Annotated in this window: 50 protein-coding genes (2 of these 50 running past the window's edge); 30 read left to right on the forward strand and 20 right to left on the reverse strand. The window is 72.1% G+C overall.

Annotated elements, in window-relative coordinates:
* Window positions 1-596, reverse strand: partial view of a serine/threonine-protein kinase gene (locus AB3X52_RS03480; protein WP_367991389.1) — the 5' end (the start) only. It extends 802 nt beyond the left edge of the window; the window shows 596 of its 1398 coding nt (coding positions 1-596); it begins with the start codon at window positions 594-596; the stop codon falls past the left edge of the window.
* On the reverse strand, window positions 583-1836 hold the full coding sequence (locus tag AB3X52_RS03485; RefSeq protein ID WP_367991390.1) for an FHA domain-containing protein: 1254 nt from the start codon (window positions 1834-1836) through the stop codon (window positions 583-585). Before AB3X52_RS03485 ends, AB3X52_RS03480 begins: the two co-directional genes overlap by 14 nt.
* 140 nt (window positions 1837-1976) lie before the next feature.
* Between AB3X52_RS03485 and AB3X52_RS03490 the strand changes: the two genes are divergently transcribed.
* The 12 genes from AB3X52_RS03490 to rplQ all read left to right on the forward strand — a co-directional run bounded on the left by AB3X52_RS03490 (window position 1977) and on the right by rplQ (window position 18133).
* Window positions 1977-7823 (forward strand): Ig-like domain-containing protein, encoded by a 5847-nt coding sequence (locus AB3X52_RS03490; RefSeq protein WP_367991391.1) that lies wholly within the window; start codon window positions 1977-1979, stop codon window positions 7821-7823.
* A gap of 3 nt (window positions 7824-7826) precedes the next feature.
* Window positions 7827-8795 (forward strand): AAA family ATPase, encoded by a 969-nt coding sequence (locus AB3X52_RS03495; protein ID WP_367991392.1) that lies wholly within the window; start codon window positions 7827-7829, stop codon window positions 8793-8795.
* Entirely contained in the window at window positions 8795-10060 is a 1266-nt protein-coding gene (locus tag AB3X52_RS03500) for a DUF58 domain-containing protein (RefSeq protein ID WP_367991393.1), read from the forward strand. The genes AB3X52_RS03495 and AB3X52_RS03500 overlap by 1 nt, the downstream gene beginning before the upstream one ends.
* Entirely contained in the window at window positions 10057-12417 is a 2361-nt protein-coding gene (locus AB3X52_RS03505; protein ID WP_367991394.1) for a transglutaminase-like domain-containing protein, read from the forward strand. Before AB3X52_RS03500 ends, AB3X52_RS03505 begins: the two co-directional genes overlap by 4 nt.
* Entirely contained in the window at window positions 12414-13463 is a 1050-nt protein-coding gene (locus AB3X52_RS03510; protein WP_367991395.1) for an LLM class flavin-dependent oxidoreductase, read from the forward strand. Before AB3X52_RS03505 ends, AB3X52_RS03510 begins: the two co-directional genes overlap by 4 nt.
* 244 nt (window positions 13464-13707) lie before the next feature.
* A complete protein-coding gene (gene infA, locus AB3X52_RS03515) occupies window positions 13708-13929 on the forward strand; it encodes a translation initiation factor IF-1 (RefSeq protein ID WP_011757309.1) in 222 nt (73 codons plus the stop codon).
* Window positions 13930-14029: 100 nt separating this feature from the next.
* Window positions 14030-14143, forward strand: coding sequence for a 50S ribosomal protein L36 (gene rpmJ / locus AB3X52_RS03520; protein ID WP_004008316.1), 114 nt, complete (start codon window positions 14030-14032; stop codon window positions 14141-14143).
* Between the two features lie 321 nt (window positions 14144-14464).
* Entirely contained in the window at window positions 14465-14842 is a 378-nt protein-coding gene (rpsM, locus tag AB3X52_RS03525; RefSeq protein WP_367991396.1) for a 30S ribosomal protein S13, read from the forward strand.
* A gap of 128 nt (window positions 14843-14970) precedes the next feature.
* Window positions 14971-15378 carry a 30S ribosomal protein S11 gene (rpsK, locus tag AB3X52_RS03530; protein WP_325573739.1) on the forward strand — a complete coding sequence of 136 codons (408 nt, stop codon included), beginning with the start codon at window positions 14971-14973 and terminating at the stop codon, window positions 15376-15378.
* A gap of 34 nt (window positions 15379-15412) precedes the next feature.
* Window positions 15413-16021, forward strand: a complete 609-nt coding sequence (gene rpsD, locus AB3X52_RS03535) for a 30S ribosomal protein S4 (protein WP_367991397.1) — start codon at window positions 15413-15415, stop codon at window positions 16019-16021.
* A 196-nt stretch (window positions 16022-16217) separates the two neighbouring features.
* Entirely contained in the window at window positions 16218-17234 is a 1017-nt protein-coding gene (locus AB3X52_RS03540; RefSeq protein WP_348858762.1) for a DNA-directed RNA polymerase subunit alpha, read from the forward strand.
* 347 nt (window positions 17235-17581) lie between these two features.
* On the forward strand, window positions 17582-18133 hold the full coding sequence (gene rplQ, locus AB3X52_RS03545) for a 50S ribosomal protein L17 (protein ID WP_367991398.1): 552 nt from the start codon (window positions 17582-17584) through the stop codon (window positions 18131-18133).
* A 143-nt stretch (window positions 18134-18276) separates the two neighbouring features.
* Here the strand turns inward: rplQ and AB3X52_RS03550 are convergent, their stop codons facing one another.
* Window positions 18277-19239 (reverse strand): ketopantoate reductase family protein, encoded by a 963-nt coding sequence (locus AB3X52_RS03550; protein WP_367991399.1) that lies wholly within the window; start codon window positions 19237-19239, stop codon window positions 18277-18279.
* Window positions 19240-19310: 71 nt separating this feature from the next.
* Between AB3X52_RS03550 and AB3X52_RS03555 the strand changes: the two genes are divergently transcribed.
* Window positions 19311-20180, forward strand: coding sequence for a PfkB family carbohydrate kinase (locus AB3X52_RS03555; protein WP_367991400.1), 870 nt, complete (start codon window positions 19311-19313; stop codon window positions 20178-20180).
* Here the strand turns inward: AB3X52_RS03555 and AB3X52_RS03560 are convergent.
* Both AB3X52_RS03560 and AB3X52_RS03565 read right to left on the reverse strand, forming a co-directional pair.
* Entirely contained in the window at window positions 20163-20816 is a 654-nt protein-coding gene (locus AB3X52_RS03560) for a hypothetical protein (protein ID WP_367991401.1), read from the reverse strand. The genes AB3X52_RS03555 and AB3X52_RS03560 overlap by 18 nt on opposite strands.
* A gap of 39 nt (window positions 20817-20855) precedes the next feature.
* Window positions 20856-21596 carry a DUF72 domain-containing protein gene (locus AB3X52_RS03565; RefSeq protein WP_367991402.1) on the reverse strand — a complete coding sequence of 247 codons (741 nt, stop codon included), beginning with the start codon at window positions 21594-21596 and terminating at the stop codon, window positions 20856-20858.
* Window positions 21597-21637: 41 nt separating this feature from the next.
* Between AB3X52_RS03565 and truA the strand changes: the two genes are divergently transcribed.
* Together truA and AB3X52_RS03575 are read left to right on the forward strand one after the other, a co-directional pair.
* Complete coding sequence (gene truA, locus AB3X52_RS03570; RefSeq protein ID WP_367991403.1) at window positions 21638-22492, forward strand: tRNA pseudouridine(38-40) synthase TruA; 855 nt, start codon at window positions 21638-21640, stop codon at window positions 22490-22492.
* Window positions 22485-23096: a class I SAM-dependent methyltransferase gene (locus AB3X52_RS03575; RefSeq protein ID WP_367991404.1), complete on the forward strand. Its 612-nt coding sequence runs from the start codon at window positions 22485-22487 to the stop codon at window positions 23094-23096. The genes truA and AB3X52_RS03575 overlap by 8 nt, the downstream gene beginning before the upstream one ends.
* Before the next feature lie 57 nt (window positions 23097-23153).
* Here AB3X52_RS03575 and AB3X52_RS03580 read toward each other — a convergent pair whose 3' ends face one another.
* The 5 genes from AB3X52_RS03580 to AB3X52_RS03600 all read right to left on the reverse strand — a co-directional run bounded on the left by AB3X52_RS03580 (window position 23154) and on the right by AB3X52_RS03600 (window position 28344).
* Entirely contained in the window at window positions 23154-24458 is a 1305-nt protein-coding gene (locus AB3X52_RS03580; protein ID WP_367991405.1) for a cytochrome P450, read from the reverse strand.
* Window positions 24459-24570: 112 nt separating this feature from the next.
* Window positions 24571-25947 (reverse strand): dihydrolipoyl dehydrogenase family protein, encoded by a 1377-nt coding sequence (locus AB3X52_RS03585; protein ID WP_367991406.1) that lies wholly within the window; start codon window positions 25945-25947, stop codon window positions 24571-24573.
* Entirely contained in the window at window positions 25947-26906 is a 960-nt protein-coding gene (locus tag AB3X52_RS03590) for an ABC transporter substrate-binding protein (RefSeq protein WP_367991407.1), read from the reverse strand. Before AB3X52_RS03590 ends, AB3X52_RS03585 begins: the two co-directional genes overlap by 1 nt.
* Window positions 26907-26932: 26 nt before the next feature.
* Window positions 26933-27643, reverse strand: coding sequence for an ABC transporter permease (locus AB3X52_RS03595; RefSeq protein ID WP_367991408.1), 711 nt, complete (start codon window positions 27641-27643; stop codon window positions 26933-26935).
* Complete coding sequence (locus tag AB3X52_RS03600; protein ID WP_367991409.1) at window positions 27640-28344, reverse strand: ABC transporter permease; 705 nt, start codon at window positions 28342-28344, stop codon at window positions 27640-27642. The genes AB3X52_RS03595 and AB3X52_RS03600 overlap by 4 nt, the downstream gene beginning before the upstream one ends.
* A gap of 4 nt (window positions 28345-28348) precedes the next feature.
* On the opposite strand from AB3X52_RS03600, the gene AB3X52_RS03605 reads away from it, so the two are divergent.
* From AB3X52_RS03605 to AB3X52_RS03615, 3 genes are all read left to right on the forward strand, one after another.
* A complete protein-coding gene (locus tag AB3X52_RS03605; protein ID WP_367991410.1) occupies window positions 28349-29323 on the forward strand; it encodes an ABC transporter ATP-binding protein in 975 nt (324 codons plus the stop codon).
* A gap of 138 nt (window positions 29324-29461) precedes the next feature.
* Window positions 29462-30367: a DUF559 domain-containing protein gene (locus tag AB3X52_RS03610; protein WP_367991411.1), complete on the forward strand. Its 906-nt coding sequence runs from the start codon at window positions 29462-29464 to the stop codon at window positions 30365-30367.
* An 87-nt stretch (window positions 30368-30454) separates the two neighbouring features.
* Entirely contained in the window at window positions 30455-32140 is a 1686-nt protein-coding gene (locus AB3X52_RS03615) for an ABC-F family ATP-binding cassette domain-containing protein (protein ID WP_367991412.1), read from the forward strand.
* Window positions 32141-32280: 140 nt separating this feature from the next.
* Here AB3X52_RS03615 and AB3X52_RS03620 read toward each other — a convergent pair whose 3' ends face one another.
* Together AB3X52_RS03620 and AB3X52_RS03625 are read right to left on the reverse strand one after the other, a co-directional pair.
* Window positions 32281-33663 carry a S1C family serine protease gene (locus AB3X52_RS03620; RefSeq protein WP_367991413.1) on the reverse strand — a complete coding sequence of 461 codons (1383 nt, stop codon included), beginning with the start codon at window positions 33661-33663 and terminating at the stop codon, window positions 32281-32283.
* A 72-nt stretch (window positions 33664-33735) separates the two neighbouring features.
* The gene (locus AB3X52_RS03625; RefSeq protein ID WP_367991414.1) at window positions 33736-34254 is read right to left on the reverse strand and encodes a MarR family winged helix-turn-helix transcriptional regulator; all 519 of its coding nucleotides are present in this window, start codon (window positions 34252-34254) and stop codon (window positions 33736-33738) included.
* A gap of 140 nt (window positions 34255-34394) precedes the next feature.
* On the opposite strand from AB3X52_RS03625, the gene AB3X52_RS03630 reads away from it, so the two are divergent.
* Both AB3X52_RS03630 and AB3X52_RS03635 read left to right on the forward strand, forming a co-directional pair.
* Window positions 34395-38276 carry a Pls/PosA family non-ribosomal peptide synthetase gene (locus AB3X52_RS03630; protein WP_367991415.1) on the forward strand — a complete coding sequence of 1294 codons (3882 nt, stop codon included), beginning with the start codon at window positions 34395-34397 and terminating at the stop codon, window positions 38274-38276.
* A gap of 57 nt (window positions 38277-38333) precedes the next feature.
* Window positions 38334-39650 carry a M1 family metallopeptidase gene (locus AB3X52_RS03635; protein WP_367991416.1) on the forward strand — a complete coding sequence of 439 codons (1317 nt, stop codon included), beginning with the start codon at window positions 38334-38336 and terminating at the stop codon, window positions 39648-39650.
* A 242-nt stretch (window positions 39651-39892) separates the two neighbouring features.
* On the opposite strand, the gene AB3X52_RS03640 is transcribed toward AB3X52_RS03635, so the two are convergent.
* The 6 genes from AB3X52_RS03640 to AB3X52_RS03665 form a co-directional block, all read right to left on the reverse strand.
* The gene (locus AB3X52_RS03640; protein WP_367991417.1) at window positions 39893-40486 is read right to left on the reverse strand and encodes a methyltransferase domain-containing protein; all 594 of its coding nucleotides are present in this window, start codon (window positions 40484-40486) and stop codon (window positions 39893-39895) included.
* A gap of 22 nt (window positions 40487-40508) precedes the next feature.
* Complete coding sequence (locus AB3X52_RS03645) at window positions 40509-41117, reverse strand: HAD family hydrolase (protein WP_367991418.1); 609 nt, start codon at window positions 41115-41117, stop codon at window positions 40509-40511.
* A gap of 105 nt (window positions 41118-41222) precedes the next feature.
* Window positions 41223-42527, reverse strand: coding sequence for a citrate synthase (locus AB3X52_RS03650; protein WP_367991419.1), 1305 nt, complete (start codon window positions 42525-42527; stop codon window positions 41223-41225).
* Window positions 42528-42595: 68 nt separating this feature from the next.
* Window positions 42596-43144 (reverse strand): DUF402 domain-containing protein, encoded by a 549-nt coding sequence (locus AB3X52_RS03655; protein WP_367991420.1) that lies wholly within the window; start codon window positions 43142-43144, stop codon window positions 42596-42598.
* 21 nt (window positions 43145-43165) lie between these two features.
* Window positions 43166-44002: an SDR family NAD(P)-dependent oxidoreductase gene (locus tag AB3X52_RS03660; RefSeq protein WP_367991421.1), complete on the reverse strand. Its 837-nt coding sequence runs from the start codon at window positions 44000-44002 to the stop codon at window positions 43166-43168.
* A complete protein-coding gene (locus tag AB3X52_RS03665; RefSeq protein WP_367991422.1) occupies window positions 43999-45549 on the reverse strand; it encodes a flavin-containing monooxygenase in 1551 nt (516 codons plus the stop codon). Before AB3X52_RS03665 ends, AB3X52_RS03660 begins: the two co-directional genes overlap by 4 nt.
* Window positions 45550-45598: 49 nt before the next feature.
* On the opposite strand from AB3X52_RS03665, the gene AB3X52_RS03670 reads away from it, so the two are divergent.
* Window positions 45599-46195 carry a TetR/AcrR family transcriptional regulator gene (locus tag AB3X52_RS03670; protein ID WP_367991423.1) on the forward strand — a complete coding sequence of 199 codons (597 nt, stop codon included), beginning with the start codon at window positions 45599-45601 and terminating at the stop codon, window positions 46193-46195.
* Between the two features lie 9 nt (window positions 46196-46204).
* Window positions 46205-47317, forward strand: a complete 1113-nt coding sequence (galT, locus tag AB3X52_RS03675) for a galactose-1-phosphate uridylyltransferase (protein WP_367991424.1) — start codon at window positions 46205-46207, stop codon at window positions 47315-47317.
* A gap of 11 nt (window positions 47318-47328) precedes the next feature.
* Here the strand turns inward: galT and rocD are convergent, their stop codons facing one another.
* Window positions 47329-48591: an ornithine--oxo-acid transaminase gene (rocD, locus tag AB3X52_RS03680; protein WP_367991425.1), complete on the reverse strand. Its 1263-nt coding sequence runs from the start codon at window positions 48589-48591 to the stop codon at window positions 47329-47331.
* 224 nt (window positions 48592-48815) lie between these two features.
* On the opposite strand from rocD, the gene AB3X52_RS03685 reads away from it, so the two are divergent.
* The 5 genes from AB3X52_RS03685 (at window position 48816) to AB3X52_RS03705 (ending at window position 52475) form a co-directional block, all read left to right on the forward strand.
* On the forward strand, window positions 48816-49268 hold the full coding sequence (locus AB3X52_RS03685) for a hypothetical protein (RefSeq protein ID WP_367991426.1): 453 nt from the start codon (window positions 48816-48818) through the stop codon (window positions 49266-49268).
* A gap of 269 nt (window positions 49269-49537) precedes the next feature.
* Complete coding sequence (rplM, locus tag AB3X52_RS03690) at window positions 49538-49981, forward strand: 50S ribosomal protein L13 (protein WP_367991427.1); 444 nt, start codon at window positions 49538-49540, stop codon at window positions 49979-49981.
* Window positions 49982-49998: 17 nt separating this feature from the next.
* On the forward strand, window positions 49999-50508 hold the full coding sequence (gene rpsI, locus AB3X52_RS03695) for a 30S ribosomal protein S9 (protein WP_367991428.1): 510 nt from the start codon (window positions 49999-50001) through the stop codon (window positions 50506-50508).
* Window positions 50509-50523: 15 nt separating this feature from the next.
* Entirely contained in the window at window positions 50524-51873 is a 1350-nt protein-coding gene (gene glmM, locus AB3X52_RS03700) for a phosphoglucosamine mutase (RefSeq protein ID WP_367991429.1), read from the forward strand.
* Between the two features lie 20 nt (window positions 51874-51893).
* The gene (locus tag AB3X52_RS03705; RefSeq protein WP_367991430.1) at window positions 51894-52475 is read left to right on the forward strand and encodes a DUF8017 domain-containing protein; all 582 of its coding nucleotides are present in this window, start codon (window positions 51894-51896) and stop codon (window positions 52473-52475) included.
* Window positions 52476-52521: 46 nt separating this feature from the next.
* Here AB3X52_RS03705 and coaA read toward each other — a convergent pair whose 3' ends face one another.
* Complete coding sequence (coaA, locus tag AB3X52_RS03710) at window positions 52522-53490, reverse strand: type I pantothenate kinase (RefSeq protein ID WP_367991431.1); 969 nt, start codon at window positions 53488-53490, stop codon at window positions 52522-52524.
* 66 nt (window positions 53491-53556) lie between these two features.
* On the opposite strand from coaA, the gene glmS reads away from it, so the two are divergent.
* The 3 genes in view from glmS to AB3X52_RS03725 are tightly spaced (at most 40 nt apart) and all read left to right on the forward strand, a layout consistent with a single transcriptional unit that may run on beyond the window.
* Window positions 53557-55428: a glutamine--fructose-6-phosphate transaminase (isomerizing) gene (gene glmS, locus AB3X52_RS03715; RefSeq protein ID WP_367991432.1), complete on the forward strand. Its 1872-nt coding sequence runs from the start codon at window positions 53557-53559 to the stop codon at window positions 55426-55428.
* Window positions 55429-55438: 10 nt separating this feature from the next.
* Entirely contained in the window at window positions 55439-55792 is a 354-nt protein-coding gene (locus tag AB3X52_RS03720) for a holo-ACP synthase (RefSeq protein ID WP_367991433.1), read from the forward strand.
* Window positions 55793-55832: 40 nt separating this feature from the next.
* On the forward strand, window positions 55833-56954 hold the 5' portion of the coding sequence (locus AB3X52_RS03725; RefSeq protein WP_367991434.1) for an NAD(P)H-hydrate epimerase. Its footprint extends 282 nt past the window's final position; the window shows 1122 of its 1404 coding nt (coding positions 1-1122); the start codon lies at window positions 55833-55835; its stop codon lies beyond the right edge, outside the window.

Consider the following 56954-nt stretch of genomic DNA (forward strand, 5'->3'; position numbering starts at 1 on the left):
CAGATCGTGGCACCGAGCGAGTAGACGTCGGAGGCCACCGACCCGTGGGAGCGCCCGTCGATCAACTCGGGCGGCGCCCACGGATAGGACATCCGCACCTCACCCTCGGTATCGACCTCGTGCATGCGCCCGGCGATGCCGAAGTCGGTGAGCGCGGGCTCGGAGTAGGTCGTGACCAGGACGTTCGACGGCTTGATGTCGCGGTGCAGGATGCCGGAACGGTGGGCGGTCTCGACGGCGCTGGCCAGCTTGACCCCGGTCGACAGGGCGTCGACGACCGCCATCGGCGTGGTGCGCACGCGGGCGCCGAGGTCGGGCGGCGGGCAGTAGCGCATCACGAGGTAGGGCCGGCCGTCGCTGGTCTCGCCGGCGGTGAGCACCGACACGATGAACGGGTGGTCGGCCAGGCGCGCCATCGCGTTGGCCTCGCTGCGGAAGAGCTCCTTCTCCCGCGGCGTGAGGCCGATGTCGGGGCGGACCACCTTCACCGCCACCCGCTGCCGGGGCCACTCCTGCTCATAGAGGAGGACGTCGGCGAAGCCGCCCGTGCCGAGATGCTGGACGAACGTGAAGCCGGGAAGATCAGGCGGGGTCACCGGACAACTCCACCACACAGCGGACGGCGAACCCGCCGGCCAGGTCGATGACGCTCCCCGGATCGAGCACGTAGCTCTCGTGCGGCCGCATCCGCATCGGCGGCGCCTCCGGGGCGGTGATGACGCTGCCGCCGAGGGAACCGAGGTCGCGGGCGAGGATCCGCCAGCCCTGCAGCTCGACGAGCAGGTGGGAGCGGGACAGCGCGGTGTTGTCGGCGGGGAGCTCGACCAGGTGCGGCCACATCTCCCCGCCCGGCACCGCCTCCGGGCGACGTCCCAGCACGGCACCGCGGTCGAGCAGCACCTCCTGTCCGTCGGCCAGCAGCAGACGACCAAGCGGCGGACGCGGCACGCGGATCGGCTCCTGCCGGCCGACGGGCGCCCCGCACTGCCGGCACACCGGGCTCTCCAGGGGCGTGAGGTGCTGCTGCGGGCAGCGCACCGCCAGCACGGTCTCGCCGGTGTGCTGCTGCAGCGGATGCGCGCCGCCGGGGCGCTGCACGGTGTGCGCCTGCGGCGCCCCGGGCGGCGCTCCCGCAGGCGGCCCGGACCGGGGGCCGGGCCGTGCCGTCGCGGGCGTCGGCGGCGTCGCCGGGCGCACCCGCGTGGCGCCGTAGGCGATGTCGGGGTCGGCGGCGCCGGTGAGCGACGGGAGCGTCGGCTCGTCGGCGGGACCCAGCCGGGAGGCGGGATCACGCCGCGCAACGGGATCGGGCGCGGCCGTCGCGGCCGGAGTGGGCGCCGTCGTCGCGGCCGGAGCAGGGGCCGTCGTCGGGGCCGGCGCGGGCGCCGGTGGCTGGGGTGGCGGAGGCGGCGCCGAGCCGCCGACCCGGATGCCGGCCGGCACCCCGTCGATCAGCGGCCGGACCGGCGCGGCCGCCGGGCGTCGTACGACGGCGGGGGCCGTGACCCGCAGCGCCGAGGCCCCCACGGCGCCGCCCTCGAACGGCAGCGCAGCCGCCTGCGTCGATCCCCCCAGCGTCAGGGTGAGTGTGTCGCCGTCCTCGGCGACGGTGAGGCCGCGCGCGATCTGCTCGCCCGTCGCGGTGTCGACGAGCGCGCACGGCGCGCCATCGGACAGCCGCTGCGCGAGGTCCGCGAGCGCGGCCGGCGCCGTGCCGTCCTCGAAGCGCGGCCAGAGCCGGACGACGAGCCCCGGGTCGAGCGGACGGGCCAGCAGGAGCCAGCGGGTGCCGTGGCCGATCAGCGTGCCCCCGCCGGGCGAATAGGTCGCCGGCACGTTGCTCCTTCGGGTCTCGGTCGTTGGAAAGCCTGACGGTTCGGTTGTCCCCGACAGGGTGCTTCTTTACGCTGCTCCCGGCAAGTGCGACCGGCCGTCGTACGGTCGATCGAGCAGTAAGGGTGCTGGTGGGGGTCTCGGTGACGCGACAGCGAGCGGTGATGCTCGCTCCTTATCTTGCCCTGCTGCTCGTCGTCACGGGCCTGGCCTGGTACGCCGTCGATGCCCACGGCGCGGAGTCCCAGCAGCCCCATCTGCACGACAACGGCGTGTGGGTCGTCAACGACGCCTCGCGCTACTTCGGACGTCTCAACAAGTCGATCGACCAGCTCGACGCGGGCTACTTCGCCGCCAGCGGGCACGGCGACCTCGACATCGTGCAGGACGGCGCCGCGGTCGTCGGCGTGAGCCCGGGCACGGTCTCGGTGATCGATCCGGCGACCGTCGACGTGCCCGACGGCGACACCGCCACGGTGCCCGCCGGCGCCGACGTGGACCTGCGCGACCAGACGTTCGCGGTCGCCGATCCGGCGAAGGGCACGGTGTGGGCCACCCGGGTCGACCCCGCGGTCGGCTGGCCCGCGCTGCAGGAGATCACCAAGAGCCGGCCCGTCGCGACGCTCGACGCCGGGACCCGGATGGTCGTCACCGACTCCGGCACCGTCGTCGCGTTCTCCCCGACATCCGACACGCTCGTCACCGTCCCTGCGGCCGGCGACGGGTTCGGCGCCGCGAGGACCGACAAGGACCTGGGCCAGGTCGCCGACGACACCACCCTCACCACGGTCGGCGAGCATGCTGTCCTGCTGCAACCCGACGGCACCCTCCGGGTCGTCGGCGGCCCCACGGGTCACGTGCCCGCCGGCTCGGTCCTGCAGCAGCCCGGGCCGGACGCCGACTCCGTCCTCGTCGGCACTCAGGACGCGCTCCTCGAGGTCGACCTCGACAGCGGCAAGGCCACGACGGTCGGCACGGGCTCCGGCACGCCGGTCGCACCGGTCCGGCTCGGCGCGTGCGAGTACGCCGCCTGGGCGGCCTCGCCGTCCGCCGTCCTCACCCGGTGCGACGGTGCCAGCGCCCATCCGCAGCAGGTCGACACCTCGCCGGGCGCCACCCTCGTCTTCCGGGTCAACCGCGGCCAGATCGTCCTCAACGACACGGCCTCCGGCGAGGTCTGGGGCGTCGACGCCCAGCGCCTCACGACGCTCGACGACTGGCAGACGTTCCGGACGAAGAAGACCCACCAGGGCAAGTCGGAGGAGGAGAACGTCCGCGACGGGCAACGTCAGGTCCCGATCGCCCACGACGACCGGTTCGGCGTGCGCCCCGGCCGCGAGACCGTCGTCCACCCGCTCGACAACGACTTCGCGCCCCAGGGCCGGCTGCTGTCGGTCACGAGCGTCGCCGACGTCTCCGGCGCCGAGGTGCAGGTCAGTCCCGACGGGCAGCTCCTCCAGGTGCGTCTGACCGGCTCGGGAGGGGCCAGCTTCCGCTACACCGTCGACGACGGCGTCCCGGCCGACAAGACGTCGACCGCGACCGTCCGGATCGATCCGGCTCGCGGCAACCAGCGCCCCGAGCCTCGACCTCACTACACCGATCCGAAGCTCTACGTCGCCGCCGGCGGTCATCTCGACATCCCCGTGGTGCGCGACTGGCGCGATCCGGACGGCGACCCGCTGCTGCTCGGCTCCGTCTCGGTGACGGACGCGTCGCAGGGCAGCGTCCGCGCCCTCGAGGGCGGGATCATCCGCTTCACCGCGCCGTCCAAGGGCGGCGTCGTCCCCGTGACGTACGCCGTCAGCGACGGCCACCTCGACGGCGAGACCCACACCCTGCAGGTCCACGTCCAGGACGCCAGCAGCACCGACCCGCATGCTCCCGTGGCCGCGCCCGACGTGGTTGCCGGCGTCGTCGGGAGCTCCATCACGATCCACCCGCTCGACAACGACCTGGCGGGTTCCGACCCGGGTGACCCCGACGCGGAGCTCGAGCTCAACGGTGACGTCGTCTCCCCGGCGGGCACCTCGGCGGTCACCGACCAGGAGAGCGGCACGGTCACGTTCGTCGCCGGCGATGCCCGGACCTACCTCCTCGACTACACCGTCGGCTTCGGGAACGCCCCGCTCGCCACGGGACTCATCCGCGTCGACGTCAAGGCCCGTGCCGGCACGGCCGCTCCGTTGACCATGCCCGACACGACGGCCGTCTATGCCGGCAACCCGACGCTCGTGGACGTGATCGCGAACGACGTCGACCCGGGCGGAGCGATGCTCACGGTCACCGACGCGGTCCCGGCGCACCCCGACCTCCTGACGGCGAGCGTCGTCGACGGTCGCTGGGTGCGGATCGTGCCGACCGGTGTCGGTTTCAAGGACACCCAGACGGTGAGCTACACCGTGAGCAACGGCACCCAGCAGGCCGAGGGCCAGGTCGTCGTCACCCCGCGCGACCAACCGGCGGACCCCTCGCCCGTCACCGCCCCCGACCAGGTCACGGTCCGCGCCGGGAGCACCGTGACGGTGCCGGTGCTCGACAACGACATCAGTCCCGTCGGCGACACGCTCCACCTCGACGCCGACGTGGCCGAGGGGCACTCCGGCCGGCTCCCCGTCGAGGACGCCGACGGCCATGACGACCCGGCGCGGGTCGGCCGCGCGTTCGCCGCCGACGGCGTGGTCCGCTACGTCGCCCCGAGCGGGAGCGCCGGCGACACGTTCACCGTCGACTACGTCGCCTCCGACAGCCACGGCAACACCGCGCCCGGGCAGCTCGTGGTCACGGTGCGACCGACGAAGGACAGCGACCAGGACCCCACACCGCCGACCCTCCAGGGACGGGTCACCGCGGGCGGCACGGTCCGTCTCCTGCTGCCCACGACGGGGGCCGACCCCGACGGCGACCCGGTGTCGATCACCGGCATCACCGTCCCGCCGGCGTACGGCCGGGTCGTCGACGTGCGCGCGGACTCGATCCTCTACCAGGCCTATCCGGACAGCCGCGGCACCGACGAGTTCCGCTACGAGCTCGCCGACGACCGCGGCGGCGTGCAGACCGGGGCGGTCGAGGTCGGGATCGTCGGCCAGCGCCTGCCGCAGCCACCACAGGCGGTCGCGGACGAGCTGAGCGCCGCCCCGGGCAGCACGGTCAGCGTGGACGTCACCGCGAACGACCACATCGAGCAGGGCGACGAGATCACGGTGAGTCTCCCCTCGGGTCAGAGCGGTGTCTCGCTGGCCTCGCCCGGCTCCACCCTCGTGGACGTGAAGGTCCCGGAGAAGGCCAGCGGTGACGTCACCGCGGTCTACGAGCTCGGCGACGGCGCGGGCTCCACCACGTCGAGCATCACCGTCCACGTCCAGAAGGGCTACGACAACCCCCCGGTCGTCGACAGCGTCTTCGCCGCCCGCGGGGCGGGGGAGCGGGTGACCGTCGACCTCCTGCAGAACGCCTATGACCCCGACGGGTCGAGGCTGCGCGTCACGCGGGTCGACGCGCGTGCCTCGGTCGCCACGCTCGTCGGCCATCGGCTCACCATCGTGCGTGGCGGCCAGCCGAGGATCGTGCCCTTCGAGGTCGCCGACTCGGCGGGCGGCGTTGCCGCGGCCACGGTCTACGTCCCGGCGCGCACCGTCGCCGTCCCGCAGGTGAAGGACGACGCCACCATCCGCCTCGCGCGCGGCACAGGCAAGCCCGTGGCACAGCGGCTGGCGTCGTACGCCGCGAGCTCGGCGGGCGGACCGCTGATCTTCGCCGTCAAGGACCGGGTCTGGGCCTCGCCCGCCGACCTGGAGGCCACGATTACCGGCAAGGGCACCTTCGATGTGACGGCGCCGAAGGGGTTCAGCGGCCCGGGCGCGGTGAGCTTCGAGGTGACGACGGGGCGCGATGCCACCGATCCGAAGGGCCACACCGCGGTGCTCACGGTGCCGGTCCAGGTCGGCGAGACCCGCCCGGTCCTCACCTGTCCCGAGGACCAGGCGGTGGAGATCACCCAGGGCGCCCGGCTGTCCGTGCCGATCTCGACCCTCTGCCACGTCTGGACCGCCGACCCCGCCGCGGCCTCCGACGTCACGCTGCAGGCCGACGTGACCGGCAACAGCGGTCTTCACGTCGCCGCGGACGGACAGGACGTCCGCATCACGGCCGACCCGCTGGCCCACCGCACGGACGCGACGCTGCACGTCGTCGCGGCGCTCGGCGCCACCCGCAGCGCGGCGGTCGACATCCCGGTCCAGATCGTCGCGGCGAAGCCGCCGACGCTCGCGCCGGTCGACCTGCGGATGCGGGCCGGCGGCCACCGCACGATCGACCTGGCGCCGTACTTCAAGGCGGGCGTGCAGGGCGGCGTCGGCCACGTGCTCTCCGTCGGCCGCGCCGGATTGCGCGGTCTCCACGTCACCCACGCGGGCGGCTCGCGGCTCGCGATCTCTGTCGACGCGGGAACCAGCGGCACGGCGCAGGTTCCCGTGACGATGACCGACGTCGACGCGAAGCACGTCGCGGCGCGGCGCCGCGTGGTGGGTCGTCTCTCGTTCCAGATCCTCGACAAGCCGGCCGCGCCGACCGCGCCCGTCCCGGGCGTGACCGTCCGCAGCCACGAGATCCACCTGACCTGGCGAGCCCCCGCGGCCCACGGATCCCCGATCGATCGCTACGTCCTCGTCGGCGCCGGCCGGCGGTGGACCTGCCCCACGACGAGCTGCGACGCCAAGGGCGTGCCCAACCAGAAGATGTTCCGCTTCCGGGTCTCGGCCCACAACGCGCTGGGCTGGTCCGCCCCGAGCCCGCTCTCCCGGCCGGCGAAGGCGGACGAGAAGCCGGCCCAGGTGGGGCCGATCCGGGTCACCGCGGTCGGCAACGGCTCGGTCAGCCTGGCCTGGAGCCGGCCGACCAACGACGCCTCGCTCGACGGCTACACCGTGCGGTGGCCGGGTGGCGCGCGCAAGACCGGCAAGCCGCGGATCACCATCACCGGGCTGAACAACAACGCGGCGTACTCCTTCAGCGTCGTGGCCTACAACGAGCTGGGCGGAGGACCGGCGCGGAAGTCGCCCTCGGCCCACTCGATCGGCACCCCGGGGCGGCCCGACCGCCCCAACGTCAACGACCTCGCCACGACCAGTGACGACGCCCTCGTCGAGATCAGCTGGGGGACGGTCAACCCGAACGGCCCCGGGCCGGTCACCTACACGGTGCTGCACAACGGCACGCCGCTGCGCCAGTGCAGCGGCCAGCGTGGCACGTCCTGCCGGGTCTCGTTCACCCACGACGGCAGCCGTCACGTCTTCGCCGTACGCGCGACCAACGCCGGCGTTCCCGGCGTGAAGGGCGGCGCCCGGCGTACGTCGAAGGCCAGTCCGAGCAAGACCTGGGACGCCGTCGGGAAGCCGGCGGCGTGGGGAGCGGTCAGCTACACAGCGACCGGCAAGGACAACCAGCTCAGGATGGCGCTGACCGTGCCCAAGTCGCGCGGGAAGCTGTCGATCATCCACTTCTACAGCGACGGCCAGGACATGTTCCACGGCAGCCGCCCCGCCCGCCGCTACGCCAACTCGGTCCACAACGTGCAGAGCAACAGCAGTCCGCACACGGTGTGGTGGACGGTCTGCAACGAGCGGTACTGCTCGGAGTCGGCCCACACCCGGGTCCAGACCTACGGGCCGATCCGTGCCAAGTACGTCCTCCACATCAAGCCTCGGCAGCGCGGCCACAAGGTCAGCTGGCACGTCTACGTCTACAACAACGGCCGCCCGATGCACGCCAAGATGGCGACCTCCGTCAACGACGGCAACGTCCGGCACTTCACGGGGACGACGCACGGGACCGCGAACTACGACTGGGTCACCCCTTATCGGACCGTCGACTACGGCAAGACCGTGAAGTTCAAGATCGTGCTGACCGACTACCACGGCGCCGACCGCGGCCGGGTCGTCGTGAAGTCCAAACCGTATGTTCCCCGCAAGGGCAAGAAAGGCAGTGGCTGACCCGTGACGATCACCCAGGAGCAGGCGGCGTGGTTCCGCCAGACGTTCGACACCCTCACGGGATCGATCGAGCAGGCGGTCCTCGGCAAGCGCCACGTCGTACGCCTGGCGCTGACCTGCCTGCTCTCGGAGGGGCACATCCTGTTGGAGGACTACCCCGGGACCGGCAAGACGATGCTCGCCCGGGCGCTGGCCAATACGGTCCAGGGCAGCCATGCACGCATCCAGTTCACCCCGGACCTGCTGCCGAGCGATGTCACCGGCGTCACCGTCTTCGACCAGGCGAAGGGCACCTTCGAGTTCCATCCCGGCCCGATCTTCCACACCATCGTGCTTGCCGACGAGATCAACCGCGCCTCGCCGAAGACCCAGTCGGCGCTGCTCGAGGTGATGGAGGAGGGGCACGTCACCGTCGACGGCGTCGCCCGGCCGGTCGGACGACCCTTCCTCGTGATCGCGACCCAGAACCCGATCGAGCAGGCCGGGACCTACCGGCTGCCCGAGGCCCAGCTCGACCGCTTCCTGATGAAGACGTCGATGGGCTACCCCGACCGCTCGGCGATGGTGGAGCTGCTCGCCGCGGCGAAGGTGCGCGACCGCGCCGCCCTCATCCAGCCCGTGATCACGGCGCCGACGATCGCCCAGATGAGCGAGCTCGCCGACGAGGTGTACGTCGACCCGGCGGTGATGTCCTACGTCGCCGAGCTGGCCGAGGCCAGCCGCTCCCAGCCCCACGTCAAGCTCGGGCTCTCCGCTCGCGGCGCGCTCGCCCTCATCCGCGTCGCCAAGACCTGGGCGGCTGCGGACGGCCGAGACCACGTCGTCCCCGACGACATCAAGGAGCTCGCGCAGCCGGTGCTCTGCCACCGCCTGCTCCTCGATGCCGAGGCGCAGTTCAGCGGCATCACGGTGGACTCCGTCGTCGACCGGCTCGTCGAGACGGTCGTGCCGCCGACCGACCGGGTGGCCTGATGGCCCGATCGCGGCCGGCGCTGCCCCCGATGGTGGGCCGCGGTCTGGGGCGGGCGAGCGCCGCGGCGAGGTCGTTCGGCCGGTCGTGGGGCCGGGTGCTGGCTCCGGTCCTCGCGACCGTCCGCCCCGCCGGATGGGTCGCGCTCGTGGTGGCGGTCGCCGGACTGGTCGCCGGGCTCCTCCTCAGCTGGCGTGAGCCGGCCCTGGTCGGCGCGGCGGCGGCCGTCATACTCCTGCTGGCGCTGCCGTGGCTCCTCGGCCGGACGCGCGTCCAGGTCGAGCTGCTCCTCGACCCCCAGCGCGTCGTCGCCGGCAACTCGGTCGCAGCCTCGCTGCGCGTCGCGAACCCGACGTCGGGGCGGCTGCGAGCGGTCCTCCTCGACCTGCCGGTGGGGCAGGCCATCCACCGCTATGACCTGCCCGGGCTCGCCGCCGGCGCGCGCCACGAGGAGACGTTCACGATCCGCACCGAGCGCCGCGGCGTCATCCCGGTCGGCCCGGCGACGGCGCGGAGGGCCGACCCGCTCGGCCTGCTGTCCCGGGACGCGACCTGGGGCGGCGTGACCGAGGTGCTCGTGCGCCCCGCGATGGTGCCGCTGGAGAGCCTCGGGGCGGGACTGCTGCGCGACCTCGAGGGCGTCACGAGCGACGCGGTGTCCGAGAGCGACCTGGCGTTCCACGCGCTGCGCGAGTACGTCCCCGGCGACGATCTGCGCCACGTCCACTGGCGTTCCTCCGCGAAGCTCGCGGGCGCCGGCATGCAGCAGCTCCTGGTCCGGCAGTATCTCGACACCCGCCGTTCCCACGCCACCTTCGTCGTCGAGGACCGGCCGGACGCGTGGGGGAGCCCGGACGACTTCGAGACCGCGCTCGCCGCCGTCGCGTCCCTCGTCGGCCGCGCGATGCTCGACGAGATTGCGGCCAGCCTCGTCGTCGGTGAGCGCGCGAGCAACACCGGTGCCGCCCAGTCGGCGCTCGACACGGTCTGCCGCGCCGTCCCGGGACGCACCGGCCTCGTCACGGCGGCCGCCGCCGCCGCTGCCGCCGTCCCCGAGACCAGCCTGCTCTTCCTGCTCGGCGGGACCGGCACCGACTTCGCGACGTTCCAGCGGGCGGCGGTCTCCTTCGCGCCCGACGTACGCCGCCTGGCGATCCGTGTCGACCCGGGACAGCCCAGCCGGGCCGCCGAGGTCGGGGACCTGACCGTCCTCCACCTCGCCGAGCTGGGTGACCTGCCCGGCGTGCTGCGCTGGAGCCTGGGATGAGCGCGACCGTGGTGCCGCGTGGGCGCGAGGCCGTCGACGCCGCCTTCCTCGTGGTGCTGTCCGTGCTCGCCCTGCTCGGGCTCGAGCCGACCTTCACCGGCCACCAGTACCTCCTCGTCGGCGTGGTCGGGCTGCTGCTCGGCCTCGCCTGCGTCCGCCTCGCCCACTGGCGGCGCTGGCCCCGGGTCTCCGCGCTGCTCCTCGCGCTGGCGGTCTTCGTCGTGCTGGGGCCGGTGCTGTGCCTGCGCGAGGACGGTGGGCCGTTGCCGACCGGCGGTGCGCTCCACGGGCTGCTGGACGCCGTACTCCTGGGCTGGAAGGAGCTCCTCACGACGCTCCCGCCCGTGGACGGGTCGGGTCATCTGCTCGTGCTGCCGTGGCTGGTCGGGATCGCCGTCGGCCTGCTCGGTGGGCTGCTGCTCGGGATCGGCGGCGGTGGTGCCGACCGGATCCCGGAGGCCGCGCGCCTCGGACTCCCGCTGCTCCCGCCCGTCCTGCTCCTCGCGGCCGTCATCCTCCTCGGCGTACGCCACCCCGCCTCCCTCCTGCTGCAGGGCATCGCGTTCGCGGTGATCGCGCTCGTCTGGATCACCCTGCGCGGCCTCGAGCGCACGTCGGTCCGCTCCTCCCGTCGGGTCGGCACACTGCGTCGGACCGCCTTCGGCGTGGCGACGCTGGCGGTCGCGGCCGTGGTGGCGGTCCCGGCGTCCGCGGCGCTCACCGACGACACCCACCGCGACGTGCTCCGGCAGCGGGTCGTGCCGCCGGTCGACGTGGCGCAGTTCGGCTCGCCGCTCTCGGCCTTCCGCCGCTACACCCAGGGCCGCGCCGGCGACCCGCTGAACCTGCACGACACGACCCTGATGGTCGTCAAGGGCGCACCGACCGGGACCCGGATCAGGTTCGCGACCCTGGACCGGTACGACGGCACGGTCTGGGCTGCGTCGGAGGAGCCCGCCCGCGCGCTGCCGGGGGTGCACGCCAATGCGTTCCTGCACGTCTCCGACGTCATCGACAACCCGGTCCGGGGACGGACCGTCCACGCACGGGTGACGCTCGGCAAGGGCTGGTCGTCGGTCTGGCTCCCGACCGTCGGCGCGCTCCAGCGGCTCGACTTCACCGGCGCCGACCGTCGTCGGCTCGCCGGCGACGTGCGCTACGACCTCGAGACCTCGACGGGGCTGGTCCCGTCAGGGCTCGAGCCGGGCGACTCCTACGACCTCACCGCAGTGGAGCCGAGCGACCTGCTGACCCGCGACGAGACGCCCGGGCCCGATCTCGACCCGTCGGTGCAGACGGCGTCGGAGTTCCTGCAGGACGTCGCCAACTCGATGTCCGGCGACGCGACGGATCCGATGGACCGGATGCTCACGATCGCCGCCTACCTGAAGGCGCACGGGCGCTACTCCGACGGGGTCAAGGCCGACCAGCGCATCTACCACGCCGGCCACTACCAGAAGCGGCTCGGCCAGGACTTCCTCGAGCAGGACCTGATCGTCGGCAACGACGAGCAGTACGCCGCTGCCATGGCGTTGCTCGCGAACCAGGTGGGCGTGCCGGCCCGGGTGGTGCTCGGAGCGGAGCTGCCGGCCACCGGCGTCGTCACCGGGGCCGACGTCCACGCCTGGGTCGAGGTCCAGGTCGCCGACGGGAGTTGGCGCACGCTGCCGACCGACAGCTTCATGAGCCACCGCAGCCCGGCGGAGCTCCCACCGCAGCGGACGGAGAACAGCCGCGGGTCCGAGGCCCCGCCACCGGCGCCCGTCCCACCGCCCTCGACGCTCGGCGGGCAGGCCGACCAGGGCCTGAAGGGGAAGAAGGACGTCGACACCGACGAGGGCGGCGGCGGACTCCACGTCCCGCGGTGGGTGCTGATCGCCGTCGCGATCGTGGCGCTCCCGGTCGTGCTCGTGCTGCTCTTCGCGGCGCTCGTGCTCGGTGCGAAGGCCTGGCGCCGGGCACGGCGCCGGGCGGCCGAGCGTCCCTCGGCACGGATCGTCGGTGCGTGGCGCGAGCTGGTCGACCATGCCCGCGACCTCGGTCGGGCGGTCGCGGTCGACGGCCCGACCCGACGGGAGCAGGCGGTGCAGCTCGACCATGATGAGGCTGCGGGGCTGGCCCGCGTCGCGGACAGCCACGTCTTCGGGCCGCTGCCGCCGGGCGAGGACGCCGCGGCGTCGTACTGGACCGCGGTCGACGGCGCCCGCCGCGACCTCTCCGCCGGGGCGACCCGCTGGCAGCGGGTCCGGGCGGCCCTCAGCTTGGTCACTTTCTGGCGCCGGTGGAGACACGAGCCCGAGCCTGTCCTGCCCACGCCGCGGAACATCCCCGAGCAGGAGCTGGTTCCCCCCGGGTGACCGCACCTCGACTCTCCGTCCTCGACCTCGTCCCCGTCCGCAAGGACCAGTCGACCTCGGACGCCGTCGCCGCGTCGCTGGCGCTCGCGCGCGTGGCCGACGACCTCGGCTTCGTGCGCTACTGGCTGGCCGAGCACCACAACATGCCGGCCGTCGGCTCGACGAACCCGCCGGTGCTCGTCAGCCTCGTCGCCGGGGCGACCGAGCGGATCCGGGTCGGCAGCGGGGGCGTGATGCTGCCCAACCACGCGCCGCTGGTGGTGGCCGAGCAGTTCGCCCTGCTCGAGGCGGCGTTCCCCGGGCGGATCGACCTCGGCATCGGCCGCGCTCCCGGGACGGATCCGGTGACCGGGTGGGCGCTGCGGCACGGCGCCGGGGGAGTGAGCGACGAGAACGTCCTCCGCTTCCCCGAGTACGTCGACAACACCATCGCCATGATGGACGCGGCGGGAGTCACCATGACCGTCGGCGGCCGGCGTCACGAGCTGCGCGCCACGCCGGCGGCCGGCTCGGTGCCGACCATCTGGCTCCTCGGCTCCTCCGACTACTCCGCCCGGCTCGCCGCGGAGAAGGGCCTGCCCTACGTCTTCGCCCATCACTTCTCCGGTCAGGGGACCGCCGAGGCCCTGGCGCTCTACCGCACCCACTTCCAGCCGTCGCCCGAGCTCGCGGAGCCGCGCACGTTCCTCACCCTGAACGCCTGCGTCGCCGACTCCGCGGACGAGGCCGAGCGGCGAGCCCTCCCGCAGCTCCTCACCATGCTCCGGCTCCGCACCGGCCAGCCGCTCGAGGCACAGCCGAGCATCGAGGAGGCGCAGAAGACGGTCGCGGCCGGGATCCCCGACGGACACCGTGGCGTCATCGACGCGATGCGCGCGGCGTGGGTGATCGGTGCGCCCGACGAAACCCGCGCCCGGGTCAGGGAGCTCGCCGACTCGTTCGGCGTCGACGAGGTGATGGTCAACCCCATCGCGGGGGCGTACGACGGCACCGACCCGCGCCGCGCCCCGGGCCGCGAGGAGACGCTCCGGCTCCTCGCCGGTTGAGCACCGTCGATTGGTGATTCGTCACATCGCGCGAGTAGACTGGCGCGTCGGCCCAACGTGGGTCTGCTCTGTCGTGCCTCACGGCTGCCTGGTCTCGTGCTCCTACGTGTCCGGGTGAGGCGCAGGAGCGGCTTCACGAGGTCCACCCGATCCCGTCCTCGACGGGTGCGGGAGGTTCCCGGGCCACCCGGGGGACCTCCTCCGGGCATCACGGTAGACAACCGACCAACAGATTGCGGAGGACATGCCGAAGAAAGAAGGCGTGATCGAGATCGAGGGCACCGTCGTGGAAGCCCTCCCCAATGCCATGTTCCGCGTCGAGCTGAGCAACGGCCACAAGGTTCTCGCCCACATCAGCGGCAAGATGCGCCAGCACTACATCCGGATCCTCCCCGAGGACCGTGTCGTGGTGGAGCTTTCCCCCTACGACCTGACCCGCGGTCGGATCGTCTACCGCTACAAGTAATTGGCGCGAGCGTGTCGCCGACCGAGCTTCGCTCGGGCCCGCTTCGCGGGTGGGCGCCAGGCTGTCGCGCTGAAGCCGACTAGTTCAAGAAAGGGCTGACATGAAGGTCAACCCGAGCGTGAAGCCCATCTGTGACAAGTGCAAGGTGATCCGTCGCCACGGCCGCGTCATGGTGATCTGCGAGAACCCGCGTCACAAGCAGCGGCAAGGTTGATTGGCGCGGGCGTGTCGCCAACCGGACTTCGTCCGGGCCGGCTTCGCCGGCGGGGCGCCACGCCGCCGCGCTCGCAGTCCGGTGGGGTGCCATTCCGGTTGGTCTGGCGGTCTACCTGGCTCGACAACTGAAGGTGCTCACCGGCACTCGACAGTTGAAGGTGCTCACGGGCACTCGACAGATCTGACAACTGAATAGCTCTCATCGAGTCGCTAGGCGTCGTACGACGCTGAACCACCTCCGGAGCAGAGGCCGGAGCCCCGGGAAGCCATCCCGAGGACGCGAGTCGACCGACACCCCTGCGGAACCAGAAGGAACGACATGGCACGCCTCGAAGGCGTCGACCTCCCTCGCGACAAGCGTGTGGAGATCGCGCTCACCTACATCTACGGCATCGGCCGTACCACCTCGCAGGAGCTGCTCGCGGCGACCGGCATCAGCCCGGAGACCCGCGTCCACGCCCTGACCGAGGACGAGCTGGTCAAGCTCCGTGACGAGATCGAGGCCAAGGGCATCAAGACCGAGGGTGACCTCCGTCGCGAGGTCCAGGCCGACATCCGCCGCAAGATCGAGATCGGCAGCTACCAGGGTCGCCGTCACCGCATGGGCCTTCCGGTCCGCGGTCAGCGCACCAAGACGAACGCCCGCACCCGCAAGGGTCCGAAGCGCACCGTCGCCGGCAAGAAGAAGGCCAAGTGACCCAGCGCTGACGCGCTGATCATCGATCTCACGTAGACCAGTTCGCGCGGCAGCGTGGCGCCCGCCGGCGAAGCCGGCCCGGACGCAGTCCGGTTGCGACACGCTCGCGCAAATCAAAGGAGTACTGCATGCCTCCGAAGAGCCGTCAGGCTGCGGCGAAGACCAAGGTTCGCCGCAAGGAGAAGAAGAACGTCGCCCAGGGCGAGGCCCACATCAAGAGCACGTTCAACAACACGATCGTCACGATCACCGACCCCACCGGCGCGGTGATCTCGTGGGCCTCGGCCGGCACCGTCGGCTTCAAGGGCTCGCGCAAGTCCACCCCGTTCGCCGCGCAGATGGCCGCCGAGGCCGCCGGTCGTCGGGCCATGGACCACGGCATGAAGAAGATCGACGTCTTCGTCAAGGGTCCGGGCTCGGGCCGCGAGACGGCGATCCGTTCGCTGGGTGCGATCGGCCTCGAGGTCGGCACCATCCAGGACGTCACGCCCACGCCCCACAACGGCTGCCGCCCGCCCAAGCGCCGTCGCGTTTGATCCCCACCGAGACTACGAAGGAGACTGAAGAGTAATGGCCCGTTACACCGGCCCCATGACCCGCAAGTCGCGCCGTCTCGGTGTCGACCTCGTCGGCGGTGACTCCGCGTTCGAGAAGCGCCCCTACGCTCCCGGCCAGCACGGCCGCGGCCGCATCAAGGAGAGCGAGTACCTCCTCCAGTTGCGCGAGAAGCAGAAGGCCCGCTTCAGCTACGGCGTGATGGAGAAGCAGTTCGCCAACTACTACGCCGAGGCGCACCGCCGCCCCGGCAAGACCGGTGACAACCTGCTCCAGCTGCTCGAGTGCCGTCTGGACAACGTCGTCTACCGTGCCGGCTTCGCCCGCACCCGCCGCCAGGCCCGCCAGCTGGTCGTTCACGGCCACTTCCTGGTCAACGGCAAGAAGGTCAACGTCCCGTCCTACCAGGTGACCGCTCACGACGTCATCGACGTCCGCGAGAAGTCGCTCGAGATGACGCCGTTCATCGTGGCTCGTGAGACCCACGGGGAGCGCGTCGTCCCGGCCTGGCTCGAGGCCGTTCCGAGCCGCATGCGGATCCTCGTCCACCAGCTCCCCGTCCGGGCCCAGATCGACATTCCGGTCCAGGAGCAGCTCATCGTCGAGTACTACTCGAAGCTGTGAGCTGGCGCGAGCGTGTCGCAACCGAGCTCCGCTCGGGCCGCTTCGCGGCGGGCGACACGCTGCCGCGCTCACGTCGGGTTGGCTGCCAGTCCAGTTGGACTGGTGGCCCACCCGAACGGGATAAGTCCCACCTTCCGTCATTACCCTGCAGTTCGGGTCCGTCAAATAGCGGTCGGGCCCGGAAAGGACAAGATCAGTGCTCATCGCACAGCGCCCCACCCTGTCGGAAGAGACCGTCGACGAGTTCCGCTCGCGCTTCGTCATCGAGCCGCTCGAGCCGGGCTTCGGTTATACGCTGGGCAACTCGCTCCGCCGTACCCTCCTCTCGTCGATCCCCGGTGCCTCGGTCACGAGCATCAAGATCGACGGCGTCCTCCACGAGTTCTCGACCATCGAGGGCGTCAAGGAGGATGTCACGGAGATCATCCTCAACCTCAAGGGCCTGGTCGTCTCCTCGGAGCACGACGAGCCGGTCACCATGTACCTGCGCAAGTCGGGTGCCGGTGACGTCACCGCCGCCGACATCGCGCCGCCGGCCGGCGTCGAGGTCCACAACCCCGACCTCAAGATCGCGACCCTGTCCGACAAGGGCAAGCTCGAGCTCGAGCTCGTCGTCGAGCGCGGCCGTGGCTACGTGTCGGCGGTGCAGAACAAGGGCGCCGACAACGAGATCGGCCGCATCCCGGTCGACTCGATCTACAGCCCCGTGCTCAAGGTCAGCTACAAGGTCGAGGCCACCCGTGTCGAGCAGCGCACGGACTTCGACAAGCTCGTCATCGACGTCGAGACCAAGCCGTCGATCCGTCCGCGTGACGCGCTCGCGTCGGCCGGCAAGACGCTGGTCGAGCTCTTCGGCCTGGCCCGCGAGCTCAATGTCGAGGCCGAGGGCATCGACATCGGCCCGTCGCCGGTCGACGAGCAGCTCGCCGCGGACCTCGCCCTCCCGGTCGAGGACCTGCAGCTGACCGTCCGCTCCTACAACTGCCTCAAGCGCGAGGGCATCCACACCGTGGGTGAGCTCATCAGCCGCTCGGAGCAGGACCTGCTCGACATCCGCAACTTCGGCGCCAAGTCGATCGACGAGGTCAAGGCGAAGCTGCACGAGATGGGTCTGTCCCTCAAGGACAGCGCCCCCGGCTTCGACCCGTCCGCCGCCCTCGCCGCCTACGGCGACGATGACGACGACGCCTTCGTCGAGGACGAGCAGTACTGAGTTGAATTTGCGCGAGCGTGTCGCCAACCGGACTTCGTCCGGGCCGGCTTCGCCGGCGGGGCGACACGCTGCCGCGCACGCAGTGCGGTGGGGTGCCGTTCCGGTTGGTCTGGCGGTTCACCGGCCTTGATGGCTGAGGAGTCGGTGGGGTGCCGTTCCGGTTGGTCTGGCGGTCCACCTGGCTCGATAGCTGAATTGGTCCGGTTGGGTGCGTGACTGAGTAGGCCAGCACCTGACCGGATCCAGCAAGACCTCCGTCTCGGCGCCCGCCGACCGGATCATGAAAATCGCGGAGCGATCCGCGTCTACCCCGGTACCTCACACGGCCGGAGAGAAGGAAGAGGCAGATGCCCACTCCCAAGAAGGGTGCCCGTTTCGGCGGCAGCCCGGCCCACCAGAAGCTGATCGTCTCGAACCTCGCCACCGCGCTGTTCGAGCACGGCCGCATCACCACCACCGAGGCGAAGGCCCGGCTGCTCCGTCCCGTCGCGGAGAAGCTGATCACCAAGGCCAAGAAGGGTGACCTGCACAACCGTCGCGAGGTCCTCAAGACCATCCGCGACAAGAGCGTCGTGCACACGCTCTTCACCGAGATCGCGGAGCAGTTCGCCGAGCGTCCCGGTGGCTACACCCGCATCACCAAGATCGGCCCCCGCAAGGGTGACAACGCGCCGATGGCCGTGATCGAGCTCGTCACCGAGGCCTACGCGCCGAAGGCTCCGGCCAAGGCCGCCCCGGCTGCCGAGGTCACCAAGGAGGCTCCGGCCGCTCCGGCCGAGGTCGAGGCTCCTGCCGTCGACGAGGAGACCGAGGTCGTCTCGACCGAGGCCGCCGACGTCGACACCGCGGAGGCGGAGACTGCTGAGGTCGCCGAGGCCGAGGAGAAGCCCGAGGCCTGATCTCACACCGTTCCGACCAGAGCCCGCCACCCACTGGGTGGCGGGCTCTCGTCGTACGTCGGCGCGCGTATCGCCGCGGATCCGGGATACTCCGGGACGTTCGAGTCGGTTACTGGCACGTAGACCGACGCGATCGTCCCGGACTACCGACGGTCGAGCGCCTCCAGGAGGTCGGCGGCGTCGAGACTCCCGGCGTCGCCGCCCGCTCGGACGAGCTGGTGCGCCGTGCGCTGCACGAGCTCGTTGGCCGGCGTCGGGACGCCGTGGAGGCGGCCGAGGAGGACGACCTCCCCGGCGAGGTAGTCGATCTCGACACTGCCCGCACCGCGGCTGATGCTCTGCCACGTGGAGCTGCCGCCCTTGCCCCCGAGGCGGCCCTGGATCGTGCCGGCCCGCCGCTCCCGATCGGCGGCGGCGCTGACCACACGGATGCCGGCCGCAGCGAAAGCCGCCTCTCCCTCCGCGCGACAGCGCCGGACCAGCTCGTCGGCGGCGGAGCCCGGACGCGCGATCGCGTCCACGCCGTTGCCGAGGTTGTTGACCAGCTTGCGGTACTTCCACGCCATGATGTCCGCCCGCGGCACCGAGGCGAAGCCTGCGGCGGTGAGGTCCCCGGCGATGGCCTCCGCGATGTCATCGACGCCGTCGGGGTAGCGCCCCACGTCGAGGAGGCCCGGGACGGCCGCCGAGTCCTGGACCACCACGCCCGGAACCAGATGGGTCGCCGGGAGGATCACATGGACGCCGTACGCGCGCGGGAATCGGCGCAGGATCGCCGGTTCGTTGGCGACGCCGTTCTGCACCGCCACGATCGGGGTGTCGGCCGGCGCGTGGGCGAGCAGGTCGTCCAGGGCGGCCGCCGTCTGCTGCCCCTTCACGCAGAGCAGTACGACGGTGTCGTCGGTCCAGGTGACCTCGGCGATCGAGCCGAGTGCCGGCACGGGGAGCGTGACCGTTCCCTGCGCCGTGTCGAGGGTGAGCCCCTCCTTCTGGAGGGCGCGGAGGTGGTCGCCGCGAGCGATGAGCGTGGTGGCGATGCCGGCGCGGTGGAGGTTCCCGCCGATGACCCCGCCGACGGCCCCGGCCCCGTAGATGACGTAGCGCATGTCAGCACCCTAGTGGCCCGCCATCAAAGCCGATCGAGGTGGTAGACAATCGAGATGGTAGACATCTGCGCATGGACACGCTGGTCGTCGGAGAGGCCCTGGTCGACGTCGTACGCCGCGGAGCGGAGGTCGTGGAGTATCCCGGCGGCAGCGCCGCGAATGCCGCGGTCGCGCTGGCGCGTCTGGGCCGCCCGGTCCGGCTCTGGACGGCGTACGCCGGCGACGCCGGTGGAGCCGTGCTCGACCACCATCTGACGGAGGCCGGGATCAGGCTCGCGACGGATCCGCACGTCCTTGACCGGACGCCGAGCGCGACCGCGACGATCGGGGCGACCGGGGCGGCGTCGTACGTCTTCGATGTCGACTGGCGGCTCGCGGACGCGCCGGCGACCGACACCGCGCGGTTCGTGCACGTCTGCTCCTGGGGCCCCGTCCTCGAGCCGGGGGCGGGCCGGGTCCGCGACCTGCTCTCGACGACGGCGGCGACGGTGACCTACGACGTCAACGTCCGCCCGGCCGTCACGGGGGTCGGCCCCGGCCTCGCCGAGGCCGTGGAACGTACGGCGGCCCTCGCGCAGCTGGTGAAGGCCAGCGACGAGGACCTGGAGGTGCTCTACCCGGGCTACGGCCTCGAGGAGGCTGCGGCGCGGCTCCGCGCTCTCGGGCCGCGCGCCGTCGTGGTCACCCGCGGTGCGGAGGGGGCGACCTGGTTCGGCGCACAGGTCGTGTCGGTGGGCGCGATGCCGGTGCTCGTCGCCGACACCATCGGCGCCGGCGACACCTTCGGCGCGGCGCTCCTCGACGCGCTGTGGGACGACGACCTTGCCACGATCTCGCAGGAGCGCATCGCGGCGGTGCTCCGCCACGCGGTCCGCGCTGCGGCGGTCACCGTCTCCCGGCCGGGCGCCGATCCGCCGTACGCCTCAGAGCTGCTTGGCTGAGGGCCTCTCGGCCCGCTCCAGCAGCCAGCCCACGAGCGTGCCGGCGAGCACGGTGGCGATGGCGAGCAGCGTGATCCCGATGCTCACCAGTCGTGCCGTGCCGAGACCGTGGACGGCGAGCGCGCGGAGGGCATGGTCGCCCACCTCCTTGACCCCAGCAGCGAGGGCGGCGGTCACGACGAGGCTGAGGCACCACAGCGCGCCGCGGCGCCGGGCGAGCCCCCAGCCGAGCACGACCAGGATCGGCGGGACGGTCGACGAGAGCCAGTAGATGAGGCGGAGGAGGCTCGTCGAGCCGAGCGGGCCGTTCGACTCGATGACATGGATCTCCCACTCGGTGAACCCGATGGCCGCTGCGGCCGCGGCCAGCACGACCAGGGCGCCGAGACGCCTCACCGGGGCGAGCGCGACGACGGCGGCTCCGACGGCCACGGCGACGAACGGCAGCGCGACCAGGACGTAGGAGACCGGACGGCCGAGCTGGGCATAGACCTGGGTGTAGACGGCGAGGATCCTCGTCACCAGCATCACGGCGCCCGCGATCAGCGCCACCACCGTGCCCGGCAGCGGGCCCGCGCCGGTCGGGCGCCGGGCGATGTCGAGGTGCGTGGGCGGCAGTGGCGAGTACGGCGTCATGCCCGCAGGATGCCCGGGGCGCCGCCCGCGAAACCGCGCTCAGGCCAGCAACTCGCGCAGCCGCTCGCAGTTGCGCACGGCATACCCGCGATCGTCGTTGTCGAAGTAGCCCCACACGTCCCGGCCCTGGGCCCGCCACTCCCGGATCCGGTCGGCCCACCAGCGCAGGTCGTCCTCGGAGTAGGACCCCACGTAGAGATGGTCCGGCGACGGGCCGTGCCAGCGGACGTAGACGAACCCGGCGGTCGCGCGCAGGACGCACGGCAGGTGGGCGCCGCTCATGACGACGTACGCCGCCCCCTGCTCCTTGAGGATCTGGTAGGTCTGCTCCTCGCTCCAGCCGGGGTGGCGGAGCTCGACCGACACCTTCAGCCACCGGGGGAGCGAGGCGAGGAAGGTCCGCAGCCGCCTGCGGGTCTCCTCGGTCGGGGCGAAGTCGCCGGGCAGTTGGAGGAGGACGACGCCGGCGTGCTTGCCGAGCGCCGTCATCGCGGCCTCGAGCCGGCGCGCCCAGGCACCGTCGACGTCGTGCAGGCGGCGGCCGTGCGTGATCCACCGCGACGCCTTGACCGACATCACGAACCCGTCGGGCAGGACCTCGCCCCAGCGGTGGAACGGCCGCTCACCCGGCCAGCGGTAGAACGAGGCGTTGAGCTCCACGGTGTCGAAGCGCGCGACGTAGACGTCCCGCCGCTTCGCCGTCGCCAGACCGGGCGGGTAGAGCACACCCTGCCAGTGGTCATAGCTCCAGCCGGAGGTGCCGAGGCGGAGACCGTCCATAGGTTCCAGGTTCCCCGCCCCGGTCTGGGAGGATGCACGGCGTGCGGATCCGGATCGACCTCGCCTACGACGGCAGCAAGTTCCACGGCTGGGCGGCGCAACCGGGGCTGCGGACCGTCCAGGGCGAGCTGCAGGCGGCGATCGCGACGGCGCTGCGGATGCCCGAGGCCCGGGTCGTCGTCGCCGGGCGGACGGACACGGGCGTCCACGCCCGCGGCCAGGTCGCCCATCTCGACGTCGAGCCCGAGGTGGTCGCCGCGTCCGCCGGGCGCTCGCAGGACCCGCCCCTGGAGGCGCTGGTCCGACGGCTGAACGGCATCCTCCCGGCGGACCTGCGGATCCACCGCGCGGTCGAGGCGCCGGCGGAGTTCGACGCGCGCTTCTCCGCGCTGTGGCGACGCTACGCCTACCGGGTCGCGGACCGCCCGGAGTACGCCGACCCGCTGCGCCGCCACCACGTCCTGTTCCGCCCCCGCCCGCTCGACCTCGACGCGATGAACGTCGCCGCCGTGGCCCTCGTCGGTCTCCACGACTACGCCAGCTTCTGCAAGCCCCGCGAGGGTGCCACCACGATCCGCACGGTCCACCGCCTGGTCTGGGAGCGCGACGAGACGGGGGTCGCGGTCGCGACCGTCGTGGCGGACGCCTTCTGCCACAGCATGGTGCGGGCGCTCGTCGGCTGCCTGCTGCTGATCGGGGACGGGCGCCAGGACGCCGCCTGGGCCGGCGAGATCCTGGCCGCGGCCACGAGGTCGCCCTCGGTGCCGGTCGCTCCCGCCGCCGGCCTCACCCTCGAGGAGGTCGGCTATCCGCCGGACGCGGAGCTCGGAGCGCGGCTGCTGGTGACCCGCGCGCGACGCCGGGCCGACGAGGTGGGAGGAGCCGACGATGAGTGATCAGCGCGAGGACCACTACTTCAGCGCCGACCCGTCGGTGCCGTTCGAGCGGATCCCGGTCGAGACCGAGGTCTGGGGCCACGACCTGCGGCTGGTTAGCGGGAGCGGTGTGTTCGCCAAGGGCCGCCTGGACGTGGGCACAGCGGTGCTGTTCCGCGAGACCGAGCCGCCCGCCGGCGGCCGGATCCTCGACCTGGGGTGCGGGTACGGCGTCATCGGCCTCGCCTGCGCGCTGAGCGCGCCCTCCGCGGAGGTGACCGGCGTCGACGTGAACGAGCGGGCCGTGCTCCTCGCGAACGAGAACGCCGCCAGGCTGGGCGTGGCGGGTCGCTACCGGGCGCTCACGCCCGGCCAGGTGCCGTCGGAGCCGTCGTACGACGAGATCTGGAGCAACCCGCCGATCCGGATCGGCAAGGAGGCGCTCCACGCGCTGCTGCTCACCTGGCTGCCCCGCCTGGTGCCGGGAGGCCGCGCGATCATGGTCGTCGGCAAGAACCTCGGTGGTGACTCGTTGCAGCGGTGGCTCACCGAGCAGGGCTATCCGACCACGCGGGTCGGCAGCGCCAAGGGGTTCCGCGTGCTGGAGACGATCCGGCCCGCGTGACGGCGGGCCGATCGCGAGGGCCGGGCGGGCATCGCGATGGCGTCGCGCGGTTGACCGTCAGACGACGGCGGGCTCCGCCGCGAGCCGCACCGGCAGCCGGTCGAGGCTGTAGACGATCGACAGGTCGCGGAAGCCGAGCTCCCCGACGTCGTCGGTGGCGAGGCTCAGGTCGGGGAAGCGCCTGGCGAGACCCGTGAGGGCCGCGCGCATCTCCATCCGGGCGAGCTCCGCGCCGACGCAGCGGTGCAGCCCGTGGCCGAACGCGAAGTGGCTGGTGCCGGCGTTGCGCAGGTCGAACTGCTCGGGGGCCGGCACGACCTCGGGGTCGCGGTTGGCCCCGCTCAGGCTCACGATGACGACCGAGCCCTTCTTGACCTTCTTCCCGAAGAGGTCGTGGTCCGCGCGGGCGAACCGCGGGAACGCGATCTGCACCGGGCACAGGTAGCGGAGCAGCTCCTCGATCACCTGGTCGACCGCGGCCTTGTCGCCCGTCCGCAGGATGTCGTACGCCGCCGGCTGCTGCGTCAGGACGTAGGTGCCCATCGAGAGCATCGACGCCGAGGTCTCATAGCCGCCCAGGAAGACGCCGTCGGCGAGGCCGCCGAGCTCGACGTCGTCGTAGTCGGCGCCCTTGGTGCGGATGATCTCGCCGATCAGCCCGTCGCCCGGGTCGTGGCGCTGCTCCCTCACGGCGTTGATGAGGAACGTGCGGGAGTCGGTCGCGGCGCCGAAGGCCCCCGCGCCGCCCTCGGTGAGGTCGAAGCGGGCCACGCCGAGCTTGTGGAACTCGTCGCGGACCTCCTCCGGCATGCCGAGGAGCTCACAGATCACCCGGAACGGGATCTCGAAGCCGAAGTGCTGGACCAGGTCGACGACCGGCCCGTGGGACGCGAGGTCGTCGAGGGCGTCCTCGACGATGCGGTCGATCATCGACTCGAGCCGGGCGAGGCGGCGCATCGTGAACTCAGGGGTCAGCAGGCCACGCAACCGGGTGTGGTCCGGAGGGTCGGTCATCCCCAGACCGCCGATGCCCTCGGCGTCGGTGCGGGGGCGGGTGCCGAGGAGGTGGCGCATGTCGTTGCTGTAGGAGGTGCTGTCGGCGAGGACGTGCTTCGCCTCGGCATGGCCGGTGACCAGGAAGATGTCGAGGCCGAGCACGTTGCCGAGGACGGTGACGGGCTCCTTCGCCCGCGCCTCCGCGAGCGCCGGCACCGGGTCGACGCCGTGGCGGCGCAAGGGATAGGTGAGGTGCTCCGGGATCTTGCGGAGCGTCGTGATGTCGGGGACCGGCGTGGCCTTCCCGCGCATCGCCCAACGCAGGGCCAGCTTGCGGACCCGCTCCTTCACCCACGTCATCGGCATGCGATAAGTGTGACTGGTCGGTAGCGGCGTTGGCCATCAGGGATGCCCCCGTGTCGACCCCTGAGCCCGGACGAGCCCGGGCGACGGGGCGCGACGGGCGCGTCGGGCGCGGTCACGCCAGGTCGGCGAGCGCGGTGGCCACCGCGCGGTGGAAGGTGGGGTAGGCGTAGATCATCGAGCGGAGGGTGTCGAGCGACAGCTCGGCATGGACGGCGAGGGTCAGCATGGCGAGCACCTCGCCGGCGTAGGGGCCGACGGCGCTCGCACCGACGAGGACACCGCGGTCGGCGTCCGCGACGACCTTGACGAACCCGTCGGCGCCGGGGCCGTGGGTGAAGCCGCGCGACCCCCAGTCCGCGCTGCCGGTCCGGACCGCGAGCCCCGCGTCGCGCGCGGCCGCCTCGGTGAGCCCGACGCCGGCCACCTCGGGATCGGTGAATGTCGTGTGGGGCACGGCGTGGTAGGCCGCGGGTGGACCGTCCTCACCCAGGATCGCCCGACGGGCGACGGCCGACTGATACATCGAGAGGTGCGTGAACGCGCCATGGCCGGCGACGTCGCCGATGACGTAGAGCCAGCCTCCGTCGACGCCCGCGGCCCGCATCCGGTCGTCGACGAAGATCCGGTCGGCGGCGAGGCCGATGGTGTCCAGGCCGAGGTCGTCGAGGTTGGGGACCCGGCCGGCGGCGACGAGGAGCTGGTCGGCGTGGAGCCGGTCGCCGTCGGCGAGGGTGAGGGTGAAGCCGCTGTCATGCTCCACCCGGGTGACCTCGGCGCGGGTGACGACCTGGACGCCCTCCCGGGCGAAGACCTCGGCGAGGAGCGCGGAGGCCTCCGGCTCGTCGTGGGGGAGCAGTCGGTCGGCCTGCTGGACGACGGTGACCTCGACCCCGAAGCGGGCGAAGGCCTGGGTCAGCTCGGCCCCGACCGGGCCCCCGCCGAGCACGATCAGCGAGCCGGGCAGCTCGGTCGCCCGGACGGCCTCCCGGTTGGTCCAGTACGGCGTCCCAGCGAGTCCCTCCACCGGCGGCTCGGCCGGGCGGGTGCCGGGGTTGAGCACCACCGCTCGCCGGGCGCGGTAGGTGATCGGACCGCTCCCGTCGGTGGGCGTGACGGTGACCCGGCGCTCGCCGTCGAGCCGACCGACGCCGTGGTGGACGGTCGCACCGGCGTCTTCCAAGCGCTCGACGGCGGCCTTGTCGGACCAGCCGTCGGTCGCCTCCTCGGACAGGCGGCGGGCGACGGGCGCCCACGCGGGGGTCACCGAGACCTCGCCGGCCAGGCGCCCGGCGCGCTGGGCCTCGGCGAGCGTGTCGGCGGCGCGGAGCATCATCTTCGTCGGGATGCAGGCGTAGTAGGGGCATTCGCCGCCGACGAGGTGCTTGTCGATCGCGACGACCTCGAGCCCGGCGCCGGCCGACTCGAGCGCGAGCGACTCGCCGCCGGGACCGGTCCCGACGACGACCAGGTCGACCTCGTGCTCCGGCATCAGAGCAGGCCCTCGTCGGTGAGGAACTCGTGGGCGACGTCGGCCGTCTTCTCCCGGTCGACCGAGATCTTGGCGTTGAGCGCGGTGAGCTTCTCGGTCGTGAGCGCCTGCATCAGGGGGTCGAGCACGTCGGCGACGTCGGGGTGGGCGGCGAGGAAGTCCGAGCTCACCGCGGGGACGAGGTTCTGCGCGGGCTGGATCTTCTTGTCGTCCTGCAGGACGACGAGGCCCTGGGAGTCGAGCGTGCCGTCGGTGGTGCTGGTCTCGCCGAGCTGGGACTCGCCGTCGAGGACCGACTTGTAGGTCTGGTCGGTGGCATAGCCCAGCGGCAGCAGCTTGGTGACGTCGATGCCGTAGTTCTTCGTGAGCCCGCTCTCGCAGTCGAGCCGGCCCGCGCAGTCGGACGCCGCCGCCAGCACGACCTTCTTGCCCTTGAGGTCGGACAGGTTGCTGACGTCGTTGTCCTGGGCATACTTCTTCGTCACGAAGAACGCGTTGGTGTCGGTCGCGCTGGACTGGTCGAGCAGCGTGATGCCGGCGTCGTCGAGCAGCTTCTTGCCCTGGCGGGCGAGCTGTTCCCCGTCACCGGCCTCGAACGGCTTGGCCTGGTCGCCGTGGGCCACGCTGTTGAGGAAGTTCACGATGCCGCCGACATACTCCGGGACGATGTCGACCTTGCCGGGGAAGGTGGCCATGTAGGCGTCGCGGGTGTCGACGAGCTTCACGCTCGGCTGGTAGCCCGCGTGGGCCAACAGCTCTTTGTACATCTCCGCGACGAGCGCGGCCTCGGAGAAGCTCTGGCTGGCGATGGCGACCGCTCCCTTGGAGGCGCCGCCGGACGGGCTGGCGCTGCCCGACGAGCCGCTGGACAGGTCGTCCCCGGCGCCGCAGGCGCTGGCGAGGAGGAGCGTCCCTGCGGCGAGGAGCGTGGCGGCCGTGCGTCGTACGTTGTGGATCACTGGCGTGCACCTTCCTGAGGTGTCGGTCACACGGAGGACGTGGTGGATCCCAGCCTAGGGACCCGCACCGACAGGGTGACCAGTCCCGCGGCGGCGAGCTCGAGGACGATGGCCACGAGCGCCACCACGACGGCGCCGGCGAGACCCTCGCCGTACTGCGTGCGGGCGAAGCCGTCGGTGATCACCCGGCCGAGGCCGGGACCCGCCACGAGGGCGGCGATGGTGGCGGTCGCCCAGACCTGCACGAGGGCGAGGCGTACGCCGCTCAGCACGAGCGGCAGGGCGAGCGGGAGCTCCACCCGCCAGAACCGCTGGCTCCCGGTCATGCCCATCCCGGCCGCGGCGTCCTGCAGGTGGGCCGGGACCTCCCGGACCGCGACGTAGGCGTTGGTGATGATGGGCGGGAGCGCGAAGAGGGCGAGCGCGATGAGGGTGGCGAGCCCGGCGCGGCCGTAGGGTCCCGCGGTGCGGACCCCGGGCCAGGACGCGGTCACCAGCAGGGCGAGCAGCGCGAAGACCGGGACGGCGCGGCCGATGCCGCTGATGTTGGTCGCGAGCCAGCCACCGCGGCCGAGGTGGCCGAGCCAGAGCGCGAGCGGCAGGCCCAGCACGAGCGCGAGCAGGAGGGCGGTGACCGTCAGCAGGAGCTGCTGGCCGAGCAGGTCGAGGAGACCGCCGTCGCCGGTCCAGTGGCCGCCGGTGGTGAGGTAGCGCCAGGTGTCGCCGAAGAGCCTCATGCGCGCCTCCAGCCGGTGACCGCGCGGCCCGCGAGGACCAGCACGATGTCGAGCACGACGGCGAGGACGACGCACAGCACGGCCGCGCTCAACAGCTCGGCGCGGAAGTCGGTGCGGACGCCGTCGGCGATGAGGTTGCCGAGCCCGCCGTACGCCACCAGCGAGCCGACCGTGGTCAGCGCGACCGTCGAGACGGTCGCGACCCGCAGGCCGGCGAGGATCACGGGTACGGCGAGCGGCAGCTCGATCCGCGCCAGCCGCCGCACCGGGCCGTAGCCGAGCCCGTCGGCCGCGTCCCGGACATCCGGCGGGACGGCGTCGAGCCCGTCGACGACCGCCCGCACGAGGATGGTGAGCGCGTAGACCGCGAGCCCGATGACCACCGTCGTCATCGTGAGCCCCGTGAACGGCACCAACAGGGGGAACAGAGCGAGGCTCGGGACGGTGTAGAGCGCCGTGGTCAGCCCGAGCACCCCCTGGCGGAGCCAGCCGAGCCGGCGCGCGAGCAGCGCGAGCGGGATCGCGACGACCATGCCGAGCGCGACCGCGACGACGGTGATCTCGAGATGCTGGACCAGCGCGGAGCGGAGCTCGCCGCCGCGGTCGTGCCAGTAGGACGGACACACCCAGTGGTTGACGAGCCGGCTGTAGCAGCTGGGCTCGCTCGCCGCCCGGACCGTGTGCGGGGCCAGTAGGGTCACGGACATGGACGTTACCGGGCCGATGCTCGTGGTCGACGCGTTGACGAAGACGTACGACGACGGCACGACCGCCGTTCGCGACCTCTCGCTCAGCATCGACCGCGCTGAGATCGCGGCGCTCGTCGGCCCCTCCGGGTGTGGCAAGTCGACCACGCTGCGGATGATCAACCGGCTCGTCGAGCCGACATCGGGCACGATCAGCCTGGCGGGCCGCGACGTCATGAAGGTGGACCCGGTCGAGCTGCGGCGCGGCATCGGCTACGTCATCCAGCAGGTCGGTCTCTTCCCGCACCAGCGCATCCTCGCCAACGTGATGACGGTGCCCTCGCTGCTGGGCACGCCGAAGGCGAAGGCCCGGGCGCGCGCCGAGGAGCTGCTCGACCTCGTGGGGCTCGATCCGGCGACGTACGCCGGCCGCTATCCGCACCAGCTCAGCGGCGGCCAGCAGCAGCGGGTCGGCGTGGCCCGGGCCCTCGCGGCCGACCCGCCGGTGCTGCTCATGGACGAGCCGTTCGGTGCCGTGGACCCGCTCGAGCGCCGGCGGCTGCAGGACGAGTTCCGCAAGCTGCAGCAGCGGCTCGGCACCACCGTGGTGCTCGTGACCCACGACCTCGACGAGGCGGTCCGGCTCGGCGACAAGGTCGCCGTGATGGCGCCCGGCGGGCGGCTCGCCCAGTGGGGGACACCGGCGGAGGTCCTCGCCCACCCGGCCGACGACTTCGTGGCCTCCTTCGTCGGCTCCGACTCCGGGCTGCGGCGGCTCAGCGTCACCCGGATCACGGCCGACCATCTCGAGTCGCTCGACGGCGTCGCCGCCTCGGCCCTGGCCGCCACGCTCCCGGTCGGTGCGACGCTGGAGGAGGCTCTCGCGCTCATGCTCCGCGATGACCGCGCCGTCGTCGGCGTCACCGACGGTCCCCGCTTCCTGGGCGTCCTGACCCCTGCCGGGGTGCACGCCGCACTGCGCGCGAGCCTCTGAACGTGCAATTGCCCACTCGGGCGCCCAGTCGTGCGCTGCGGCAGGGTTGCCGGACTCGCGCCCGCCGCTGACTGCACGTCCGACGGGCCCTGTGGAGAGCGAGATGCGGAGCAGGGCGTCAGTGGAAAGACTGGCGCCATGAAGGCAGAGACGGCGTTGGCGCAGCTCGGTGGTGTGGCAGACGCCGCCCAGTTGCGGGTGCTGTGCTCGAAGCGCCAGCTGAAGCAGGCGGTGAAGGATCGGCGGATCGTCCGCGCGAGCCGCGGGCGCTACGTGCTGCCCAGTGTTCCGCGGCACCGCCGGCGCGCGGCCGAGCTCACCGGTGTGTGCTCCCACCTGAGCGCAGCGCAGCACTGGGGTTGGAAGGTCAAGTGGCCGCCGGATCGTGCGTGGGTGACCGTCAAGCGCAACCGCAAGCTGAGCCGCCAGCTCCAGACGATCGTGCACGTGGTGTACTGCGACCTGGCCGAGGACGAGGTGATCGACGGTGTCACGTCACCACTGAAGACGGTCGTCGACTGTGCGCGGCGACTTCCGTTCGACGAAGCACTCGCGGTCGCCGACTCGGCACTCCGCTCCGGCATGGTCTCGCGCGCGGCGCTGATCGCCGCCGCCGCGGTGACCTACGGTCCGGGCTCGGCCCAGGTCCGGCGCGTCGCCGCGGAGGCGAGCCCGAAGGCGGCCAACCCGTTCGAGTCGGTGCTGCGGGCGATCGTCCTCGAGTTCGCTGAGCTCAGCGTCGTCCCGCAGCAGGCGGTGATGGCCCGCGGGTTCGTCTACCACCCGGATCTCGTCGACGTGCGGCGCCGGCTGGTCATCGAGGCCGAGTCCCACGAGTTCCACACGGGCAAGGAGGCGTTCGAGATCGACTGCACCCGCTACACCGCGCTGACGGTCACCGGATGGCTGGTGCTCCGTTTCACCTGGGAGCAGGTCATGCGCTCGCCGGCCTATGTGCGCGACGTCCTGCGGTCGCTTTTGCGCGGACCGTGCAACGTGCAGTCGACTCTGCCGCGCGCGTCGGGCCGACCCACCGCCGCGTGAGCCCGACGTCGTTGCCTGCCGATGGCACGTCGGTCGGGTCGTTAACCGGATGCCCGGCGTCAGCGCCAGAGGGAAGAATGCCCTCCCATGGGCCATGTGGACGTCGCCGGGGTGAGGTATGAGCTGCCGGACGGGCGGGTGCTCCTCGATGACGTGTCGTTCCGGGTGGGGGAGGGCGCGAAGGTCGCCCTGGTCGGCGCCAACGGCGCGGGCAAGACGACGCTGCTGAGGCTGGTGACCGGAGAGCTGGCGCCCCACGCCGGTGTCGTGACCCGCTCCGGCGGCCTCGGCGTGATGCGGCAGATGGTCGGCGCCGGCCTCGGCCCCGACGACACCGTCGCGGATCTGCTGCTCTCCGTGGCGCCGCCGCGGGTGCGGGCGGCGGCGGCCGAGGTCGACGCCTGCGAGCTGATCCTCATGGACGTCGACGACGAGCGGACCCAGATGAGGTACGCCACGGCGCTCGCGGAGTACGCCGACGCCGGCGGCTACGACCTCGAGGTCACCTGGGACGTCTGCACGATGGCCGGTCTCGGCGTGCCGTACGACCGCGCCCGTCATCGCGCCCTCGACTCGCTGTCGGGTGGCGAGCAGAAGCGGCTCGTGTTGGAGTATCTCCTGCGTGGGCCCGACGAGGTGCTCCTCCTCGACGAGCCGGACAACTTCCTCGACGTGCCCGGCAAGATCTGGCTCGAGGAGCGGATCCGGGAGTCGCCGAAGACGATCCTCTACGTCAGCCACGACCGGGAGCTGCTCGACAACACCGCGACCCGGGTGGTGACGGTCGAGCTCGGCGCCGCGGGCAACCTGGTCTGGACCCATCCCGGCGGGTTCGCGAGCTACCACCAGGCCCGGCGCGAGCGGTTCGCCCGGTTCGAGGAGCTGCGCCGGCGCTGGGACGAGGAGCACGCGAAGCTGCGCGCGCAGATGCTGATGTACAAGCAGAAGGCGGCCTACAACTCCGACATGGCCAGCCGCTACCAGGCGGCGCAGACCCGGTTGCGGAAGTTCGAGGACGCCGGTCCGCCGACCGAGCAGCCTCGCGAGCAGCAGGTGACGATGCGGCTCACGGGCGGTCGCACCGGCAAGCGCGCCGTGGTCTGCGAGCGGCTCGAGCTCAGCGGGCTGATGAAGCCCTTCGACCTCGAGGTCTGGTACGGCGAGCGCGTGGCCGTCCTAGGCAGCAACGGCTCCGGCAAGTCGCACTTCCTCCGGCTCCTCGCGGCCGGCGGCACGCGTCCCGACAAGGAGCACGAGCCGGTCGGCGACAGCCCCGTCGAGCCCGTGCGCCACACCGGCGTCGCCCGGCTCGGTGCTCGGGTCAGGCCGGGATGGTTCGTGCAGACCCACGCCCACCCCGAGCTCGTCGGTCGGACGCTGCTCGAGATCCTGCACCGAGGCGACCCGCACCGCGCCGGGATGGGCCGGGAGCAGGCGAGTCGGGTGCTCGACCGCTACGAGCTGGCTCACGCCGCGGAGCAGCGGTTCGACTCGCTCTCGGGCGGTCAGCAGGCTCGCTTCCAGATCCTGTTGCTCGAGCTCAGCGGCGCCACCCTGCTCCTGCTCGACGAGCCGACCGACAACCTCGACGTGCAGTCCGCCGAGGCGCTCGAGGCCGGCCTCGAGGCGTTCGAGGGCACCGTCCTGGCGGTCACCCACGACCGCTGGTTCGCGCGTGGCTTCGACCGGTTCCTGGTGTACGGCGCCGACGGGACCGTCTATGAGTCGCCCGAGCCGGTCTGGGACGAGACCCGCGTGGAGCGGGCCCGATGACTCGCCCCAGCGCTGCGCAGACCCGAACGGTGTTCCTCCGGGCATGACCGCAGAAGGAGGCAGGCCCCGAGACCGGTGGACGTGGTCTCGGGGCCTGCCCGTCCTCTCCCGACTGGACGAGGGGGAGGAGTGCGGGGCCGTCAGGACGTGGACTCGGAGGAGTCGGAGTCGAGGGTGACGGTCGTGGTCCGGCTCTTGCCGTTCCGCTCGTAGGTCACGGTGACCTTGTCGCCCGGTCGGTAGGACCGGATCGTGGCCACCAGCGAGTCCGAGCCGGTGATCTGGTGGTCGTCGACCTTGGTGATGACGTCGCCCGCCTGGATCCCGGCCTTGTCCGCGGTCGAGCCGTCGTTGACCTTCTCCACCTTGGCGCCGTTGCCGTCGAACAGGTCGGCCGTGCCCGGGTTCTGCGAGCCCGCGCCGGCGTCCGAGACCGAGATGCCGAGCCGGGCGTGGGTCGGGGTGTCGCCCTTGATCATCTGGTTGACGATCGGCATGACCTCGTCGATCGGGATCGCGAAGCCCAGCCCGATCGAGCCGGACTCCTCCGAGGAGTCGCTGGAGCCGGTGGTGCGGATCGAGGCGTTGATCCCGACGACGTGGCCCGCCATGTCGACCAGCGCGCCACCGCTGTTGCCGGGGTTGATCGCGGCGTCGGTCTGGATGGCCGGGTAGACCGTCGCGTTGCCCTGCTCGTCGGAGCCGACGTTGACCGGCCGGTTGAGGGCGCTCACGATGCCCGAGGTCACCGTCGAGTCGAGCCCGAACGGCGAGCCGATCGCCACGACGCTCTGACCGACGACGAGGTTGCTCGACTTCCCGATCGTCGCCGGGGTCAATCCGGACACGTTGGCGGCCTTGATGACGGCGGTGTCGGTGAGCGGGTCGGTGCCGAGGATCTTCGCGGAGGCGGAGGAGCCGTCGTTGAAGTCGACCTTGATCGTGCCGTTGTCGCCGGCGACCTCGACCACGTGGTTGTTGGTGAGGATCTCACCGTCGCTGCTGAGGATGATGCCCGAGCCCGACCCGGCCTCCTGCTGGCCCGACACCTCGATCTTCACCACCGAGGGCAGGACCTGCGCCGCGACCTTCTCGACCGTCCCCGAGGGAGCCGCCTCGTTGACGACCTTGGACGAGGTCGCGCCCGACGGGCTCGCGACGTCGCCGGCGTGGCCGTCGTGCTGGCTGCTGTAGAGCGCCGCACCGCCGATGCCGGCACCGCCGCCGACGATGAGCGAGGCCGCGATCACCCCGGCAGCGAAGCCGAGCCGACGCGGCCGGCGCGGCCGCTGGGCAGGCGTGTGCGGGGCCGGGCCGTAGAGCGGGTGACCCTGGTCCGCGGCCGGCATCGCCGCGGTCAGCGGTGTGGTCGGCGGTGGCCCCTGCGGGCCGGCGTAGCCGCCGTACGGCTGACCGGAGGGCTGGCCGGAGGTCGACGGAGTCCACAGCGGCGCCGTGGGCTCGCCGGCGGAGTCCCCGGGACGGCGGGTCTCGTCGTCGCCGGACTGAGGGAAGTCGTTCATGTCACCAACTCTTTCCTGCGTGCCTGTGAGCCCGCTGAGACCTGGCTGGGCGGGAAGAAAAAGTCCGGGCGGTCAGGGCTCGACGCCGAGCGTCAGCTTCTTGAGGAGTACGGCGAGCTCCTGCCGCTCGGTCGGCTCGAGCACGGCGATGAGCTCCTCCTCGGCCTTGCAGCGCAGCTTCATCGCCTGCTTCCAGATCTCCATCCCGGCCTTCGTGACCTCGATGTCGACGCGACGGCGGTCCTCGGCGGCGGGGCTGCGCCGGATCCACCCGGCCCGCTCCAGGCCGTCGAGCCGTCCGGTCATGCCCGCTCCGCTCAACCCGAGGTCGTCGGCGAGCTGCGACGGTGTGGCGTGGCCGGGCGTCTCACGGACCATCAGCTGGTGGAGCGTCTGGTACTCGAAGTCCTGGAGCCCCACCTGGTCGAGCGCCTCGCGGGTGGTGTCCTTGAGGTGGCGCATCAGCCGCGCCATCCGCACCACGATGGCCTCGACCTCGGCGTCGAAGGCAAGGTCGATCCAGTGGTCGTGCCAGCGCGCGACATGGCGGTCGGCCCAGTCGGTCGGCTCGGTCGCCGCGGCGGTCTCCATGCCTCGAGTGTAGGGAGCGGGAGGTTGGCGAGACGGTGTCCGTCACCGCGGGACCGGGGCCCGGGTCCTCGCCTCCACCACCTCGGTCCAGCGGACGGCTCCGTCACCCGCTGTTCACCTGACTCCGCCAAGGTCGCCGCGTGATCGACGCCGCTGCCGGCCCTGCTGCCGACCCTCTGCTTCGTGGGTGCCTGGCCCCCGCGCCTCGTACTCTCGTCGACGTCTTCCGCGCGACTCTCGCCCAGGCCGCCGACGACCCGGCGGTCGACGCCGGCAACCGCGTGCTCACCTACGCCGAGCTCGAGGAGGCCGCCGAGGGGCTGGCGGCCGAGCTCAACGCGGCCGGGGTCGGCCGCGGGGACAGGGTGGGCGTCCGGATCATGAGCGGCACGACCGAGCTCTACACCGCCATCCTCGGGGTCCTGCTCGCGGGTGCGGCGTACGTCCCCGTCGACGCCGACGACCCCGACGAGCGCGCCCGGCTCGTCTTCGGTGAGGCCGAGGTCGCCGCGATCGTCGGCAACGACCTACAGGTGGCCCGTCCGCCGTCCGCCACCCCGCGCGCGCCGCGGGAGCCCGAGGAGCCGGGCCCCGACGACGACGCCTGGGTCATCTTCACCTCGGGGTCGACGGGCACCCCGAAGGGGGTCGCCGTCAGCCACCGCAACGCCGCCGCGTTCGTCGACGCGGAGGCGCGGATGTTCCTCCAGGACCGTCCGATCGGCGTGGGCGACCGAGTGATGGCCGGTCTCTCGGTGGCCTTCGACGCGAGCTGCGAGGAGATCTGGCTGGCGTGGAGGTACGGCGCCTGCCTCGTGCCGGCGCCGCGCGCGCTCGTGCGCAGCGGCGTCGACGTCGGGCCCTGGCTCGTCGCCAACGCCATCACCATCGTCTCGACCGTGCCGACGCTGGTCGCGCTCTGGCCGGCGGAGGCGCTCGCGAAGGTCCGGCTGCTCATCATGGGCGGCGAGGCCTGCCCACCCGAGCTGGTCGCCCGCCTGCAGGCGCCCGGTCGTGAGGTGTGGAACACCTACGGCCCCACCGAGGCGACGGTCGTGGCCTGCGGTGCGTTGCTGACCGGGACCGGCCCGGTGCGGATCGGGCTGCCGTTGGACGGGTGGGACCTCGCGGTGGTCGACCCCGCGACCGGCGAGCGTGTCCCCGACGGCGCCACCGGTGAGCTGATCATCGGCGGCGTCGGGCTGGCGCGCTACCTCGACCCGGCGAAGGACGCCGAGAAGTACGCCGCGATGCCCACGCTCGGCTGGGCACGTGCCTACCGCTCGGGCGACCTGGTCGTGAACGACCCGGCGGGGCTGCTCTTCGGCGGCCGTGCGGACGACCAGGTCAAGCTCGGCGGCCGCAGGATCGAGCTCGGCGAGGTCGACTCGGCACTGCTGGGGCTGCCGGGCGTGAAGGGGGCCGCGGCCGCCGTACGCCGGACGAAGGCGGGCAACTCGCTGCTGGTCGGCTACGTCACCACCGAGGAGCCCTTCGACGCCGGACGGGCGGTCGCGCTGCTGCGCGAGCGGATGCCGGCCGCGCTCGTGCCCCGGCTCGCGGTGGTCGACACACTACCGACCCGGACGTCCGGCAAGGTCGACCGTGACGCGCTGCCGTGGCCGGTGACGGGGGCCGGGGCCACCGGGGAGCGCGGTGGCCTCACCGATACCGAGGCGTGGGTGGCCGGGCTGTGGCACGACATCCTCGGTGCCGACGTCGCAGGCGCCAAGGACGACTTCTTCGACCTCGGTGGCGGCTCGCTGACGGCCGCTCAGATGGTGTCGCGCCTGCGCGAGCGCTACCCAGAGGTCGCCATGGGCGACATCTACGACCGGCCGACGGTCGGCGCGCTGGCGGCGTACCTCGACGAGATGGGCTCCTCGACCGCGGTGGTGGACCGGGAGGTCCCGGTCGTCCCGCTCAAGACGCAGGCCGGCCAAGTGGCCGCGACGCTGCTGCTGCGCTGCCTGGCGGCGCCACGCTGGCTCGCCTGGCTCGCACTCGTCACCCGCGTGCTGCGCGACACCGCGGGAACCGGTGCGATGACGTGGCTGCCGGTGCTGCCCTGGTGGCTCGTCGTCCTTGGCGTCGTCGTGTTCCTCACCCCGCCCGGACGCATGATCCTGGCCGCCGGGGTGGCGCGGCTGACGCTGCGCGGCGTCGAGCCGGGGGACCACCCGCGTGGCGGCAAGGTCCATCTCCGGCTCTGGTTCGCCGAGCACGCCGCCGAGCAGCTCGGCGCCCACGGGCTGGCGGGCGCCCCGCTGATGACCTGGTACGCCCGGCTGCTCGGCGCGCGGATCGGCAACAACGTCGACCTCCACTCCCTGCCGCCCGTGACCGGTTTCCTCACGCTGGGCAAGGGCGCCTCCGTCGAGCCGGAGGTCGACCTCGCCGGCCACTGGGTCGACGGAGACATCCTCCATCTCGGCGGCGTGCGCGTCGGCGCGCGGGCCCGGATCGGCGCCCGCTCCATGCTCTGTCCGGGGGCCGACGTGGGCGCCGACGCCGAGATCGCACCCGGGTCGGCGGTCTTCGGGAGGGTGCCCGACGGCGAGTACTGGTCCGGATCGCCGGCGGTCCGCGTCACCAAGGAGGCCCGTGGGCCGTGGCAGGAGCGGATCTGGCGTTCGCCCCTCTGGCTCGCCGCCTACGCCGCCGTCGCCGCCGCGCTCGCGCTCCTGCCGGCGGTCGCGATCGGCGCGGGAGCCGCGATCCTGGTCCTGCTCGGCGGCCGCCCGGCGTCGTACGCCGACGTCCTCGGGCTGCTGGCGTGGAGCCCGGTCGCCGTCCTGGCGGGACTGGCCGTCCTCGCGCTGCTGGTGCTGCTGGTCGTCCGCGCCGCCGGTCTGCTGATTCGGCCCGGCGTGCACCCGGTGCGCAGCGGTGCCGGCGTCGCGATCTGGGCGACGATGCGGGTCCTGGACGACGCGCGCACGTGGTTGTTCCCGCTCTACTCCTCGACACTCACGCCGCACTGGCTGCGTCTGCTGGGCGCCCGGATCGGCAGGGACGTGGAGGCGTCGACCGTGCTGATGATCCCGACCCTGACCCAGGCCGGCGACGAGTCGTTCCTCGCCGACGACACCCTCATCGGCGGCTACGAGCTCGGGGGTGGCTGGGTGCGGGTCGAACGGGTGAAGATCGGCAAGCGCGCGTTCGTCGGCAACTCCGGGATGGCGGCGCCGGGCCGCAAGGTGCCGAAGGCCTCGCTCGTCGCGGTGCTCTCGGCCGCGCCGCGGCGGAAGAAGGCACGCTCGGGGGAGTCCTGGCTCGGCTCCCCGCCCGCGCCGCTGCGCCGTACCGCCTCCGAGGACGACACGGGGCGCACCTTCGCCCCGGCCCGCCGGCTGAGGGTGGCGCGGGCGCTGGTCGAGGTGGCCCGGCTCGTGCCGGCGACGCTCGCCTTCGTGCTCCCCGCCCTGGTCGCGGTCGGAGTGGTCCGGATCTGGGATATCGCGGGGCCGCTCGTCGCGCTCGTCCTCACCGGCCCGCTGCTGGCCCTCGCCGGCGCCGTCGCCGCGCTGCTCACCGTCGCGGCCACGTGGCTGCTCTGCGGCCGGATGCGGCCCGGGACGCACCCGCTGTGGAGCAGCTTCGTCTGGCGCAACGAGCTCGCCGACACCTTCGTCGAGATGCTCGGCGCCCCGTGGTTCGCCGGCCCGGTCGCGGGGACGCCGCTGCTCGGCGCCTGGTTCCGGCTGATGGGTGCCCGGATCGGCCGCGGCGTGTGGATCGAGACCCACTGGCTGCCCGAGACCGACCTCGTCGTCCTGGGGGACGGCGCGACCGTCAACCGCGGCACCGTCGTCCAGACCCACCTCTTCCACGACCGCATGCTCGCCCTCGACAACGTCACGCTGCGCCGCGGTGCGACGCTCGGGCCGAACTCGGTGATCCTGCCCGCCGCCACCCTCGGGCGGCACACCACGGTCGGGCCGGTCTCGCTCGTCATGCGCGGCGAGTCGGTCCCGGACAAGACGGTGTGGATCGGCAACCCGATCGGGCCGTGGGTCTGAGGGTGTCGTGCGTTTGCCGTCGTCCGTCCGCGATCGTTCCTCGTTAGGGTGCCGTCCGTGCCTCACCTCCCCACCGCCGACCCGTACCTGCCCGGCCACGGCGACCCGTCGTGGAGCGCCGAGCACTACGACCTCGAGCTCGACTACGACCTGGCCGCCAACCGGCTCTCCGGCACCGCCACGATCACGGCGGTCGCCGCGGAGGAGACCGGCCGCGTCGTGCTCGACCTCGCCCGGCTCGCGGTCCAGAAGGTGTACGTCGACGGCCGGGCGCCGGCGAAGTACGCGCACCGCGACCACCGCCTCGTGCTCACCCTCCGCCGCCGCATCCCCGCCGGGCAGCGCTTCGAGATCACGGTGAGGTACGCCGGCAACCCGCGCCCGCTCGTCGTACCCCACCTCGGGGACGCCGGCTGGGAGGAGCTCGAGGACGGTGTGATCGTCGCCGGTCAGCCGCACGGCGCGCCGACGTGGTTCCCCTGCAACGACCGCTGCGACGACAAGGCGTCCTATCGCATCGCCGTCACCACGGCGGCGAACTACACGGTGGTCGCCAACGGCGTGCTCACCGACCGGATCCGGCGCGGGTCGGGGGAGACCTGGGTCCATCGCCAGGACGAGCCGATGTCGCCGTACCTCGCGACCGTGCAGATCGGCCGCTACACGCTCCTCGACGAGGCACCGACCCAGGACTGCCCGGTGCCGACGCGGGCCGCGATCCCGGCCGACGCGGTGGACGGCTATGCGAAGGCGTTCGACCGCCAGCGCGAGATGATCGCCTACTTCAGCGAGGCCTTCGGGCCCTATCCGTTCCCGGGCTACACCGTGGTGGTGACCGACGACGACCTCGAGATCCCGCTCGAGTCACAGTCGCTCTCGACCTTCGGTCGCAACTTCCTCACCTCCGACTGGTCGGAGGTGCGCCTCGTCGCCCACGAGCTGGCCCACCAGTGGTTCGGCAACGCTGTCACGATGGCGTCGCTCCAGCACATCTGGCTGCACGAAGGGTTCGCCTGCTACGCCGAGTGGCTCTGGTCGGAGGAGGCCGGCCACGACACCGCGGCCGCGCACGCCGCCCACCACCATGCCCGGCTGGCGAAGCTCCCGCAGGACCTGCTGCTCGCGGATCCGGGGCCCGAGGACATGTTCGACGACCGGATCTACAAGCGGGGTGCCCTCACCCTGCACGCGCTGCGGCTCACCGTGGGTGACGAGCCGTTCTTCGAGCTCCTGAAGGAGTGGGTACGCCGCCACACGGGCGGCACGGTCACGACGGCCGACTTCGAGGCGCTCGCCGGTGAGGTCAGCGGCGCGGAGCTGGGCGGCCTCTTCGACGTCTGGCTACGGAAGAAGGAGCTCCCGGCACTGCCGTGAGCGGGTTCTCCCCAGCTCGCGGGCCCACGGCGGTCCACTCGCCGTCGCCGGCCAAGGTGGCGACATGGCCCCGGACGTCGAGCGTGCGGGCCGGCAGGACGGGCAGCTCGTCCGGACGGCCGCTCCAGCCACCGACGCCGAGCCCGCCGGCCTTGAGGAGCGCCTCGGTGCGCGTCCAGGTGAGCCGATCGCCGACCCCGTCGACGGGCGGCCCGGCCCGGAGCTGTGCTCGGTCCACCGGGTCACGCGGTCCGTCGCCAGATCGCCAGCCGACGGTGCCAGCCCGGGACCATCGAGTCGGTGAGCGGGCCGAGGTGGACGAGCTCGAAGCCGTCGAGCACGGCGGTCATGTCCTCGGGGACGTAGCGGTAGGGCGGACCGTCGTCGTCGGGCCGGTCGAGTGGGAAGACGCCGCTCGCGAGCAGACCTCCGGGCTTGACGACGGCGCGGGCGAGGTCGCCGACCCGCGGTCGCAGGGCGGGCGGCAGCGCGCAGAAGAACGTGTGGTCCCACAGCAGGTCGACCGGGCCGCGGGTGCGCGCGAGGACGGGGTCGCTGTCGAGCGCGTCGCCCACCATGTAGTCGACCTCGGGGAACCGCGCGCCGGCGTAGGCCGCGGCGGTGACGGAGAGGTCGACCGCCGTCACACTCCAGCCGGCGTCGGCGAGCGCGCCGGCGTCGTACGCGCGACCGGCGCCGGGTACGAGCGCCCTACCGGGAGCGCCGAGCCGGCTGTCGGCGAGGGCGTCGACGAGGAGCGGGGTGACGCCGCCGAGGTCCCAGGGCGTGACCTCCCGGGCATAGGCGGCGTCCCAGTCGACGGGGTCGGTGGTCATGGCCGCAGCGTAGCGATCGTGCTCAGACAGGGAGCCCGAGGGCACGCATCCGCGCGCGCAGCTCGTCGGCACCGGTGAAGACGAGCCCGCACAAGCCCAGCTCGCGCGCGGCCGCGACGTTGTCGGGTCGGTCGTCGACGAAGACCAGCCGCTCGGCCGGCAGGCCCGCGCGCTCGACCGCGAGGCGATAGATCGCCGGGTCCGGCTTCGCCAGCCGCTCCGTGCCCGAGACCACGACGTCGTCGAGCAGCCCGACGACGTCGTACGCCGCTGGGGCGTGCGGGTAGAGCTCGTGCGACCAGTTGGTCAGCCCGATCTGGCGTACGCCGGCGGCGTGGAGCTCCCGGACGAGCTCGTGCGTGCCGGCGACCGGGCCGGTGAGGGAGAGCGCGAAGTGGTCGACGTAGGCGCGGCCGTGCGGCAGCCACTGGGGCGCCTCACGCTCGAGCTCGTCGAGCGCCTCGGCCCAGCTGCGCCCGGCGTCGCAGGCGAGGTTCCAGGTGTGGAAGTCGAAGCCGGCGAAGAAGCGGACGGCCTCCTCCTGGCCGACCCCCGCCGCGACCGCCGGCACCGGGTCCCACTCGATCAAGACATTCCCGAAATCCCACACGACCCCCCTCGCGCCGCCCATCACGCACGCTCGCTGCGTTGTCGTCGGTCGACGGCCAACCCCGGGCCGCCTCCCTCCTCCGCCTTGCGAGCGCACGCGCTGGACGACGCGAGATTCACTGAGGGGTCACGCCCAGCGCTGCTCGCTCGGGGTGAAGGAGAGGCCGCGCTGACCGGTGTAGATCTGCTTGGGGCGGGCGATCTTCTGCTCCTTGTCCTGGACGAGCTCGAGCCACTGCGCGAGCCAGCCGGGGGTGCGCCCGATGGCGAACAGGACGGTGAACATCTCCGGCGGGATCTGGAGCGCCTCATAGATCAGACCGGAGTAGAAGTCGACGTTCGGGTAGAGCCGCCGCTTGACGAAGTACTCGTCCTCGAGCGCGATCTTCTCCAGCTCCTGCGCGATCTTGAGGAGCGGGTTGACGCCGGTGACCTCGAAGACGTCCTCGGTCGCCTTCTTGATGAGCTTGGCGCGCGGGTCGTAGTTCTTGTAGACCCGGTGGCCGAAGCCCATGAGCCGCTCGTTGCCGGCCTTGACGCCCTCGATGAAGGAAGGCACGTTCTCGATCGACCCGATCCGGCGCAGCATCCGCAGGACGGCCTCGTTGGCGCCGCCGTGGAGCGGGCCGAACAGCGCGCCGACGCCGGCGGCGACCGCGGAGTAGGGGTCGACCTGGGTCGAGCCCACGCTGCGCACGGCGTTGGCCGAGGCGTTCTGCTCGTGGTCGGCGTGGAGGATGAAGAGCGTGTCGAGCGCCTTGATGATGCGCTCGTCCGCGGCGTAGCGCGGCTCGCTCATCTTGAAGAGCATCGAGAGGAAGTTCTCGGTGTAGGACAGCGCGTTGTCGGGGTAGACGTACGGCTTGCCCTGCGCGTGCCGGAAGGACCAGGCGCCGAGCGTCGGCATCTTGGCGATCATCCGGACGACCTGCAGGTGACGGTTGTCCGGGTCCATGATGTTGCTGGCATCCGGGTAGAAGGTCGACATCGCGCCGACCGACGCCATCAGCATCCCCATCGGGTGGGCGTCGTAGCGGAAGCCCTGCATGAAGCCCTTGATGTTCTCGTGCACGAACGTGTGGAACGTGATCTCGTGCACCCACTGCTCGAACTGCTCCTTGGTGGGCAGGTCGCCGTGGATCAGCAGGTAGGCGACCTCGAGGAAGCTCGAGGACTCCGCCAGCTGCTCGATGGGATAACCGCGGTACTCCAGGATGCCCTTGTCGCCGTCGATGTAGGTGACGGAGGAGCGGCAGGAAGCGGTGTTGACGAAGCCGGGGTCGTAGACGGCCAGCCCGGGACCCTCTTCGTTTGTCGCGGGGTCGGCGGCCTTGATCTTCCCGATGTCGGAGGCGCGGATGGTGCCGTCGACGATCGGGACGTCGTACTCGATCCCGGTGCGGTTGTCGCGCACGGTAAGAGATTCAGTCACACGTTGAACGGTAACCCTCGGCTCCCGTCGTACGGAACTCGGTGTCCCGACCGGTGACACTCACCGGCTCACGCCAGCGAGTCGAGGATCGCGAACCAGCGCTCCGCGCTTCCGGCGTACGGCGCCAGGCCGCTGCTCATCGCGTCGTACACCCGCTCGGCTGACTCCTCGGCCATCGTGATGATCTCGGGCGGGTATCCGTAGGCGAGCTGGTGCTCCTCGAACTCGTCCTGGTCGATGATCTCGACCGCCCCGTCCCAGCGCTTGACGACGTCGAGGTCGAGGTCGATCGAGCGCAGGACGGTGTCCTCCCAGACCGCCGGCGTCGCCATGTCGACGTAGATCTCGGCGTTGATGGGTCCGGGGTTGTCGCCCGTCGCCGTCGGACGGTTGAAGACGGTGAGGTGGGCGGCGTCGTGGCGCGGCACCAGGCCCACCGAGACCCAGTCCGCGTCGAACGCCTTCCCGGGCTTGGCGTAGCGGGTCCCGGCGGGATAGCCCAGCCAGTCGCCCTCGTCGTCGGCGCCGAGGTAGGTCCCCGCCCAGTGCCAATGAGGCCGGCCACCCCACTTCGTCATGGCGACGGTGATGGGACGGCCGGCCTCGAAGCGCTCCATGGGGTCAGTCTGCCGCACCTGCTAGGACTTCTTGGTCGGCATGACGTACCTCGCGCCGAGGGCCACGAGGTCCTGGTAGCGCGAGCCGGTGAACTTGCCGAAGTTGTGGATCACGTGGGCGTCGAGGCCGACGAGGACGCGCGCCTGGTTCTTGAGGATGCCCTTGACGATGATCTGCGCGGCCTTCTCGGGCGGCATCTTCGCGAGCTTCTCGTCGAAGAACTTCGCCGAGGCGGACGCGTCGTCCTTCGCGGAGTAGCGCGCCGAGCGCGCGACCGAGGTCTTGATGCCGCCGGGGTGGACGGCGGTGACGCCGACCTTGTGGCCGTCGATGAGGATCTCCTCGCGCAGCGCCTCGGTGAACCCGCGGACGGCGTACTTCGCGGCGTTGTAGAACGACTGGTCGGGCATCGAGACGAGGCCGAAGAGCGAGGAGATGTTGACGATGTGACCGTCGCCGGACTCGATGATCGCGGGCAGGAAGAGCTTCGTGCCGTGGACGACGCCCCAGAAGTCGATCCCGATGATCCAGTCGATGTCGTCCCACTCGAGGTCCTGGACGCGCCCGGACAGCGCGACGCCCGCGTTGTTGATCACGACGTTGACGCGGCCGAAGTGCTCGAGCACCGCGGCGGCGTACGCGGTGAACGCCTCGCGGTCGGCGACGTCGAGCCGGTCGGACCGGACTTCCTTGGCGCCGGCCTGCTTGGCGAGCTCGACCGTCTCGGCCAGGCCCGCCTCGTTGACGTCCGACAGGGCGAGCAGCGCGCCGCGCTGGGCGAGCTCGACCGCGAGCGCGCGGCCGATGCCCGACCCGGCGCCGGTGAGGACGACGACCTTGTCATCGAGGGACTTCATGCGTTCACTTCCTGCTTCTTCTCGGACGCCTGGGGCGTGGAGGCGGCGACGACGTACTTCTCGACGTCGAAGGTGTGGAGAAGACCGCGGAACACGAACGTCGTGCGCGGCCAGAGGGTGGTGTTGCGGCCGTGCTCGTCGAGGTACCAGCTGGCGCAGCCGCCGGAGGACCAGACGGTCGGCTTCATCCGTTCCTGGATGTCGGCGTTCCAGGCGGCGAAGGCCTCCTCGGTCGGCTCGACGGTCGCGAAGTCGTTGACGCGCATCGTGCGGATGGCGTCGCGGACGTATTGCACCTGGGACTCGATGATGAAGACCATCGAGGAGTGACCCAGGCCGGTGTTCGGCCCGACCACGAAGAAGAAGTTGGGGAACTCGGGCACCGTGGTGCCCTTGTACGCCGCCGTGCCGGTCTCCGCGAACCGTTCGCTCATCAGCCGACCGGTGCGGCCGGTGATGCGGTGGGCGATCGGCATGTCGGTCGTGTAGAAGCCCGTGGCGACGATGAGGACGTCGATCTCTCGCTCCGTGCTCGCGCCCGAGGCATCCTCGGTGACGATCGCGTTGCCGGTGACCTTGGCGATCCGGTCGGTGACCAGGTCGACGTTGTCGGCGTCGAGGGCGGGGTAGTAGGCGTTGGAGATGAGGATCCGCTTGCAGCCGATCTCGTAGGTCGGCGTGACCTTCTGGCGCAGCTCGGGATCCTTGATGCCCGTGCGGATGTTCTTCAGCGCGGCGAGCTTCGCCGGCAGGGCGAGCCGCGGGTTCTTGGTGAAGGCCGGGACGTAGAGCTCGCGGCCCCAGTAGATCGCCGTGCGCGCCGCGCGCTGCAGCCCGGGAACGTGCCGGAAGGCGAGCTTCTCCAACCCGGAGTAGCGGTGCTCGTTGCGGGGGATGACCCACGGCGCCGTGCGCTGGTAGACGTCGAGGTGGCCGCCCGACGCGGCCAGGACCTTCTGCACCTCGGGCACGATCTGGATCGCGCTCGCGCCGGTCCCGATGATGGCGACCCGCTTGCCGGTGAGGTCGACGTCGTGGTCCCACCGGGCGGAGTGGAAGATCTCGCCCTGGAAGCCGTCGATCCCCTCGATGTCGGGCAGCCTCGGCTCCGAGAGCGCTCCGGGGCCGGCGATGACCGTCCGGGCGGCATAGGTCCGGACGCCGGCCGGGCCGCGGGTCTCGACCAGCCAGCGCTGACCCTCGTCGTCCCACGCGGCGCTGACCACCTCGGTGTCGAAGACGAAGCGGTCGAGCACGCCGGAGCCCTCGGCGACCCGCTTGATGTAGGCCCAGATCTCCGGCTGGGGGGAGAAGCTCATCGACCAGTCCGGGTTGGGCGCGAACGAGTAGCTGTAGAGCTGGCTCGGCACGTCGCAGGCCGCGCCCGGATAGGTGTTGTCACGCCAGGTGCCGCCGACGTCGGAGCCCTTCTCGACGACGACGAAGTCACGCTCGCCGTCCTCGTCGAGCTTGATCGCGGCGCACAGTCCGCCGAACCCGGCGCCGACGATCAGGTGGTCGACGAAGGTGTGGTCGCTCGTGGTCATGCTCACACCGTAGGTTGCTTATTGAACGAGTGTCAATAGAATGGTGCGCATGAGTACGACGAGCAGCGGGCCGAGGACGCGGATGTCTCCCCAACAGCGCCGTGAGCAGCTCCTCGACCTGGGCGTCCGCCTCTTCGCCACCCGCTCGCTCGACGAGATCTCGATCGATCTCCTCGCCCAGGAGGCCGGCATCTCGCGCGGGCTGCTCTACCACTACTTCGGCGACAAGGTCGCCTTCCGTGAGGCGGTCGTGCGCCGGGCCGCGGACGACCTCGTCGCCCAGACCGAGCCGCCCGCCGAGGGTGACGAGATCGCCAAGCTGCTGCACTCGGTGGCGGCGTACGTCGACTTCGTCGATGCCAACTACGAGGGCTATCTCTCGCTCGTGCGCGGTGCGGCGAGCGAACCGGCGCTGCGCGCGGTCTACGACGACGCGTTCCGGGCACTGGGGGAGCGGTTCTTCGACATCGGGTCCTCGATCGTCCCGGACACGCCCGCGTCGCGCCTGCTGGTGCGCGGGTGGCAGGCGATGACCGAGGAGCTGGTGCTGGCCTGGAAGGCGGGCGAGACCGACCTCACCCGTGACCAGCTCCTCGACCTGCTCGTGGCGTCCCTGCCGGCGCTGATGGGCGCCCTGCCCGCGTAGCCTGCTGAGGTGAGCGCTATCACGAAGCGGGTCCACCACCTGGCCGACGGACGCGAGCTGATCTACTTCGACGACGCGGACACGACGCTCCCGCCCGACCGTGCCCCGGACCGGCGCATCCTCGACGACCGGCCGCCCACTGCGACGATGCGCCAGGACGTGCTGACCGGCGAGTGGATCTCGGTCGCCACGGCCCGCCAGAACCGTGCGCTCCTCCCGCCGGCCGAGCTCGACCCGCTCGCGCCCCAGAGCCCGACCAACCCGTCGGAGGTCCCCTCGACCTACGACGTCGCGGTCTTCGAGAACCGGTCACCCTCCTTCGGGCCCGACCCCGGCGACACGCACTCCGCTGACGCCCTCGCCGGCCTCGGGCTCGGCCGTGCGGCCGCGGCGGTCGGCCGCTGCGAGGTGATCTGCTTCAGCCCGGCGCGCGAGGGATCCTTCGGGTCCATCAGTCGTTCGCGGGCGCGCACCGTGATCGAGGCGTGGGCCGACCGCACCGCCGCCCTCTCGGTGATCCCGGGGATCGCACAGGTCTTCCCGTTCGAGAACCGCGGCGAGGCGATCGGGGTCACCCTGAGTCATCCGCACGGTCAGATCTACGGCTATCCCTACGTCACGCCGCGGACCCAGCGGCTCCTGGCCTCGATCGACGAGTACGGCCCCTCGCTCTTCGCCGACGTGCTCGACCACGAGCGCGCGGGGGAGCGGGTCGTGCTCGCCGGCCGGCACTGGACCGCGTTCGTCCCCTTCGCCGCGCGCTGGCCGCTCGAGGTCCACCTGCTCCCGCACGAGCACGTCGCCGACTTCACCGAGACGTCCACGGAGCAGCGTGACGAGCTGGCCGGGCTCTACCTCCGGCTGCTGCGCGGGGTCGACGCCCTCTACGGCGATCCGACGCCCTACATCGCCGGCTGGCACCAGGCGCCGGTCCACACCCATCGTGACCGCGTCCGGCTCTCCCTCCAGCTCACCAGTCCCCGCCGCGCCGAGTCGAAGCTGAAGTACCTCGCCGGCAGCGAGGCGGCGATGGGGGCCTGGATCGCCGACGTGGCGCCCGAGGAGCAGGCCGAGCGGCTGCGCGACGCGGTCGCCCGCGCCGACGCCGCCGATCCCGTGTGACCGGCTGACGATCAGCCGGCGACCACCGCCGCGAGCTGGTCGAGCCCCCACGCCAGGTCGTCGGCGGAGACCACGAGCGGCGGCGCGAGCCGGATCGTGGAGCCGTGGGTGTCCTTGGCGAGGACGCCGCGGGCCATGAGCGCCTCGCACACCTCCCGGCCGGTGCCGAGGGCCGGGTCGACGTCGACGCCCGCCCACAGGCCGCGGCTGCGGAAGCCGGAGATCCCGTGGCCGACGAGCGCGGAGAGCCGGTCGCGGAGCAGGACGCCGAGTTCGGCCGCCCGGGCCTGGAGGTCCCCGGGCTCGAGCAGGTCGAGTACGCCGACGCCGACCGCGCACGCGAGCGGGTTGCCACCGAAGGTGGAGCCGTGCTGGCCCGGCCTCAGCACGCCCAGCACGTCGCGGTCGGCGACGACCGCGGAGACGGGCACGATGCCCCCGCCCAGGGCCTTGCCGAGCACGTAGAGGTCAGGAACGACGCCCTCGTGGTCGGAGGCGAAGGTGCGGCCCGTGCGGCCGAGACCGGACTGGATCTCGTCGCAGGCGAGCAGCACGCTCTCCCGCGTGCAGAGGTCTCGCAGGCCTCGTAGGTAGCCCGCGGGCGGGATGATCACCCCGGCCTCACCCTGGATGGGCTCGACGAGCACCGCCACCGTCCGGGGCGTGAGCGCGGCTTCGACCGCTGCCAGGTCGCCGTACGGGACGAGCGTGAAGCCGGGGGTGAAGGGGCCGAAGCCGTCGTGGGCGTCCGGGTCGTCGGAGAAGCTCACGATCGTCGTGGTGCGTCCGTGGAAGTTGCCCGACATGACGATGATCTCGGCGCGGTCGTCGGGGACGCCCTTCACCTCGTAGCCCCACTTCCGGGCGACCTTGATCGCGGTCTCGACCGCCTCGGCGCCGGTGTTCATCGGCAGGACCAGGTCCTTGCCGCACAGATCGGCGAGCCTGGCGGTGAACTCCGCGAACCGGTCGTGGACGAAGGCGCGGCTGGTGAGGGTGAGTCGGTCGAGCTGCGCCTGGGCGGCGGCGACCAGGGTCGGGTGGGCGTGGCCGAAGTTGAGCGCGCTGTAGCCCGCCAGCATGTCGAGGTAGCGCCGGCCGTCCACATCCGTCATCCAGGCCCCGGCAGCCTCCGCCACGACGACCGGCAGCGGGTGGTAGTTGTGCGCGGTCCGGGCCTCGGCGGCCGCGACCAGCGCGGCGGTGTGGGGCGTGCTCCGGGGGCCTGCGGCGGCCGTCCCGGCCGGGGCGGTCTGCTGGTCGAGCAGGGTCATCGCGGTCTCCTCGCTGTCGGCGCGCTGGCATCGTCGGATTGTCGGACAATTCGGTCGTGTGGCCAGCCTACGCCGTCGTACGGCGGACTGGGTGCCTTCGCCGGTCAGCGATCCCTGTGCCCGCTCTCCGTCAGCCGTTCCGCCGGCCGTCGGGGAACTGCTTCTCGGGGCCTGCGTAGGTCGGGCACAGCGTGCGCACAGCCGAAGGGCGCAGCCTCGGAGGCATGACCGAGCAGATCGCCCCACCGACGTACCCGCCGCCAGGTCATCTCCCGCCCGCAGGCGGGCCGTATGTCGACGGACCGTCGACCCCCGCTGTCGCCGCCTACGGACCGCCGCCGACGAAGCGGCGGCTGCGAGACCGGCTCTTCGGGCTGCGCAGCGTCCTGGCGGTCGGCGCCGCCGGCGTCATCCTCGGCGGTGCCGCAGGCGCGGGGATCATGGCGCTCGCCGGCGGGGGTGATGACAGTGTGCAGGGCCCTCAGCGCGGGCAGCTCGGCAACGTCGCGCCCGGACAAGGGCAGTTCGGCGGCGGGTTCGATGGTCGCTTCCGGGGTCAGTACGACGGCGTCCCGGGCCAGTCGGGCGGTCAGTCGAGCGGCCAGTCGAGCGGCCAGCCGGGCTCGGGGGCACAGGACGGCGGCAGTGCCACGGGGAGCAGCGGCACCAACAGCTGAGCCGCCGGCGACGTACGCCTTCCTCTCTGTTCCGCTCGGCCCGGCGCCAGCGTTTTGACCCTCCCGTGGCCGGGCTCGTAATCTTGTGCGGTCGTGACTCCTGCCGCGTCTCGCTGCGTCCGTTCGTGGGCGCACGGTGAGGGCGCAGATCCGGATGACCACCGGCCGCGAGGCCGGTGGGGCAAGCCGGGCCGTGTTCGTCAGAAGCCACGAGCAGTACCACCCGGTCGGCGACCGCCGGCCGGGACCAACGAACGAAGAAGGCACACGTGCGTACCTACGCTCCCAAGCCGGGCGACGTCGAGCGCGCCTGGTACGTCATCGACGCTGAGGACGTCCGTCTCGGTCGCCTCGCTGTCCAGGTCGCCAACCTCCTCCGCGGCAAGCACAAGGCGATCTTCGCCCCGAACGCGGACACCGGTGACTTCGTCATCGTCGTCAACGCCGAGAAGGTCTCCCTCTCCGGCGACAAGGCCACCAAGAAGCTCGCCTACCGCCACTCGGGCTACCCGGGCGGTCTGACGGCCACCCCGATCGGCGAGGTCCTCGACAAGGACGCTCGCAAGGCGATCGAGAAGGCTGTGTGGGGCATGCTCCCGAAGAACAAGCTCGGTCGGCAGATGATCAAGAAGCTCAAGGTCTACAGCGGCCCGACGCACCCCCACCAGGCCCAGAAGGCCGTTCCGTTCGAGATCAAGCAGATCGCCCAGTGAGCCAGGAGAACAACGAGATGACTGAGAACACTGCTGTCTCAGGAGAGGTCGAGGAGACCTTCCAGACCGACGAGCAGGGCGTCGCCTACACCTCGGAGAGCGCCCCGTCGGCCGACACCCCGGCTCGCCCGGCGACCATCGCGCCCGCCGCCGCCACCGGCCGCCGCAAGGAGGCCGTCGCCCGCGTCCGCATCGTGCCCGGCACCGGCGTGTGGACCATCAACGGCCGCAAGCTCGAGGACTACTTCCCGAACGCGCTGCACCGCCAGGTCGCGAACGAGCCGTTCGCCGCCCTGCAGCTCGAGGGCCGCTTCGACGTCATCGCCCGCATCCACGGCGGCGGCATCGCCGGCCAGGCCGGCGCGCTGCGTCTCGGCGTGGCCCGTGCGCTCAACGACGTCGACGTCGAGGCCAACCGCCCGACCCTGAAGAAGGCCGGCCTGCTCACCCGCGACGCCCGCGTCGTCGAGCGCAAGAAGGCCGGGCTCAAGAAGGCCCGCAAGGCCTCGCAGTTCAGCAAGCGCTGATCTGGCTGCTGCCGCATGGCACGCCTCTTTGGCACGGACGGGGTCCGGGGCCGGGCGAACGGTGAGATCCTCACCGCCGCCCTGGCCCTGGACCTCGCGTCGTCTGCAGCCCTCGTCCTGACCGAGGAAGGCGGCTTCCGCGACCGCAAGCCGGTCGCGGTCGTCGGCCGTGACCCGCGCATCTCGGGGGAGTTCCTCCAAGCCGCCGTCGCCGCGGGTCTCGCCTCGGCCGGCGTCGATGTCATCGACCTCGGCGTCATCCCGACCCCGGGCATCGCCTATCTCACCGGTGCCCTCGACGCCGACCTCGGCGTCGTGATCACGGCGTCCCACAATCCGATGCCCGACAACGGCATCAAGTTCCTCCAGCGCGGTGGGCTCAAGCTCGACGACGCGCTCGAGGACCGCATCCAGGCCCGCCTCGGCCAGCCGTGGCAGCGACCCACCGGCGCCGACGTCGGCCGGATCAGCGCGCGTGAGACCGCGGTGGAGGAGTACGTCGGCTACTTGGTCGCCACGCTGACCCGTCCGCTCGCCGGGCTGAAGGTCGTCGTGGACTGCGCCGACGGCGCCGCCTCGGTGAGCGGTCCGCTCGCGCTCACCAACGCGGGCGCCACCGTGATCGCGATCCACGACGACCCGAACGGGCTGACCATCAACGACGGGTCGGGCTCGACCCATCCCGAGGCGCTGCAGAAGGCGGTGCTCGAGCACAACGCCGACGTGGGCTTCGCCTTCGACGGCGATGCCGACCGCTGCCTGGCCGTGGACGCGCAGGGCAACCTCGTCGACGGCGACCAGCTCATCGCCATCCTCGCGCTCGACCTCGCCGAGTCCGGGCGGCTCCCCGACGACACCGTCGTCGTCACGGTCATGAGCAACCTCGGCTTCCTGCAGGCGATGCAGGCGGCCGGCATCAGGGTGCGACAGACCAGCGTCGGCGACCGCTACGTCCTCGAGGAGATGCGCGCCCACGGCTACGCCATCGGCGGGGAGCAGTCGGGCCACATCATCCTGAGCGACCACGCCACCACCGGTGACGGGACCCTCACGGCGCTCCACGTCCTCCAGCGGATGATCGCGACCGGGAAGTCCCTCGCCGAGCTCGCCGGCGCCGTGGTGCGGCTGCCGCAGGTGCTTGTCAACGTCGCCGACGTCGACAAGGGCAGGTGCGGCGCGGACGACGGCGTCCTCGCGGCGGTCGCTGCGGAGGAGGCGGCGCTCGGTGGCCAGGGTCGCGTGCTGCTGCGCCCGTCCGGCACGGAGAACCTCGTCCGGGTCATGGTCGAGGCGCCCAGCCACGAGGAGGCCCAGTCGGTCGCGGAGCGGCTGGCCGACGTCGTACGCGCGCGTTTGAGCCTGTGATCGGCGGGTAGGCCACCGGCGTGGCCGCCCTCCGCTCCTTCGCCTGGGTCCTCGGGATCGTCGCCGCGCTCGCCGTCGTCGGGACGTCGGCGGCGGCGGTCGTGCTGCGCGACCCGGACCCGTTGGTGCTGCGTGGCGCCGGGGTCCGGGCGACGGTGCCCGACGAGGACTGGCGGATCGCGCCACCCGACTACACGATCGAGTACGCCGCCGGCGTCGGCGTCCTCGGCCCGGCGGTCTACCGCGAGGACTGGTGCGCGGCGGCCGCGCACAGCAGCCGGGCCTTCGCCGGCTTCGTCGACCGCGAGGGCCGCACGGCGCGCCAGATCGCGCAACGCTGGGGCGTCGCCATCACCCGCGACCGGATCGACGGCTCCTCGGTCGGCCCGGTCACGGTGGTCGCGTCCGGGCCAGGCCGTGCCGATGCCGATCTCCGCGTGCCGACCGGCCCGTGCAACCCGCCGCGCGAGCACCTCACCGTGGTCGCCGACGGCGACCAGGCCCTCATCCTGGTGCGTGACATCGACGTCGAGGGCGCCCTCCCGACCAGCAAGGCCGAGGCCGTCCTGGCCTCCCTCCGCTGCGCGAGCTGCGAGGAATGAGGCGCGAGTCGCGAGGAATGGACGCGCGAGTTGTGAGGAGTGCGCGTCAGAGCTTGCGGAGGCGCACGTAGCGGACCGAGTGGTCGCGGGCCTTGCGGAGCACGAGCGTGGCCCGCGAGCGGGTGGGAAGGACGTTCTGGACCAGGTTGGGGCCGTTGATCGAGTCCCAGATCTCCGATGCGCGGGCGACGGCCTCGTCGCGGGAGAGGGCGGCGTACTTGCTGAAGTACGACGACGGGTCCTGGAACGCCGTCTCGCGCAGGCGCAGGAAGCGCTCGACGTACCAGTCCTTGATGTGGCTGGTGCCCGCGTCGACGTAGACGGAGAAGTCGAAGAAGTCGGAGAGGCCGAGGCCGGTGGTGCCGTCGGCGCGGGCGCGGGCGGGCTGGAGGACGTTGAGTCCCTCGACGATGAGGATGTCGGGCCGCTTGATGACGACCTTCTCGTCGGGGATGACGTCGTAGACGAGGTGGGAGTACGTCGGCGCCTCGACCTCGTCCTTCCCCGACTTGATGTCGACCACGAACTTGAGCAGGGCACGCCGGTCGTAGGACTCCGGGAAGCCCTTCCGCTCCATGAGCCCGCGCCGCTCGAGCTCGGCGTTGGGATAGAGCCAGCCGTCGGTCGTCACCAGCGCCACGTTGGGGTGCTCGGGCCAGTGCGCGAGCATCTGCTGCAGGACGCGTGCGGTCGTGGACTTCCCGACGGCGACGGACCCGGCGACGCCGATCACGAACGGCGTGCGGGCCGGCATCTCCTGGTGGAGGAACGCCTCCTGCTGGCGGTGGAGCTGGCCGGCGGCCCCGACGTACAGGCTGACGAGGCGGCTGAGCGGGAGGTAGACCTCCTCGACCTCGGTGAGGTCGATCCGGTCGCCGAGGCCCTGCAGCCGCCGGATCTCCTCGGCGGTCAGCGGGCTGACGGTCTCGTGGGCCAGCTTGGCCCACGCCTCGCGGTCGAGCTCGACGTACGGCGAGGCCTCACGCTCGTCACCGCCCGGGCCGTGGGAAGACATGGGCTCGATTGTTGCCTACGCGGCCCTCCCGTGCCGGAGAGCCCCCCGCACGTAAGATCAGCCCCCATGTGCGGGATCGTGGGATATGTCGGCGAGCGGCCGGCGCAGCAGGTCGTGATCGAGGGGCTGCGGCGACTGGAGTACCGCGGCTACGACTCCGCGGGGATCGCGATCGTCGCGTCCGACGCGGGCGACGACGGGGCTGCGTTCGGGGAGAATGCGGTGCAGAAGCGGGCCGGCAAGCTCGCCAACCTCGAGAAGGCGCTCGCCGCGACGCCGCTGCCGCCGGCGACGACCGGCATCGGCCACACCCGCTGGGCGACCCATGGGCAGCCCAACGACGCCAACGCGCATCCCCACCTCGGCGAGCGTGGCCGGGTGGCGCTGGTCCACAACGGCATCATCGAGAACTTCGCCGAGCTGCGCGACCGGCTCGAGGCGGACGGCCACGTGCTGCGGTCCGAGACCGACACGGAGGTGGCCGCGCACCTGCTCGAGCTCGAGGTCGAGGCCGGCCACGACCTGACCACCGCGATGCAGCGGGTCTGCCGCCGGCTCGAGGGCGCCTTCACGCTCGTCGCCGCGGACGCCCGTGACGGCTCGCGGGTCGTCGCGGCCCGGCGCAACAGCCCGCTCGTCGTCGGGCTGGGGGAGGGGGAGAGCTTCCTCGGCTCCGACGTCGCGGCCTTCATCGAGTTCACCCGCGAGGCGCTCGAGCTCGGTCAGGACCAGGTCGTCACGATCACCCGGGACGGCGCCGAGATCACGACCTTCGACGGTACGCCGGCGCAGGGCCGCCGCTACCACGTCGACTGGGACCTCTCGGCCGCCGAGAAGGACGGCCACGACTGGTTCATGCGGAAGGAGATCTTCGAGCAGCCGCGGGCGGTCGCCGACTCGCTGCTCGGGCGGCGCGGCGTCGACGGACGGCTGCAGCTCGACGAGATGCGTCTCTCCGACCAGGAGCTGCGCGACATCACCAAGATCATCATCATCGCCTGCGGCACGTCGTTCTATGCCGGCATGGTCGCGAAGTACGCCATCGAGCACTGGTGCCGCATCCCGGTCGAGGTCGAGCTGGCGTCGGAGTTCCGCTACCGCGACCCGATCCTCGACTACTCCACTCTCGTCGTCGCCATCTCCCAGTCCGGGGAGACCGCCGACACGCTGCAGGCGATCCGCCACGCCCGCACCCAGCGGTCGAAGGTGCTCGCGATCTGCAACACCAACGGCTCGACGATCCCGCGCGAGTCGGACGCGGTGATCTACACCCACGCCGGCCCGGAGATCGGGGTCGCCTCCACCAAGGGGTTCCTGACCCAGCTGGTGGCCTGCTACCTGCTCGCGCTCTACCTCGCCCAGGTGAAGGGCACCCGGTTCGGCGACGAGATCGACCAGGTCCTCGGCCAGCTCGAGGCGATGCCCGAGCAGATCGAGAAGGTGCTGGCGCTGGCACCCGACGTCTACGCGCTCGCGCGAGAGCACGTCCAGAGCCGCTCCGTGCTCTTCCTCGGCCGCCACGCCGGATACCCGGTCGCGCTCGAGGGGGCGCTCAAGCTCAAGGAGCTCGCCTATCTCCATGCCGAGGGCTTCGCGGCGGGGGAGCTCAAGCACGGCCCGATCGCACTCGTCGAGGAGGGCCTGCCGGTGCTCTGCGTGGTCCCGCCCCGCGGCCGCGACCAGCTGCACGACAAGATGCTGTCGGGCATCCAGGAGGTCCGTGCCCGGGGCGCGCGCACCCTCTGCCTGGCCGAGGAGGGCGACGAGCAGGTCGCGCCCTACGCCGACGAGCTCATCCGACTGCCGCGCGTCCCGGTCCTGCTGCAGCCGCTGGTCGCCGTCGTACCTCTCCAGCTCTTCGCCTGCGAGCTCGCCACCGCGCTCGGGTACGACGTCGACCAGCCGCGCAACCTGGCCAAGTCCGTCACGGTGGAGTGAGGGGCCCGGGGTGGGGGTGATCGGCGTCGGGATCGACGTGTGCGACATCGACCGTTTCGAGGAGTCGCTGGCGCGTACGCCTGGCCTGCGGGAGCGGCTGTTCACGCTCCAGGAGGCGGCGCGTCCGCCGGCCTCGCTCGCGGCGCGGTTCGCCGCGAAGGAGGCCCTCGCCAAGGCCCTCGGCGCGCCCCAGGGGATGGCGTGGCACGACGCCGAGGTCGTCTCGGAGGACACCGGTCGGCCGCGCTTCGAGATCCGCGGCACGGTCCGTGCCCGCGCCGACGACCTCGGTGTCGGCTCCGTCCACCTCTCGCTCTCCCACGACGCCGGCGTCGCGTCCGCCATGGTGGTCCTCGAGGGCTAGGGAAGCGCTGGTCCCTCACCGCCTCGGGCACGATGTCCCCATGAGGCGGGCACACACGGTCGAGCAGGTCCGGGCGGCGGAGGCCGCGCTGATGGCGACGCTTCCCGAGGGGACGTTGATGCAGCGGGCCGCCACCGGACTGGCATACGCCGTCATCGACCTGCTCGGCGGGGCCTACGGTCGACGCGTCGTGCTGCTCGTGGGCAGCGGGGACAACGGCGGCGATGCGTTGTACGCCGGCGCGCTGCTCGCCCGCCGAGGCGCCGGCGTCGAGGCGTGGCTGCTGTCCGCGCGCGCCCACGAGGGCGGGATCGCCGCGCTCCGGGCGGCGGGCGGTCGGGTTGTGAGTGCCAGCGAGGCCCAGGGGCCGCGCTGGCACTCACAACCCGATGTCGTGGTGGACGGGATCGTCGGGATCGGCGGCACGCCGGGACTGCGTCCGGACGCGGAGGCGGCGCTGGCGGCACTGGCCGGGGTCCCGGTCGTGGCGGTGGACACCCCGAGCGGCGTCGATGTCGACACGGGAGAGGTGCCGGGAAGCCACGTGACGGCGGACCTGACGGTCACGTTCGGCACCCACAAGCCGTGCCACCTGCTCGACCCCGCGGCCCGCGCCTGCGGCGCCGTCCAGCTCGTGGACCTCGGCGTCGACCTGCCGCCCGCGCCGTTGGAGAGCCTGCAGGCGCACGACGTGGCGGCGCTGCTGCCGCGCCCACCCGCGGACGCGCAGAAGTACACCCGCGGCGTCGTCGGCCTGCGCGTCGGCAGTGCCACCTACCCCGGTGCCGCCCTGCTCTCCGCGGCCGGCGCCGACACCGGCCTCGTCGGGATGGTCCGCTACGTCGGCAGCGCAGCCGATGCCGTCAAGCAGCACCACCCGGCCGTCGTCGGACCCGGCCGGGTGCAGGCGTGGGTGGTCGGCTCCGGTGGCGGCGAGCACGCCGGAGAGGAGCTCGCCGCGGCGGTCGAGGACGGCGTCCCGGTCGTCGTGGACGCCGACGCACTCGCCCACGTGACCGGCCCCCTGCCCGTCCCTACGGTCCTCACGCCCCACGCGGGCGAGCTCGCCGGCATGCTCAGCCGCGCGTCCGGGCCGACCGAGCGGACCGAGGTCGAGGCGCGGCCGTACGCTGCCGCGCTCGCCGCCGCGCGACAGTACGAC

The sequence above is a fragment of the Nocardioides eburneus genome (assembly GCF_040838215.1).
Lineage (GTDB): Bacteria > Actinomycetota > Actinomycetes > Propionibacteriales > Nocardioidaceae > Nocardioides > Nocardioides eburneus.

What these genes read in the sequence shown, in the direction of transcription:
- AB3X52_RS03500 (WP_367991393.1), top strand. Translation starts at nt 8,795, where the DNA reads ATGGCCCGATCGCGGCCGGCGCTGCCCCCGATGGTGGGCCGCGGTCTG.
- AB3X52_RS03505 (WP_367991394.1), top strand. Translation starts at nt 10,057, where the DNA reads ATGAGCGCGACCGTGGTGCCGCGTGGGCGCGAGGCCGTCGACGCCGCC.
- infA (WP_011757309.1), top strand. Translation starts at nt 13,708, where the DNA reads ATGCCGAAGAAAGAAGGCGTGATCGAGATCGAGGGCACCGTCGTGGAA.
- rpmJ (WP_004008316.1), top strand. Translation starts at nt 14,030, where the DNA reads ATGAAGGTCAACCCGAGCGTGAAGCCCATCTGTGACAAGTGCAAGGTG.
- rpsM (WP_367991396.1), top strand. Translation starts at nt 14,465, where the DNA reads ATGGCACGCCTCGAAGGCGTCGACCTCCCTCGCGACAAGCGTGTGGAG.
- rpsK (WP_325573739.1), top strand. Translation starts at nt 14,971, where the DNA reads ATGCCTCCGAAGAGCCGTCAGGCTGCGGCGAAGACCAAGGTTCGCCGC.
- rpsD (WP_367991397.1), top strand. Translation starts at nt 15,413, where the DNA reads ATGGCCCGTTACACCGGCCCCATGACCCGCAAGTCGCGCCGTCTCGGT.
- rplQ (WP_367991398.1), top strand. Translation starts at nt 17,582, where the DNA reads ATGCCCACTCCCAAGAAGGGTGCCCGTTTCGGCGGCAGCCCGGCCCAC.
- AB3X52_RS03550 (WP_367991399.1), bottom strand. Translation starts at nt 19,239, where the DNA reads ATGCGCTACGTCATCTACGGGGCCGGGGCCGTCGGCGGGGTCATCGGC.
- AB3X52_RS03555 (WP_367991400.1), top strand. Translation starts at nt 19,311, where the DNA reads ATGGACACGCTGGTCGTCGGAGAGGCCCTGGTCGACGTCGTACGCCGC.
- AB3X52_RS03560 (WP_367991401.1), bottom strand. Translation starts at nt 20,816, where the DNA reads ATGACGCCGTACTCGCCACTGCCGCCCACGCACCTCGACATCGCCCGG.
- AB3X52_RS03565 (WP_367991402.1), bottom strand. Translation starts at nt 21,596, where the DNA reads ATGGACGGTCTCCGCCTCGGCACCTCCGGCTGGAGCTATGACCACTGG.
- AB3X52_RS03575 (WP_367991404.1), top strand. Translation starts at nt 22,485, where the DNA reads ATGAGTGATCAGCGCGAGGACCACTACTTCAGCGCCGACCCGTCGGTG.
- AB3X52_RS03580 (WP_367991405.1), bottom strand. Translation starts at nt 24,458, where the DNA reads ATGCCGATGACGTGGGTGAAGGAGCGGGTCCGCAAGCTGGCCCTGCGT.
- AB3X52_RS03585 (WP_367991406.1), bottom strand. Translation starts at nt 25,947, where the DNA reads ATGCCGGAGCACGAGGTCGACCTGGTCGTCGTCGGGACCGGTCCCGGC.
- AB3X52_RS03595 (WP_367991408.1), bottom strand. Translation starts at nt 27,643, where the DNA reads ATGAGGCTCTTCGGCGACACCTGGCGCTACCTCACCACCGGCGGCCAC.
- AB3X52_RS03605 (WP_367991410.1), top strand. Translation starts at nt 28,349, where the DNA reads ATGGACGTTACCGGGCCGATGCTCGTGGTCGACGCGTTGACGAAGACG.
- AB3X52_RS03610 (WP_367991411.1), top strand. Translation starts at nt 29,462, where the DNA reads ATGAAGGCAGAGACGGCGTTGGCGCAGCTCGGTGGTGTGGCAGACGCC.
- AB3X52_RS03615 (WP_367991412.1), top strand. Translation starts at nt 30,455, where the DNA reads ATGGGCCATGTGGACGTCGCCGGGGTGAGGTATGAGCTGCCGGACGGG.
- AB3X52_RS03620 (WP_367991413.1), bottom strand. Translation starts at nt 33,663, where the DNA reads ATGAACGACTTCCCTCAGTCCGGCGACGACGAGACCCGCCGTCCCGGG.
- AB3X52_RS03625 (WP_367991414.1), bottom strand. Translation starts at nt 34,254, where the DNA reads ATGGAGACCGCCGCGGCGACCGAGCCGACCGACTGGGCCGACCGCCAT.
- AB3X52_RS03640 (WP_367991417.1), bottom strand. Translation starts at nt 40,486, where the DNA reads ATGACCACCGACCCCGTCGACTGGGACGCCGCCTATGCCCGGGAGGTC.
- AB3X52_RS03645 (WP_367991418.1), bottom strand. Translation starts at nt 41,117, where the DNA reads ATGGGCGGCGCGAGGGGGGTCGTGTGGGATTTCGGGAATGTCTTGATC.
- AB3X52_RS03655 (WP_367991420.1), bottom strand. Translation starts at nt 43,144, where the DNA reads ATGGAGCGCTTCGAGGCCGGCCGTCCCATCACCGTCGCCATGACGAAG.
- AB3X52_RS03660 (WP_367991421.1), bottom strand. Translation starts at nt 44,002, where the DNA reads ATGAAGTCCCTCGATGACAAGGTCGTCGTCCTCACCGGCGCCGGGTCG.
- AB3X52_RS03665 (WP_367991422.1), bottom strand. Translation starts at nt 45,549, where the DNA reads ATGACCACGAGCGACCACACCTTCGTCGACCACCTGATCGTCGGCGCC.
- AB3X52_RS03670 (WP_367991423.1), top strand. Translation starts at nt 45,599, where the DNA reads ATGAGTACGACGAGCAGCGGGCCGAGGACGCGGATGTCTCCCCAACAG.
- rocD (WP_367991425.1), bottom strand. Translation starts at nt 48,591, where the DNA reads ATGACCCTGCTCGACCAGCAGACCGCCCCGGCCGGGACGGCCGCCGCA.
- AB3X52_RS03685 (WP_367991426.1), top strand. Translation starts at nt 48,816, where the DNA reads ATGACCGAGCAGATCGCCCCACCGACGTACCCGCCGCCAGGTCATCTC.
- rpsI (WP_367991428.1), top strand. Translation starts at nt 49,999, where the DNA reads ATGACTGAGAACACTGCTGTCTCAGGAGAGGTCGAGGAGACCTTCCAG.
- glmM (WP_367991429.1), top strand. Translation starts at nt 50,524, where the DNA reads ATGGCACGCCTCTTTGGCACGGACGGGGTCCGGGGCCGGGCGAACGGT.
- coaA (WP_367991431.1), bottom strand. Translation starts at nt 53,490, where the DNA reads ATGTCTTCCCACGGCCCGGGCGGTGACGAGCGTGAGGCCTCGCCGTAC.
- glmS (WP_367991432.1), top strand. Translation starts at nt 53,557, where the DNA reads ATGTGCGGGATCGTGGGATATGTCGGCGAGCGGCCGGCGCAGCAGGTC.